The 55,927-nt window shown below is 48.8% G+C and carries 63 protein-coding genes and 3 tRNA genes (2 of these 66 only partly in view); 57 read left to right on the top strand and 9 right to left on the bottom strand.

The genetic code is table 11. The features are described 5' to 3' along the window. From BN3910_RS04375 to BN3910_RS04360, 4 genes are all read right to left on the bottom strand, one after another. A protein-coding gene (locus tag BN3910_RS04375) for an Abi family protein (RefSeq protein WP_066924728.1) crosses the window boundary here: on the bottom strand, positions 1-883 show its 5' portion. It extends 119 nt beyond the left edge of the window; only the first 883 of its 1,002 coding nucleotides appear in the window; it begins with the start codon at positions 881-883; its stop codon lies off the left edge, out of view. Between the two features lie 127 nt (positions 884-1,010). Continuing rightward, positions 1,011-1,421, bottom strand: a complete 411-nt coding sequence (locus BN3910_RS04370) for a hypothetical protein (protein ID WP_066924726.1) — start codon at positions 1,419-1,421, stop codon at positions 1,011-1,013. Between the two features lie 225 nt (positions 1,422-1,646). Then, positions 1,647-2,168 carry an Ltp family lipoprotein gene (locus tag BN3910_RS04365; RefSeq protein WP_066924724.1) on the bottom strand — a complete coding sequence of 174 codons (522 nt, stop codon included), beginning with the start codon at positions 2,166-2,168 and terminating at the stop codon, positions 1,647-1,649. A 51-nt stretch (positions 2,169-2,219) separates the two neighbouring features. Next, on the bottom strand, positions 2,220-2,876 hold the full coding sequence (locus BN3910_RS04360) for a LexA family transcriptional regulator (RefSeq protein WP_066924722.1): 657 nt from the start codon (positions 2,874-2,876) through the stop codon (positions 2,220-2,222). Between the two features lie 151 nt (positions 2,877-3,027). On the opposite strand from BN3910_RS04360, the gene BN3910_RS04355 reads away from it, so the two are divergent. The 3 genes from BN3910_RS04355 (at position 3,028) to BN3910_RS07760 (ending at position 3,982) form a co-directional block, all read left to right on the top strand. Next, complete coding sequence (locus BN3910_RS04355) at positions 3,028-3,258, top strand: helix-turn-helix domain-containing protein (protein ID WP_066924720.1); 231 nt, start codon at positions 3,028-3,030, stop codon at positions 3,256-3,258. Between the two features lie 23 nt (positions 3,259-3,281). Beyond that, entirely contained in the window at positions 3,282-3,569 is a 288-nt protein-coding gene (locus tag BN3910_RS04350) for a hypothetical protein (RefSeq protein ID WP_066924718.1), read from the top strand. Positions 3,570-3,826: 257 nt separating this feature from the next. Next, complete coding sequence (locus tag BN3910_RS07760) at positions 3,827-3,982, top strand: hypothetical protein (RefSeq protein WP_156469875.1); 156 nt, start codon at positions 3,827-3,829, stop codon at positions 3,980-3,982. Here BN3910_RS07760 and BN3910_RS04345 read toward each other — a convergent pair. Next, positions 3,979-4,209 (bottom strand): DUF2188 domain-containing protein, encoded by a 231-nt coding sequence (locus BN3910_RS04345; protein ID WP_066924716.1) that lies wholly within the window; start codon positions 4,207-4,209, stop codon positions 3,979-3,981. The two genes, BN3910_RS07760 and BN3910_RS04345, sit on opposite strands and share 4 nt — an antisense overlap. A 36-nt stretch (positions 4,210-4,245) precedes the next feature. Between BN3910_RS04345 and BN3910_RS04340 the strand changes: the two genes are divergently transcribed. The 37 genes from BN3910_RS04340 to BN3910_RS04175 all read left to right on the top strand — a co-directional run bounded on the left by BN3910_RS04340 (position 4,246) and on the right by BN3910_RS04175 (position 32,864). After that, positions 4,246-4,512: a helix-turn-helix transcriptional regulator gene (locus BN3910_RS04340; protein ID WP_231862183.1), complete on the top strand. Its 267-nt coding sequence runs from the start codon at positions 4,246-4,248 to the stop codon at positions 4,510-4,512. 3 nt (positions 4,513-4,515) lie between these two features. Next, on the top strand, positions 4,516-4,809 hold the full coding sequence (locus tag BN3910_RS04335) for a hypothetical protein (RefSeq protein ID WP_066924713.1): 294 nt from the start codon (positions 4,516-4,518) through the stop codon (positions 4,807-4,809). A gap of 13 nt (positions 4,810-4,822) precedes the next feature. Continuing rightward, a complete protein-coding gene (locus BN3910_RS07755; protein ID WP_156469874.1) occupies positions 4,823-4,975 on the top strand; it encodes a hypothetical protein in 153 nt (50 codons plus the stop codon). An 8-nt stretch (positions 4,976-4,983) separates the two neighbouring features. Next, the gene (locus BN3910_RS04330; RefSeq protein ID WP_066924711.1) at positions 4,984-5,202 is read left to right on the top strand and encodes a hypothetical protein; all 219 of its coding nucleotides are present in this window, start codon (positions 4,984-4,986) and stop codon (positions 5,200-5,202) included. Positions 5,203-5,241: 39 nt separating this feature from the next. Beyond that, positions 5,242-7,179, top strand: a complete 1,938-nt coding sequence (locus BN3910_RS04325) for an AAA family ATPase (RefSeq protein WP_066924709.1) — start codon at positions 5,242-5,244, stop codon at positions 7,177-7,179. A gap of 2 nt (positions 7,180-7,181) precedes the next feature. Next, positions 7,182-8,090 (top strand): RecT family recombinase, encoded by a 909-nt coding sequence (locus tag BN3910_RS04320; RefSeq protein ID WP_066924707.1) that lies wholly within the window; start codon positions 7,182-7,184, stop codon positions 8,088-8,090. Then, positions 8,087-8,809, top strand: a complete 723-nt coding sequence (locus BN3910_RS04315) for an MBL fold metallo-hydrolase (RefSeq protein ID WP_066924705.1) — start codon at positions 8,087-8,089, stop codon at positions 8,807-8,809. Before BN3910_RS04320 ends, BN3910_RS04315 begins: the two co-directional genes overlap by 4 nt. A gap of 118 nt (positions 8,810-8,927) precedes the next feature. Continuing rightward, complete coding sequence (locus BN3910_RS04310; protein ID WP_187367686.1) at positions 8,928-9,782, top strand: DUF4373 domain-containing protein; 855 nt, start codon at positions 8,928-8,930, stop codon at positions 9,780-9,782. Between the two features lie 96 nt (positions 9,783-9,878). Beyond that, positions 9,879-10,280, top strand: a complete 402-nt coding sequence (locus BN3910_RS04305; protein ID WP_082790299.1) for a single-stranded DNA-binding protein — start codon at positions 9,879-9,881, stop codon at positions 10,278-10,280. A 115-nt stretch (positions 10,281-10,395) separates the two neighbouring features. Further along, positions 10,396-10,653: a RusA family crossover junction endodeoxyribonuclease gene (locus BN3910_RS08045; RefSeq protein WP_197457240.1), complete on the top strand. Its 258-nt coding sequence runs from the start codon at positions 10,396-10,398 to the stop codon at positions 10,651-10,653. Between the two features lie 2 nt (positions 10,654-10,655). After that, on the top strand, positions 10,656-10,976 hold the full coding sequence (locus BN3910_RS04300) for a hypothetical protein (protein ID WP_066924698.1): 321 nt from the start codon (positions 10,656-10,658) through the stop codon (positions 10,974-10,976). 68 nt (positions 10,977-11,044) lie between these two features. Continuing rightward, on the top strand, positions 11,045-11,476 hold the full coding sequence (locus BN3910_RS04295) for a sigma factor-like helix-turn-helix DNA-binding protein (protein ID WP_066924696.1): 432 nt from the start codon (positions 11,045-11,047) through the stop codon (positions 11,474-11,476). 310 nt (positions 11,477-11,786) lie between these two features. Continuing rightward, a complete protein-coding gene (locus BN3910_RS04290) occupies positions 11,787-12,212 on the top strand; it encodes a terminase small subunit (protein WP_066924694.1) in 426 nt (141 codons plus the stop codon). Beyond that, positions 12,187-13,434, top strand: coding sequence for a PBSX family phage terminase large subunit (locus BN3910_RS04285; protein ID WP_066924692.1), 1,248 nt, complete (start codon positions 12,187-12,189; stop codon positions 13,432-13,434). The genes BN3910_RS04290 and BN3910_RS04285 overlap by 26 nt, the downstream gene beginning before the upstream one ends. A gap of 9 nt (positions 13,435-13,443) precedes the next feature. Next, positions 13,444-14,790, top strand: coding sequence for a phage portal protein (locus tag BN3910_RS04280; protein ID WP_066924690.1), 1,347 nt, complete (start codon positions 13,444-13,446; stop codon positions 14,788-14,790). Continuing rightward, positions 14,762-16,228 (top strand): minor capsid protein, encoded by a 1,467-nt coding sequence (locus BN3910_RS04275; protein WP_066924688.1) that lies wholly within the window; start codon positions 14,762-14,764, stop codon positions 16,226-16,228. Before BN3910_RS04280 ends, BN3910_RS04275 begins: the two co-directional genes overlap by 29 nt. 144 nt (positions 16,229-16,372) lie before the next feature. After that, a complete protein-coding gene (locus tag BN3910_RS04270) occupies positions 16,373-16,630 on the top strand; it encodes a hypothetical protein (protein WP_066924686.1) in 258 nt (85 codons plus the stop codon). Positions 16,631-16,789: 159 nt separating this feature from the next. Beyond that, on the top strand, positions 16,790-17,374 hold the full coding sequence (locus BN3910_RS04265) for a DUF4355 domain-containing protein (protein ID WP_066924684.1): 585 nt from the start codon (positions 16,790-16,792) through the stop codon (positions 17,372-17,374). 12 nt (positions 17,375-17,386) lie between these two features. After that, positions 17,387-18,262, top strand: coding sequence for a hypothetical protein (locus tag BN3910_RS04260; protein WP_066924682.1), 876 nt, complete (start codon positions 17,387-17,389; stop codon positions 18,260-18,262). A gap of 10 nt (positions 18,263-18,272) precedes the next feature. After that, the gene (locus BN3910_RS04255; protein ID WP_066924680.1) at positions 18,273-18,632 is read left to right on the top strand and encodes a phage head-tail connector protein; all 360 of its coding nucleotides are present in this window, start codon (positions 18,273-18,275) and stop codon (positions 18,630-18,632) included. Beyond that, positions 18,629-18,937 (top strand): hypothetical protein, encoded by a 309-nt coding sequence (locus BN3910_RS04250; protein WP_066924678.1) that lies wholly within the window; start codon positions 18,629-18,631, stop codon positions 18,935-18,937. Before BN3910_RS04255 ends, BN3910_RS04250 begins: the two co-directional genes overlap by 4 nt. Further along, positions 18,937-19,281 (top strand): HK97-gp10 family putative phage morphogenesis protein, encoded by a 345-nt coding sequence (locus BN3910_RS04245; protein WP_075967990.1) that lies wholly within the window; start codon positions 18,937-18,939, stop codon positions 19,279-19,281. The genes BN3910_RS04250 and BN3910_RS04245 overlap by 1 nt, the downstream gene beginning before the upstream one ends. 9 nt (positions 19,282-19,290) lie before the next feature. Beyond that, positions 19,291-19,677, top strand: coding sequence for a hypothetical protein (locus BN3910_RS04240; protein ID WP_066924676.1), 387 nt, complete (start codon positions 19,291-19,293; stop codon positions 19,675-19,677). Positions 19,678-19,687: 10 nt separating this feature from the next. After that, positions 19,688-20,188, top strand: coding sequence for a phage major tail protein, TP901-1 family (locus tag BN3910_RS04235; RefSeq protein ID WP_066924674.1), 501 nt, complete (start codon positions 19,688-19,690; stop codon positions 20,186-20,188). Between the two features lie 69 nt (positions 20,189-20,257). Next, positions 20,258-20,641, top strand: a complete 384-nt coding sequence (locus BN3910_RS04230) for a tail assembly chaperone (RefSeq protein WP_066924672.1) — start codon at positions 20,258-20,260, stop codon at positions 20,639-20,641. A 44-nt stretch (positions 20,642-20,685) separates the two neighbouring features. Next, on the top strand, positions 20,686-20,973 hold the full coding sequence (locus BN3910_RS04225) for a hypothetical protein (RefSeq protein ID WP_187367685.1): 288 nt from the start codon (positions 20,686-20,688) through the stop codon (positions 20,971-20,973). Further along, a complete protein-coding gene (locus BN3910_RS04220; protein WP_066924668.1) occupies positions 20,974-24,603 on the top strand; it encodes a phage tail tape measure protein in 3,630 nt (1,209 codons plus the stop codon). A 10-nt stretch (positions 24,604-24,613) separates the two neighbouring features. Beyond that, positions 24,614-25,384: a distal tail protein Dit gene (locus BN3910_RS04215; protein WP_066924665.1), complete on the top strand. Its 771-nt coding sequence runs from the start codon at positions 24,614-24,616 to the stop codon at positions 25,382-25,384. Then, positions 25,381-27,621, top strand: coding sequence for a phage tail spike protein (locus tag BN3910_RS04210; protein WP_082790298.1), 2,241 nt, complete (start codon positions 25,381-25,383; stop codon positions 27,619-27,621). Before BN3910_RS04215 ends, BN3910_RS04210 begins: the two co-directional genes overlap by 4 nt. Before the next feature lie 12 nt (positions 27,622-27,633). Beyond that, complete coding sequence (locus BN3910_RS04205; RefSeq protein WP_066924661.1) at positions 27,634-28,014, top strand: hypothetical protein; 381 nt, start codon at positions 27,634-27,636, stop codon at positions 28,012-28,014. Further along, positions 28,011-28,154, top strand: coding sequence for a hypothetical protein (locus BN3910_RS07750; RefSeq protein WP_156469873.1), 144 nt, complete (start codon positions 28,011-28,013; stop codon positions 28,152-28,154). The genes BN3910_RS04205 and BN3910_RS07750 overlap by 4 nt, the downstream gene beginning before the upstream one ends. Further along, a complete protein-coding gene (locus BN3910_RS04200; RefSeq protein WP_066924660.1) occupies positions 28,147-29,841 on the top strand; it encodes a hypothetical protein in 1,695 nt (564 codons plus the stop codon). Before BN3910_RS07750 ends, BN3910_RS04200 begins: the two co-directional genes overlap by 8 nt. Before the next feature lie 11 nt (positions 29,842-29,852). After that, positions 29,853-30,515, top strand: a complete 663-nt coding sequence (locus tag BN3910_RS04195; protein WP_066924658.1) for a hypothetical protein — start codon at positions 29,853-29,855, stop codon at positions 30,513-30,515. Between the two features lie 100 nt (positions 30,516-30,615). Beyond that, entirely contained in the window at positions 30,616-30,897 is a 282-nt protein-coding gene (locus BN3910_RS04190) for a hypothetical protein (protein WP_066924656.1), read from the top strand. 36 nt (positions 30,898-30,933) lie between these two features. After that, the gene (locus BN3910_RS04185) at positions 30,934-31,653 is read left to right on the top strand and encodes a hypothetical protein (RefSeq protein WP_066924654.1); all 720 of its coding nucleotides are present in this window, start codon (positions 30,934-30,936) and stop codon (positions 31,651-31,653) included. Positions 31,654-31,728: 75 nt separating this feature from the next. Beyond that, positions 31,729-32,637, top strand: coding sequence for a GH25 family lysozyme (locus tag BN3910_RS04180; RefSeq protein ID WP_066924652.1), 909 nt, complete (start codon positions 31,729-31,731; stop codon positions 32,635-32,637). Then, complete coding sequence (locus BN3910_RS04175; protein ID WP_066924649.1) at positions 32,634-32,864, top strand: phage holin; 231 nt, start codon at positions 32,634-32,636, stop codon at positions 32,862-32,864. The genes BN3910_RS04180 and BN3910_RS04175 overlap by 4 nt, the downstream gene beginning before the upstream one ends. 1,867 nt (positions 32,865-34,731) lie before the next feature. Here BN3910_RS04175 and BN3910_RS04165 read toward each other — a convergent pair. After that, positions 34,732-35,778, bottom strand: coding sequence for a threonine aldolase family protein (locus tag BN3910_RS04165; protein WP_075967989.1), 1,047 nt, complete (start codon positions 35,776-35,778; stop codon positions 34,732-34,734). A gap of 216 nt (positions 35,779-35,994) precedes the next feature. Between BN3910_RS04165 and BN3910_RS04160 the strand changes: the two genes are divergently transcribed. The 5 genes from BN3910_RS04160 to BN3910_RS04140 all read left to right on the top strand — a co-directional run bounded on the left by BN3910_RS04160 (position 35,995) and on the right by BN3910_RS04140 (position 40,450). After that, positions 35,995-36,068, top strand: a tRNA-His gene (locus BN3910_RS04160). Between the two features lie 66 nt (positions 36,069-36,134). Beyond that, positions 36,135-36,215 (top strand) — tRNA-Leu (locus tag BN3910_RS04155). A gap of 288 nt (positions 36,216-36,503) precedes the next feature. Further along, entirely contained in the window at positions 36,504-38,243 is a 1,740-nt protein-coding gene (locus BN3910_RS04150) for a hypothetical protein (protein ID WP_066924645.1), read from the top strand. A gap of 105 nt (positions 38,244-38,348) precedes the next feature. Continuing rightward, complete coding sequence (locus tag BN3910_RS04145; protein WP_066924642.1) at positions 38,349-39,173, top strand: aminoglycoside 6-adenylyltransferase; 825 nt, start codon at positions 38,349-38,351, stop codon at positions 39,171-39,173. After that, the gene (locus tag BN3910_RS04140; RefSeq protein WP_066924641.1) at positions 39,170-40,450 is read left to right on the top strand and encodes a D-alanyl-D-alanine carboxypeptidase family protein; all 1,281 of its coding nucleotides are present in this window, start codon (positions 39,170-39,172) and stop codon (positions 40,448-40,450) included. Before BN3910_RS04145 ends, BN3910_RS04140 begins: the two co-directional genes overlap by 4 nt. A 159-nt stretch (positions 40,451-40,609) precedes the next feature. Here BN3910_RS04140 and BN3910_RS04135 read toward each other — a convergent pair. Then, positions 40,610-40,683, bottom strand: a tRNA-Arg gene (locus tag BN3910_RS04135). A gap of 290 nt (positions 40,684-40,973) precedes the next feature. Between BN3910_RS04135 and fusA the strand changes: the two genes are divergently transcribed. The 7 genes from fusA to BN3910_RS04095 all read left to right on the top strand — a co-directional run bounded on the left by fusA (position 40,974) and on the right by BN3910_RS04095 (position 50,031). After that, the gene (fusA, locus tag BN3910_RS04125) at positions 40,974-43,037 is read left to right on the top strand and encodes an elongation factor G (RefSeq protein ID WP_066924637.1); all 2,064 of its coding nucleotides are present in this window, start codon (positions 40,974-40,976) and stop codon (positions 43,035-43,037) included. A 307-nt stretch (positions 43,038-43,344) separates the two neighbouring features. Further along, a complete protein-coding gene (locus tag BN3910_RS04120) occupies positions 43,345-43,806 on the top strand; it encodes a CtsR family transcriptional regulator (RefSeq protein WP_066924635.1) in 462 nt (153 codons plus the stop codon). A 9-nt stretch (positions 43,807-43,815) separates the two neighbouring features. Further along, entirely contained in the window at positions 43,816-44,442 is a 627-nt protein-coding gene (locus tag BN3910_RS04115) for a UvrB/UvrC motif-containing protein (protein ID WP_066924624.1), read from the top strand. Continuing rightward, on the top strand, positions 44,432-46,828 hold the full coding sequence (locus tag BN3910_RS04110; RefSeq protein ID WP_066924621.1) for an ATP-dependent Clp protease ATP-binding subunit: 2,397 nt from the start codon (positions 44,432-44,434) through the stop codon (positions 46,826-46,828). Before BN3910_RS04115 ends, BN3910_RS04110 begins: the two co-directional genes overlap by 11 nt. Then, positions 46,825-48,210, top strand: coding sequence for a DNA repair protein RadA (gene radA, locus BN3910_RS04105; protein ID WP_066924619.1), 1,386 nt, complete (start codon positions 46,825-46,827; stop codon positions 48,208-48,210). Before BN3910_RS04110 ends, radA begins: the two co-directional genes overlap by 4 nt. Before the next feature lie 126 nt (positions 48,211-48,336). Next, a complete protein-coding gene (locus tag BN3910_RS04100; RefSeq protein ID WP_066924617.1) occupies positions 48,337-48,855 on the top strand; it encodes a CarD family transcriptional regulator in 519 nt (172 codons plus the stop codon). 3 nt (positions 48,856-48,858) lie between these two features. Beyond that, complete coding sequence (locus BN3910_RS04095; RefSeq protein WP_066924616.1) at positions 48,859-50,031, top strand: PIN/TRAM domain-containing protein; 1,173 nt, start codon at positions 48,859-48,861, stop codon at positions 50,029-50,031. Positions 50,032-50,116: 85 nt separating this feature from the next. On the opposite strand, the gene BN3910_RS04090 is transcribed toward BN3910_RS04095, so the two are convergent. Continuing rightward, positions 50,117-51,520, bottom strand: coding sequence for a S41 family peptidase (locus BN3910_RS04090; protein WP_066924614.1), 1,404 nt, complete (start codon positions 51,518-51,520; stop codon positions 50,117-50,119). Between the two features lie 139 nt (positions 51,521-51,659). Between BN3910_RS04090 and BN3910_RS04085 the strand changes: the two genes are divergently transcribed. The 5 genes from BN3910_RS04085 to BN3910_RS04065 all read left to right on the top strand — a co-directional run bounded on the left by BN3910_RS04085 (position 51,660) and on the right by BN3910_RS04065 (position 55,710). Then, positions 51,660-52,136, top strand: coding sequence for a ferritin (locus BN3910_RS04085; RefSeq protein ID WP_066924612.1), 477 nt, complete (start codon positions 51,660-51,662; stop codon positions 52,134-52,136). Between the two features lie 223 nt (positions 52,137-52,359). Continuing rightward, entirely contained in the window at positions 52,360-52,905 is a 546-nt protein-coding gene (locus BN3910_RS04080) for a rubrerythrin family protein (protein ID WP_066924609.1), read from the top strand. A gap of 68 nt (positions 52,906-52,973) precedes the next feature. Beyond that, on the top strand, positions 52,974-53,240 hold the full coding sequence (locus BN3910_RS04075; protein ID WP_066924607.1) for an HPr family phosphocarrier protein: 267 nt from the start codon (positions 52,974-52,976) through the stop codon (positions 53,238-53,240). Positions 53,241-53,516: 276 nt separating this feature from the next. Beyond that, the gene (gene cdaA, locus BN3910_RS04070; protein ID WP_075967988.1) at positions 53,517-54,515 is read left to right on the top strand and encodes a diadenylate cyclase CdaA; all 999 of its coding nucleotides are present in this window, start codon (positions 53,517-53,519) and stop codon (positions 54,513-54,515) included. Next, positions 54,502-55,710, top strand: a complete 1,209-nt coding sequence (locus BN3910_RS04065; protein WP_066924605.1) for a CdaR family protein — start codon at positions 54,502-54,504, stop codon at positions 55,708-55,710. Before cdaA ends, BN3910_RS04065 begins: the two co-directional genes overlap by 14 nt. A gap of 20 nt (positions 55,711-55,730) precedes the next feature. Here the strand turns inward: BN3910_RS04065 and BN3910_RS04060 are convergent, their stop codons facing one another. After that, on the bottom strand, positions 55,731-55,927 hold the final stretch of the coding sequence (locus tag BN3910_RS04060; RefSeq protein ID WP_066924603.1) for a LiaF transmembrane domain-containing protein. Its footprint extends 496 nt past the window's final position; 197 of the gene's 693 nt are visible here — the last part of the coding sequence; the start codon falls outside the window, past its right edge — the gene reads right to left on this strand; its stop codon occupies positions 55,731-55,733.

Genomic DNA, 55,927 nt, shown 5'->3' with positions numbered 1-55,927 from the left:
GAATAAAAATTTGAGACTCGATCAATTTTTCAATTTCTAGTGCCATTCTTGCAGTCCTGCCCTTGTCTCCAAGCAAAAGAATTAGTGACAAAATCATGGCAAAAACATTATCACCAGTTGAATAGACACCTGATAGTAAAGTAGATCCAAACTCACCTTCGATTTGTTTTAAAATCAATCCATGCGCATGGTCGACTCTGTATGTTGTGAATTTCCCGTTATGCGCGATTTGATTTCTCATTTTCCGGATGATATACATCGCATTCGAAAAGACCTGATTCATATGTTCATGCTTAATATCGGCTTTTAGCATCCGATCTAAAACATACTTTTTATCTTCCGGTTTTAGAAACTGATATATGTCGGAAACAGTGTTCCAGCGAACATTTTTAAATAGAATCCAAGCTGGGACATGGTTGTGATTTGTTATATAGAATTTGGTAGGATTATTTTCTTTTCCTCTATTCCTATCCCAAGCTTCGCTAAGCGTTGTTTTTAGCTTATTCATTTGTCTTTTATTGTGCGGTATTTTGAAATTTCCCGGATTTAAATATCCGCTGACTTCAACGCCGTATTGTTCAGATAACCGATATGCCATAATATTTTTAAACTTGGTCTCAACGTCAATGGAGTACTTAAAAAGTATATTTTGAAAGCCGCGATCAAATTCATGGTAAGCATATAGAAGTTCCAAACTGTGATGTGCTGCAAACTTTTCATTAGCGTCTAAAAAGGATTCCTTATAACCATTAATTAAGTCATAAAACGGGACAGCTTCTAAAATATGAATTGCCGTTTTGCGATTAGAAATATTTAGTCCGTATTGCTCTTCTAGATGATTTAAGAGCTCATCATATGTCTTAAACGGCTTATCGTATTCCATTTCTTTCTCCTAAAAAGAAATCCCCCCTGCAAGAGCAGGAGGGATTTCCCCGATAGTCTGGAACTTAATCCTAGACAAACTTATCTGCTCTTATTGTAGCATTGATTTGTCACACCGTCAAAAGGAATTAGTTACATAAAATGATAACTGGGTCATTATTGTGGATCGTTGCATCAAATTCAATGTCTCTATGTGACATTTCCTCTTCATCCGCCTTAAAAGCAACAACGTTTTTTGATCGGGAAGATAATTGGACAAGAGGACTAAAACTGGAGGCAATAATATCCATCTGACTAGGGCCAAGATGAATTTTTTCGCATAGTGATGACTTGATGTATGTCTGTGTTATCTCTAATGTGTCCTTTTGCGTTTCAAGAGGATCGGCAACGTTCGAGTTGCTATTCTTTGAGATGTCATCGTAAATGATAACTTTTTGTCCGACACTGGCACCATCTTCGATTCCGTAATTAATGATTAATTTCGTTTCATTGATGATCTCTTTTATGCGAAACCCTTTAACAATTTTACGAGAACTCATGCGCTCCCTCCTTACCTCTTCTTCGGGTGATACACGCCGACGCACTCACCGATGATCTGGCAAGCATATCGATCATCTTTTAGATTACAGATGCGATTTTTGATATAAAGGTAGCCTCCTTTCATGGAGGCGGTATGATATACTAAAAATGCATTGGTTGGCATATAGCCTTCCAGTTCCCTCGTTCTGTTGCAGCAGAACGGGGGAGTTTTTCTTTGTAAAAGTTTATTTTGGAAGGTTGTCTACGGCGTACTGCGCCTCTTCTTCAGTGAATTTTTCCCCATATTCAGAAATGAGCTGGTCATAAATTGCACTCGAAGACATATCCATTGTCTTCTGATAAGTTTTTGCTTGCTCTAATGCGTTCAATTTGAAATCTGCTTTTACGTGCTCCACGGCATATTGTGCCGCTTCTGCTGGAAACTTTTCTCCATATTCTGATGTGAGCTGATCATATAGTTTCTGCTTTGACATATGCATCATATCGGAGTATGTTTGCGCTTTATTTAATGCCGAGATGTACTCTCTCGGGACCTCTTCAGACGATGTTGCCTCAGTTTGAGATTCTTTCGGCGCCTCAGTGGTTTCTGTAGTAGCAGCTGATTCTTCGGATGATGCTTTCTCTTGTGGCGCTTCTGAACTCGACTCTTGCGCAACAGGCGCCTCGGACGATTTCTGCTCTCCGCCTCCGCACGCCGTCAAAGAAAGCGCGGCCAAAAGCATTAAAGCGATCAATTTCTTTTTCATAATTTCCTCCTCAATAATTCCTGCCGGACACCCGGCGACCAGCCGTTTATTTTACTCCTTTACTGCGTGATATATTCCAACGCACTCTCCGAGTATTTGGACGCCCTTATCTTCTGCCTCATCATAGCTATAGACGATAGGGCTGTAGCTGCTGTTGCATGGCTGTAGGACAAGCAGGTTTTCTTTTTTGTAGACCTTCTTTAACGTCGTCTCGTCCTCGATTAAAACGGCAGCAATCTTGCCATCTTCTACATCCGATGTTTTCTTCATCAGCACAATGTCGCCGTTGTGAATATTTGCGTCCACCATGCTATCTCCCTTGCAGATTAAGGCAAACTCGCCGTCCATGTGCATCGGGTCGATACCGACGTAGCCTTCAAAGTTTTCTTCCGCCCAGATGGGCGTTCCGCAGGCAATGGTGCCGAGGATTGGGACGCTTCGGATTTTGTGGATTGGGTGCAGATCGGGTTGGCGGTTGATGATGGCGTCAATCTTATCTTCGATGAGATCGGACTTTTTAATGCCGAAAAAGTCAGCCAGTTCCTGTATTTTGTCAATCCGAGGATAATTCACTCCGTTCGCCCAGTTAGCAAGAGTGGTTTCAGGGTAACCGAGCAAACGAGATACATCTGCCCTTGTAATCCCCTTTAACTCCAAGTAATGACTAAAGTTCTTTGCGAACGTCCTTTTTTGATTCTCAGTCGCCACATAATCACCTCCAATCTACAACTGTTTTTCGGGACTATTATAGCATCAGAAAAACAAAACTACAAGAAAACGGAAGTTTTTTTCAACATCCGCTTGACTATACCGAAAAACGGTAGTATCATATCAGCAGAGAGGGGGGTGATGAAAAACCATGATGAGAATTTCACTTGAAAGTGCAAGAGTAAACGCAAAGATGACCATCGCCGAAGTGGCTAAGAAGGTTGATAAATCCGAAAAAACCATCTCAAATTGGGAGCGCGGCATATCTGCTATACCGGCACAGTACTATTTCTATTTGTGCAAGATTTATGGAATGGATCCAGATTATATAGACGTTCCTGTTGTGAAAGATGGTTTTTTTTACGATGAAACTACCGTATAACGGTAATACGGAAAGGAGCAACGATGGAGAAGGAAGCGGCCACAAACATCAGCGTGAAGCTGGCGCTGAAGATTAACGGAATGACGATTGATGAGTTCCAGAAAGAGATCGAAAAGCTGTCCCACCTACTGACAGAGATGAAACAGCTTTCCATCTTTCAAGAGGAGAAGGATGAGCCGGCAAGTACAAAGAATAACAGAGCGAGTCTGGACAATATGCCTTATATCGAAGCACCTGAAATTCATGGAGGCCCATATTGGGCAATCCGAAAAGCTGAATTATCCATCGGCAAAGGCGAAGGAACAGATTAAGGAGTGAAAGGAGGAAGGATGGTGACGATAATTTTAGGCGTGCTGACGGTAGTGTTTAGCACCATAACACTGTGGAACTTATTCACCTTGATGCGCCCAGAAAAAACAAGGCCGGACATTTCGCATCTCCGGTACGTGATTCTTAGCCTACTGGATGAATACCGCCCATGAACTGTTTGGCCAATTATAGCAGAGCAGAAACGTGATATAGAGCGCAATAAACAGAATGAGTAGTACCAAAAAGAAAGGAGGAAGTCATGGCTAAGGATCTATTTCTAGCGGATGATGTGGAAAAAATCATTGTCGAGACGGACGAAGAGAACCCGACACCAATCGTAACGATTGACAGATCGGAAACACCAATCAAAACGGACGAAAGATACCGGGTTCGCATTCAGTTCAAGGAGAATTAGTGCTCCTTATCTTGTGGAGGGTACGGGTCATTCCCAAAAGAATCTTTTGAGCGGATTCGTCCCTGTCGATTGTGGACGATTAACTCAGAGTGTTGGTTTTTAGCAATTCCTTTTGCAAAGAATTCAGCTTCACGCTGTGTGCTAAAAATCTTTGTGGCTCTGGTGTTTCCGGCACCCTTAACCTGCCATTGAGACCCCTTTGGGGTGACGTGTTGGTTCTTTCCCATACGCATACCTCCTTTCATGGTGAATTTCAGAGGAGCATGCTGGCACATGTTCTTGATGACCTAATTATACCACATGAAGTGTTAAAGAAAGGGCTTGCATACAATATGTTGATTTTTATGGAAGAACGAAGAAAAGAAATGGGGCTACGACAAAGCGATTTAGGGAAAGCGGTAGGCATTCCGCAAACGACATACAGCTCCTATGAGACAGGATACCGAGAAATGCCAGTAAGAACAGCTAAGAAGATCGCACAAGCCCTCAACGTCGAATGGTGGAAATTGTACGAGGAAAAGGAGGAGTGAAAAGTGCTGCATGAAGACTTAGGCGAATGGCTACGGGCGAATCATCTGTACTATAAAGATCTCGCTAAAGATGTGAACGCTTCTAACCTGAGTTACTACACAAAGGGAGACGGGAAGCCATTCCCAATTTCATACATTGAAACATGGCGTGATAAGTACAACTGGACGGATGCCGAAACCTATCTGTTTGCATTCGGTAAACCGTTCAAGAACGATCCGTCGCTGTTCAAAACAGAGGCAGAGGAGCGAGCGCTGAAAGCACTTAGCGGTCTAAAAGAAGCCCTGCGGGCGGTGTGAAAGGAGGAGAAACATGAGACGAAGAAGAAAGAAAATCGGCTGGACGTTTAACCCGGCACGGATGCACCCAGTGTTGAAATTCATTCTAACGGTGGGGCTGGGAATTGCGACAGCCGGATACATGATTATCGGCAGTTGGCTGTTCTATATCTTGGTGACGAGGTGAGATGCGGCATGGATTACGAAAAAGCATGGAAAAATCTGAAAACGTATACAGGGATTCTTTCTTGGGCGTCTTTTCGCTTTGCAGAATCCGAAGACATGAACGACGCTGAACACCTCCAAGCAGAAGGTGGAGAACTTATGGGAAAAGCAATCCTAAATTTTATGAGCGAGTTAGAAAAAGAGATGACCACCGCCGGACAGGACGATGGCCAAAGTGCGCAGGATTAAGCCTCTTGCGTCTCCAGTATAACACGAAAGGGAGAAAAAATGAAATTTGAATTACAACAATTATCGCTAAAGAATTTCAAGGGCATCAAGGACAAAGAAATTAAATTCTACCAGAGAACAGATATTTCTGGTGCTAATGAAGCCGGTAAAACGACGATTTACGACGCATTTCTATGGCTTCTTTTTGATAAAGATAGCCACGGGAAAACAGGGGGAATTAAACCTCACGATGATGACGGAAACGACCTGCACCATTTAGATACGACTGTAACCGGAGTTTTCCTTTTGGACGACAAGGAGTTGACGCTCCAAAAAACATTTTCGGAAAAATGGACAAAAAAGCGCGGCTCCGCCACGGAGGAATTTACGGGTCATACCACGGATTATTACTGGAACGACGTGCCAATCAACAAAGGAGACTATCAAAAGAATCTGTACCAGATTGTGGACGAGGATCTTTTTAAGCTACTGTCCAACACGCGCTATTTTTTGTATCAAGTCGATGAAAAAGAGCGTCGAAAGATGCTGATGACATTAATCGGTGATGACATCGACAATGAAAAGATTTTCGGAGCTTATCCCGAGACCGAAGAACTCCGTCAAGAGCTGCATGGAAGAACCATTGAAGACGTGACGTCTATGCACAAGGTGTGTAGAACGAAGATCAACAAAGAACTTTTAGAGGTTCGCCCGCGCATCGACGAGGTGTATGCGATGAAAAAGGACTTTGATTTTGACGAACTTAAAAAGGAGAAAGCGAATCTTGAAAAGACGATTGACACACTCTCCGGAATGTTTAAGACGGCAAAGAAGTCCACGGAAGTATTCGATGACCTCAGCGCTAAGATCGCAAAAATGAACTTTGAAATCAATAAAGCAAGAATCGAGGCGTCGGACAAACGTGCCAAAGAGATCATGGAAGCGGAGGGTGCCTTTAGGGACAGCGAAAGATCGCTTCGAAAAGTCGAAGAGGAGAGAGATCAAGGTGCAGCCTTGATAAATCGCAAAAAAGATGAAGTGAGCGCGCTTGTCAATCAGCTACATGATTTTAGAGAAGAGTGGCAGGATAAAGCCAGCGAACGATGGAGAGGGTCAACGACTTGTCCGACCTGCGGTCAAAACATCCCAAAAGAGCAGCTTGAAAAGGCTGTTGCTGAATACGACGCAAATAAAAAGGCGAAACTCGAAAAAATTAAAAGGCTTGCCGAAGAGACAAAGGCAAAGATTGCTGCGACGGATGATCAAATCGCGCGTATCACCGAGGAATTGCGCCATTTTACTGAGGCAGTAAAAAAGGCGGAGGACGACGTAGAAGAGAAAAAAGCACTCATTGAATCTGTTCAGGATAAGGACGTTGAAGATTCGTCCTACATCAAGACGTGCATTTTGTCTCGTGATAAGTACATGGCGCAATTAGAGGCGCTGGAAGCGCAAAAAGAGCCGGACGAAAGCCCACAGATCAAGGAGCAAATTGATGAGTTAAAGCGACAGCTCTACAAAGTAAATGAAGATATCGCACAGGAAAACACGAACCGATTCGCCGACATGCGAATCAGAGAGCTGGAAGAATCCGCAAAGGTGCTTGGTAAAGAGTACGAAAAGGCAGATCGGATGATTGCGCTATGTGAGACCTTTACTCGCGCTAAGATGAGCATGATTAAGTCTGACGTGGATAACAAATTTATATTGACGCAATGGAAGCTATTTGAAGAACAGATCAATGGTGGCATCCGTGATGTATGCCGTCCACTCTACAAGGGCTCCGACCTTGACCAGATGAACGATGGCGCGAAAGTCCTTGTAGGGTTGGATATCATCAACACGTTTTCGAAGCAAAAAGACATCTATATCCCCGTGTTTGTCGACAACGCAGAGACCGTTACGGATTATAAGGGACTGGACAAGGAGCTTTTATCACAGCAGGTAAGACTAACGGCCATGAAGAGCAAAAAAACACTTGAAATTAAGGAGGCGTAGAAATGGGAGAGATTTCAAAAAAAGTAGATGTTGGAACGCTCGTTAATCAGGCAATCGACGAAATTGGAGGAATGGTTTCATCGAATCGCTTGGACATCCCGAGAGGATATAGTTTTGTCAACGCCATCCAACAAGCGAGATTTGCACTTACATCACCGATTGAATCCGGACAAAACAAAGGAAAGTCCATCATGGATGTATGCACGCCGCGTAGCATTTTGCAGTCGGTGATTGAGATGGCGGAAAAAGGGCTTAGTATCGACAAAAAACAGTGCTATTTCATTCCATATGGAAATACTTGCAAATTATCCATTAGCTATCAAGGAAACGTCGCATTAGCAAAACGAAGCGGGAGTGATATTTCTGATGTGCACGCCTATGCCGTGTACAAAGATGATGGCTTTTCACTTGGCTATGACATTGAAACTGGGACAATCCGCATTGAAGAGTTCATGCCAAATATTGAAGACAGAAAAAAAGAATCACTAATAGGCGCGTTTGCAGTCGTTATTGATTCAAAAGGTCACGTCAAGTACACGGAATATATGGATATGGAGCAAATACGCGCGTCATGGAATCAAGGAGGTGCGCACGGAGGTTCTCCGGCACACAAAAACTTTCCGGATCAGATGGCTATTAAAACGGTGAAAAATCGAGCCGTCAAATCATTTGTTAATACAGCGGATGATAGCGATTATATGAGTTCCGATGATATCAGTATTTCATCAACGGACGCCAACGTAAACAGCGAAATCAAAGAGCGTGCTAATGCGGCAGAGTTTCAGGATGATCCTTTCCCGGAGGCAATCCCGGAAAGCGTTGATCCGGACACTGGAGAAATTTCCGGTGGTGCGCCGGAAGGTTTCTTCGACGCCGATTTTAAGCCGATCGACGAAAAGGCGCCGTTTTGATTGATGTTCGCATTTTGGGATCCGGATCGTCCGGCAATGCCTATATCGTGTCCAATGGGGACACCACGTTGCTTCTTGAGTGCGGTCTTTCCATCAAGACACTACAAGCCGCGACGCAGTACCGGATCACCGACATTGACGCTTGTCTCGTGTCTCATGAGCATGGCGACCATTCCAAGGCGGCAAAGCACCTTGCGAAATTTGGATTGGACATTTACATGAGCGCTGGCACAAAAGAGGTGATTGACGCAAAAGAGCACCGATTCAAAGCGTTTCAGACGTCCGCGCCTCTTCGGTATAAGCCTTTTACCATCGGGTCGTTTCATGTTGCGCCGTTTCGGGCAATTCATGACGCCAAAGAGCCGATCGGGTTTCGGATCATTGACGCATCGTCAAGAGAAACGTTGACCTTTTTAACGGATAGCGTTTACTGCCCATACCGATTCAACGGATCCACCATCTTTATGGTCGAGATGAACTACATCAAGGAGATCATCGATAAAAACACGGAGGAGGAGTCAATGAACGTCGGTCGCAGAAATCGGACGGTTGAAAGTCACATGAGCCTTGAGACAGCGGTCGATTTTTTGAAAAGCAGTGGCGCGGAATGGAGCAGAGCTATCTACGCCATGCACCTATCCGATCTGAATTCTGACGAAGAGCGTATCTATCGCCGCCTTCGCGAGGAATTTAGAAAGCCTGAAATAATTATCTGTTAGGAGGATGAAATGAACCAAGTGACACTATCCGGTCGACTTACGCGCGATCCGGAACTCACGTACAACAATGCAACGATGGATGACGACCACATTCCGTTTTAATGGGGGGGGTGATGCCGTGGCACGTCCGACAAAGCAGGGGCTGGATTATTTCCCCTTGGATGTCGGGTTGTTCGAGGATATAAAGATACGGCGATTAAAAAAAGACTGCGAGAATCAAGCCATTTCGATACTCATCGCGATTTTCTGTATTGCTTATCGAGACGAGGGGTACTACGTGGAAATCAACAGCGATGTGACATTCCTCATAGCTGAGACATTCGGCGTGAGCGAGGATGCAGTTGAGAAGATTGTCGAGAAGGCGATCCAAATCCAAGTTGGCATATTTGATTCCGGCAAGTTTAATACCTACAAAATATTGACCTCAAGAGGCATTCAAGAGCGATATTTTGCCGCAGCATCGCGGAAAACCGCGGTGTTAGTCCATAGGGATTTTGTATGCGATGGAGTAAATGTATGCAATAACGCTGTTTATGTCGACAATAACCCGATAAATGTATACAACAATCCACAAAGTAAAGTAAAGGAGAGTAAAGGAAAGGAAAGTAAAGGAGAGGAGCGCGCGCCAGAAAAACGCCAACAGAAACGCGGGGAATATGGAAACGTCTTACTGTCTGATGTGGAAATCCAGAAGCTAAAAGAAAAAGGCGTTGATGTTGATCGCCTTATTGAGCGCTTAGACCTATACATCGGGCAAAGCGGCAAACGGTATAAGTCGCACTACATGACGATCCTAAACTGGGATAAACGAGATAAAGAGCAAGCCGTCCCCAAAGCGAAAGGATACGGGGGCGTAAAGAAGCCGGTTGGTGCCCATGTGCTAAGCGATACACGCATGAGTGCGGAAGAAAAAGCGGTATGGGTGCAAAAAAAGTTGGAAGCAAGCAAAACGGCAAACCTACGAGGGGAGTAGCAGATGAGACAGACGGCAGGTGGCGCATTAGCAAAGAGGACGCAAAAAGATACGAGCGGTGCGTAAAGCGTGGTGCCGAAGAAATCGGGAGGAAAGATGATGAACCAAGTTTTTATTTCAGGACGGCTTATAAAAGATCCGGAGTTGCAACAGAGCAAAGGCGGAAAAGCATATGCAAAGGTAAGCGTTGCAGTAGATCGCGGATATAGTAAAGACGAGAAAAAGCGCAGAGAGGACGCAGGAGAGCAAACGGCAGATTTTTTCCAAGTTGTTCTTTTTGGGCAAACCGCAGAATTTCTAGTGCGGAACGGGGCGCGTGGTGCACGAGTCATTATCGCGGGACGTATGGAGATAAACGCCTACACAAGGGAGGACGGAGAGAGAAGCACCTATGCGCAAGTTATCGCATACAACGTTGAGCTTCTTGACTGGAGAGAGCGTGCGGCGGAGCCAACGGAGGATTATATGCCTGTTGATGATGATCGGGTGCCGTTTTGATGGAGCCGCAAGTGCTTATAATCCCAGGCGAGCTACCTGGACTCAATGAGATCATCGGGGCTAACCGCACAAACCGTTTCCAAGGCGCAAAACAAAAAAAGAGGCAGATCGTCTAATTTGCCTCTCCGCAGCCGCTCAGCATATCCGGCCGGTAGCGTCCGCTGACTTTGTTTTTAGGTGGTACTGCAAAAACAGGCGCAAAGACAAAGACAACATCGCGAGTGCCAAAAAATTTATTTTTGACGGGCTGATAAAAGCGGGGGTCTTAAAAAATGACGGCTGGGCGGAGATCGGGGACTTTCGCGATGAGTTTTACATCGACAAGGAGTCCCCGCGTGTCGAAGTGACGATTACTGCGGAAAAAGAAAGATAGAGATGACTTGGCAAAACGACAATTTACGCAAAATGGGAGAAGTGGGGCTGATAGGTGCAGTAACAGTAGTCATGTTAAAAGATTTTAGAGCCGCCGTCAGACGGTTTAAGCGTCAGCCAAGCCCATGCACGAAGAAAGCAGTAAACACTTGCTATAAAAACATTGCGACCAGCGTGTGCGCAAACCTTGTGATGGACGAGAAAGACTGGAGAAAGCGATGTTGGGAGGTTTATTTGGACACCATGGGTGGAGAAGAAGAGCACCAAAAGGCTATGGCTGAATGCCGTGAAGCGGAAGAAGAGGCTGAAAATGCGAAAAGATAAAAAGAAAAGGACTGCAACATACAACTCAGACAGAGCACTATTCGTTCCGGAGGAGTAGGAGGTGAGGAGTGCGAGGGGAAATAACAATTAAACAGCTCGAATCGGTTGCTTCTATTCGCCGAAGAATCGCAAGAGATGAAGAAGAACTTAAAGCTATGGAAGAAGAACTACCTTGCGATTTGCAAGCAATGAAGCTTTCGCATAATCCATCGCACTCCAATTTTCCGAAAGGGATCGATGATGCTCTTGCTAAGTACATAGACGCGAAGGCTCGATATGAAAGGCGACTATATGATAACAAGCGGTATTTGGTCGAAATGCTGACACTTATTGATGAATTTATCTCTACACTTGATGATCCATTGGAACAAGAGGTTGTAAACCTTCGATGTAAAGAAACTCTGACCTTTGAGGAAATTGCAGCAGACATACATCGCAGCCGATCAACTGTGCAACGCATCTACTACAGGGCGATAAAATCTTTAGTACGCGAAAAATGAGCAAAAAGAACATTGCAAACATCGTATACTGTAAGTAGGTAAGATCGCCTTGAGGGGCGGTCTTTTTGTTTGCGCATAATCTGGAGTTGACGTCACACGCTTTGGCAATCCTACATTGCCCGGTTTCACAGTACCGCCTCCTCCGTGTGATGGGTGGGATGCAGCGTTGTGCGGTTGACGGTGTGCGCTGCAAAAGATTATGACGGGTGTATGCCCGATGCAATAGATGCAATATCGAAGCTGCGAAGCTTATGGAAAATGTGTAGAAGGGGGAACAAGTCAAATCTTAGAAGAATGACGGGAGAACGGTATGGACAAACTAACGATAAAGCAAAAAAAATTCGTCGATGCCTATATCGTCTCGGGGAATGCCACGGAAGCATACTTACAAGCCTATGCAAAGCAGAGCAGACGCTCCGCAGAAGCAAATGCGCGAAAACTACTCGCAAAACACTCGGTGAGAACATACTTGGCAGAGCGCATGAAAGAACTGGAAAGCGAGACTATCGCCGACCAAACAGAGGTTCTCGAATTCATTACAGGGGTAATGCGCGCGAAAAACAGCGGCGACAACGGTGCGGAAAAGACGGATGGCGAAATAAGCATGAAGGACAGGCTAAAGGCAGCGGAGCTTCTGGGAAGGTTCTACGCTCTTTTCACGGACAAAAAGGAGGTCGAGGCAGACACTAATCTTTCCATCGAGGTGAAGTATGCAGATAACGATACAAGCGAATGAAGTTTTTAGGCCGGTCCATCTGTGCAAGGCGCGCTACATCATCATGAAAGGTTCTGCAGGGAGCGGAAAGAGTGTCGACACGGCGCAACAATATCTGCTTCGCTTGATGAGAGATCAAGGGCGTAACCTTCTATGCGTTCGTAAGTCAGAGGTCACAAACCGAGATAGCACATTCGCAGAGCTTCTTGGGGCCGTGTACCGTTGCGGATTAGACCAATATTGGCAAGCAACGATGTCTCCTCTTCAACTTCGCTGCATCAACGGTAACTCCATCATCTTCCGAGGGATGAATGACGAGAGACAGCGGGAGAAGCTCAAGTCCATCACGTTTGCGCAAGGCAAGCTGACCGACGTATGGCTCGAGGAGATGACGGAGCTGACAAAACAAGACTTCGAAATCATAGACGATCGTCTCCGTGGTGAGCTTCCGAAGGGACAATTCTACCAGATAAAAGGGACCTTTAATCCGGTATCAAAAAATCACTGGATTAAACGGGATTTTTTTGACATGCCGGATCCGAATGTTTTTACGCATCACTCTACGTACCTGGACAATCGCTTCATCGATGATGCCTACAAAGCGAGGATGGATCGTCGTAAGGTTGTTGACCCGGATGGATATCGAATCTATGGACTTGGAGAGTGGGGAGAAATTGGAGGCCTGATCCTGCAGAACTGGGAGGCCGCGGAGTGCTCACAGGACTTTGCAGATTATGACGACGTGGCAATCGGGCAAGACTTCGGCTACAACCACGCCAACGCAATATTATTGCTCGGCTGGAAAGATGGAGATGTGTATGTGCTTCGAGAGATATACGAGTACGGGAAAGATACGAGCGAGATAATCGAAGAGGCCGATGTGGCAGGACTGCCGAAAGACATTGACATGTGGTGCGATAGCGCAGAGCCTGACCGTATACAGATGTGGCGAAAAGCAGGGTACAGAGCGCAGTCAGTAAGCAAGGAAAAAACGACGATGAAGAAATATCAGGCGACACAAGCCGACTGGTTAAAGGGCAGGGCGATATACATCGACCATACCTGCACGAACACGCTGAAGGAAATATCACAGTGGAAATGGAAAAAAGACGAGGTGACCGGCGAGTATCTAGACGAGCCAGTCGCCTTTTTTGATGATGCCATGGCGGCACTGCGCTACGGCGTTGAGGGATGGCGCAAAGAAATCGGCGTGAGCGTTAACTTATTACCGCACTCACTCTAGGAGGCAGAAATGTACTATGAGAAGGCATTCTATATCGAACCAGATGAAGAAATGACTGGAGAAAAGCTATGCGAGTACATCGCAAAGCATCGAGCGCTTGTAAATCGTTATAACGAGCTGAAGAACCTATATGTTGGTGACCAGGACATCCTTTATCTTCCGCCGAAGCCGACGGCAAAACCAGACAATCGCCTCGTGGCTAACTTTGCGCGCTACATTGTTGATACCTTCAACGGCTATTTTATGGGGATTCCGGTAAAAACAGTCTCCGACAACGAGGCTGTGAGCGACTATATCCAATTTATTGAGCGCTACAACAACATCGACGACCTTAATGCAGATCTGTCAAAGAAGTGTGACATTTACGGGCACGCCTTTGAGCTCCTTTATCTTGATGAGATGGCACAGGTCGGTATCACGCAGATTGCGCCAACAGAGTGCATCCTTGTTCGTTCGACGAGCATCCGCGAGACACCGCTTTACGGCATACGCTACACGGTTACAAGCGATGGTAGGACGGTTGGCACGATATCTGACGCGAGCGTTATCCGTTATTTTGAGATTAAGGGAGCGGAATTCACCATCACCGACGAAAAGCCGAACTACTTCGGCGCGGTCCCGATTATTGAATACGTCGAGAACGAAGAACGCATCGGAGCGTTTGAGTGGGTCGAGCACTTAATCAACGCCTACAACAAGGCAATCAGCGAGAAGGCAAACGACGTCGACTATTTTGCAGACGCCTACATGAAGATTTTAGGTGCTAAGTTGGATGAGAGTGTGCTTTCGCAGATTCGAGACTACCGCATCATCAACCTGGAAAAGACAGGAGGTGACGGGCAGCTGGTCGTCGATTTTATGCAAAAACCGAATGCAGATGCGACGCAGGAACACCTGCTTGAGCGCATCGAAAAGTTAATTTTTAATCTTTCCATGGTGCCGAACATCAACGATGAGAAATTCGGCACAGCATCAGGCATTGCTCTGCAATACAAGCTCCAGAGTATGAGCAATCTTGCTAAAACCAAGGAGCGTAAATTCGCGCGCGGGTTTAATGCGCGCTATAGCCTCATTGCCGACTTGCCGAACTCGGCAATTCGAAGCGACGACCTTGTCGGCATCGACTATAAATTTACACGCAACATTCCAGCCAATGTTCGGGATGAGGCGGAGACAGCACGCAGCCTACAGGGCATTGTGTCGGATGAGACGATTCTCGAAAATCTTTCCATTGTTGGAGACGTCAAAAAAGAGCTTGAACGCAGGGAAGATGAAGAGCAATTGACACCGATGATCGAGATGCATAATCACGGGGCGGTGATGGAAGATGAAGAAGCTACTAACGAAGAGATATAACCAGGCGATTGATAAAGAAGTAAGCTACACCAGGAAACGTGAACTGTCGTTTATACGAGATAATATCATCGCTGATGGGCTATACTTGGACAAGTTAAAGGATCTCTACAAGAGACTTAGCATAAACCTTCAGGCTGATATCAAGAATCAATACCTTCGCTATGCCGGTAAGGAGGGCCTAGATATTAACACTGCTTATGAGAAGGCCAGCAAGATGGATGTTAAAGCTTTCGCGGAAAAAGCAAAGCAGTATGTGGAGAATAGGGATTTTAGCGATAAGGCGAATGCAGAACTCAGGCTTTATAACCTGAAGATGCGCACAAGCCGGATCGAACTGATGAAGCGGGAGATTGAGCTTCACGGACTTAAACTATACGATGAAGAATACAAGCTACTCGCTACCCGGCTATCACAGGACTCGATAAAGGAGATTGAACGGCAAGCCGGGATTTTGGGATTGAGTGAGCCTACTCGGAAAGCACTCCTTCGGAACGTGGACAAAATTATCCTAGGTGACTTCCAAGGAGCTCCATTTTCATCTCGGATATGGGCAAACAAAGAAGAACTCGTGAGCCGCTTGCAGGTTGGCTTGGAACGATCTCTACTCTTGGGAGAGCATCCTTATCAGTGGGCAAATCGCTTAGCCGATCTGGTAGATAAGGAAATGGGAGCAAAAGGTGGAGGAGCGCTTTTTAAGGCCCATCGACTGGCGATTACGGAGTCTTCGAGAGTGATGACGGAAGTTCAGCTGGATTCCTTTCGTATGGGAGGATATAGCAAGTACGAATGGATCGCGGAGATCGACCATAGGACGTGTCCCATTTGTGAAGCGATGGATGGTCAAATCTTTGATGTCGAAAAAAGTGCTATTGGAGGGAACCTGCCACCCCTACATCCTCTTTGTCGTTGTAGTATTGCTGCTGCTGTCGATGATGAAAAACCATACATTGATGACACAGAGAATATTAAAGCCATGTTGCTTGATAGTGAAAGGGTTCTTTCTGATTTAGATGAGGTAGTAATAGATGGGGAAACTTACACTGTAAATAATAGAAATGTGGTATTAGACCCAACAGAATATGAAAGATCTATAGGGCAGTGGATCGTGGATGAACTGGGAGGTACCGTTCAATTCCATCCAAGAGTTCTATTCCCTCAGGGTATACGAACCCCTGACTACATTTGGGAAGAAGAAGCTTGGGATCTTAAGACGGTGAATAGGCATTCAAAAAATACAATTTCTACTGCGGTAAAAAATATGAAAGGACAGTCAACGAATATCATCCTTAATTTAATAGATGACTCTTATTCAGATGATGATTTAACATCAGAGTTAGAGAGAGTTTACGGGAACAAAAGGTACAGATACCTCGACAAAACCCTGATCATAAGAGATGGTAGGTTGTACGGGATATTCAAAAGAAAAAAAGAGGTCTAAGATTAAGACCTCTTTAATGGGAGTGGCCCCCTCAGACTATCAAAGATTACTCTCTAATGCCTTTGGTGGGAAGAGGTACTCCCATTTCTCAGCACAAGTATACTATGAATTTATTTGTTTGGTCAAGGTAAGGAGGGGCCGATAATGATTCAGATTATGGTGCCAGATTTTAAATGGGAAGGTGAAGAATGGACGATTAGAAAAGTAGAATCGTTTCACTCACTATATAAGATTCTAAAATATTGCGATGGAGGAATAGAAAATATATTTGTTGATGCTCAAGATATAGATAATTATGAAGCAGGTTTGCAACAAATATTCAAGGAAATAAAGTGGGTGAAAAAGATTCTAATAAGGCATAAAGACAGTCTTATTGGATGTTTTATTTCTAGAAGTAAATAGAATGTTTTTTGATTAACTCTTTCATAAGCAGTAGGCATTATGCCAACTGCTTTTTTATTGCCTAGACGTGGAAGGCGTTAAAAGCTACGGCGATGTCTAGACGTGGAAGACGGTAAAAACTACGGAGTGAGCCGACGGGCGTAAAAATGGAGGTTAATAATGACTGATGACAAGAATGCAGTGCAAGAGCAGACGACTGAGCAAATCGAACAGAATGAAGAAACCGAGGAAAAGAAAGGAAGAGCGAAACCTGTAGCTGGAGAAAAGACATTCACACAGGACGAGCTTAATGCCATAGTGCAGGAACGTGTTAACCGTGCCATGGAGAAAGCGAAGGCTGATAAGGAAGAAGCGGAAAAACTGGCGAAGATGAATGCGCAGCAGAGAGCTGAACACGAAAATGCAAGGCTGAAAGAGGAGCTGACGCAGCTCCGTCAGGCGAACACACTGTCTCAAATGGCCAAAACTGCACGGGCAATGCTTGAAGAAAAGGGCATTGCCATCGGAGATGAGCTAGTGCAGGTACTTATTACCGAGGAAGCCGAAAGCACGAAAAAAAACGTCGACGCATTCTCAGCGATGTACCTTAAAGCTATCGAAGACGGCGTGAACGAACGGCTGAAGGGAAAAACCCCTGGGCGCATGGTTCCAAACTCGATGAGCAAAAGCGACATTCTCGCCATCAAAAACACAGCCGAGAGACAGCGAGCAATCGCTAGTCATCTCGACCTTTTTAAAAAATAACGGAGGAAAATTATGACAGCAGAAAATAATCTCACGGAAAAAATGGTAAAAGCACAGTCTATTGATTTTGTGGAAACATTTGGAAAGCAGCTGCAGAGCCTGTTCGACATGCTCGGCGTAGAACGCAAAGTCGGATTGACGGCTGGTTCGACGATTAAGACGTATAAATCGTCCGTAACATTGAATGGAACGAAGGTAGCAAAGGGCGACATTATTCCCCTATCGCAGGTCAAAGTCGAGGATGGCGATCCGATTGAGCTTTCGTGGGACAAGAAGCGCAAAGCTGTTGCGGTGGAAGATATCCAAAAATACGGTTTCGAGCAGGCAATCAATGTAACCGACCAGAAATTGCTCCGTGAAATTCAAAAGGGAGTTCGCAACAGCCTGTTCGCGTACCTCGAGAAGGGCACTGGCAAAGCGACTGGCGACGGCTTGCAGGGGGCCATTGCTCAAGGCTGGGGGCAGGTACAGGTCGCGTTCGAGGACGACGCCGTGCGAACCGTTGTCTTTGCTAACCCGTTGGATGTGGCAGATTACCTGGCTAAGGCTCAGATTACAATTCAAACCGCGTTTGGCTTGAATTACGTAGAGAACTTCCTCGGCGCCGACGTTGTCGTGTTGTCGTCCGCCATTACCAAGGGCAAGTTGTATGCGACAGCTGCTGAGAACCTTGTGTTTGCTTACGCTGTTGTTGCGGGCGGAGAAATCGGAAAAGCATTCGACTTTACGACAGACGAAACGGGCATTATTGGCGTCACGAAGGACGTCAATAAGCAGCGTCTGACGGCAGAGACGATTGCCCTGTCTGGAACAGCACTGTATGCAGAACGTCTCGATGGTGTTGTCGTTGTAACGATTAAGGCACAGACTAGCGGCGTAACAGCTTAGGGAGGTGTAAATGCAGGCGGTTGATAAGGCTAAGGCGCTCATTTTTTTTAACGACGAACCGACGGACGGACAGGCAAAACTGCTCTTGTCAATTGGAGAGATTGTCGAAGCCCGCATCTTGGGACGGCTGTTTGCGCTCATGGAAAAACCGCCTGACAGCGTCCCCAGCGAGCTTGAGTATGTCGTAGTCGAGCTTATCGTACGACGTTTTAATCGCGTTGGCTCCGAAGGGCTGGAATCGGAGAGCATAAGCGGGCACAAGGCAGAGTATAAAGCAGACGGCCTTGACGGTTTTGAGGATGACATTAAAGAGTGGGCAAAAGCACACGACGAGTGGACTGGGAAGCGTGGAAAAGTGAGGTTTCTATGAGGTACGACAGCAAAATATGCTTCGTGACCAAGGAAGCAAACCCGCACTATGACTACAAAACTGGGAACTACGTCGAGGGAGAATCTAAGAAAGAATGGTCAGCGTGCCTGATCTCGGACATGGGCACCGAAATGATGCAGTTTCTATTCGGACGCGTCGAGAGTGGCGCAAAGACAATAGCGATACCTGGCAACGTGCATCTAACAGGCGACTATGTCATGGACAGTGAAGGGACGCGATATAGCGTCGTACTGCGCCAAGAGGCAAGACACGACACGATTCTACAAGTCAAAAAGGAGCAGTGATGGCAGGCTTTACGTTTGAAGGCATAGAGGCCGCGATTAAGGCTATTGCGGCGCTAAAGCATATAGCGGGGCCAGAATTGTCAAAAGTCGTCAAAAAGAACGCGGCGGAGCTCCAGAAGAAGGAGAAAAAGACGGTGCCAGTCGACACGCATTTTTTGCAGCACTCTATTTTCCTTGCCGTCGATGACAATGGTATGACCGCTTCTGTCGTACCGACAGCAAAGTATGCTGGATACGTTGAATACGGCACGCGGTATATGAGCGCACAACCTTATGTGCGACCGAATTATGCCGAGCAAAAAGAAATCTTCATGAAAGACATGAAGAAGTATATCAAGGAGTAGGAGGCGGAGATGGCGAACCCTGAGCAAGAGATATTCTCAGAGATGATGGGAATTGGCATTCGAATAAGCGGCTGGAGCCTCTATGACTATTTGCCAGGCAGTGGGACGCGGTACCCGTTTCTTTTTATAGGCGAACAATACGGCGGGAACAAGCCCGTCAAGGCTGGTAGGATTGGCTCGGTTGAGCAATCCGTCCACTTCTACTCTGATAATAAAAAACGGCGTGGCGATGTGAGTGCAGCGATGGAAAAATTCATAGCAATGGCAATGGAGCTACGGTGCACATACTCCTACAATGTGGATTGCTCCAACTATCGGTCGCAAGTCATCTGGGACAACACGACAGGAACGCCGCTTATTCACGGCATTTTAGAGTTTACAGTTAACTACTACTAGGAGGGACTATATGGCACAAGCAAAAAAAGGGAAAAATGTTCTGCTTTTGTGGAGATTGTTAAAAGACGCAAAAGAAAAAGATGGCGCATTGATGATGTTCCAGACCGAGCACTCGGTCGAAAAGTCACGCGACAGCGACAACGTCGTGACAAAAACAGGCACGCTGAAAAATGTCGGCGGTCTGGAAGAAGAGGTCCCGTTCACGTCACTTTGCGCAAACGGAGACCCTGTGTTGGATTACCTCAACACAGCTATTGACGATGGCGAGGAGCTGGAGCTTTGGGAAGTTGACATGAACGAAGCGTCGCAGGTTGGGAAATACCCTGCAAAGTATCGCCGAGGATACCTTTCAGAGCTTAACTACACAGCAAATGCTGAGGACAACATGGAAGTCGAGGGCACGTTTGCGACGGAAATGAAAGCACAGAAAGGCGAAGTATCGCTCACGCCAGCGCAGATGGAAGCGGTGCAGTATCAATTCCGAGGCATCGAAAAAGTGACTGAAGGCTAATCGCATTAACTCACGATAAAGGGAGGGGCATTTTCCCCTCCCTTTTCTTGTTAACCTAAGGAGAAAATAATGGAAATCAAAATCAAAGGTGAAACATACCCACTTACGTTCGGGCTTAAGGCCATCCGATACCTCGACACATTGCATTCCGTCGAAATGGGAGGAATGACATTTGGCCAGGGCATTCGCACAGCAGTCATCTCGCTGCTCGACGAAAATCCAGTATCGCTTGTCGAGGTGCTGCACGCTGGCGTCATCACGTTGTCGCCGAAGCCGACGGAGGCGGAGCTCGAAGAGTATGTCATCGAGCAGGGTGAGAAAGGGCAGATGGATAAGCTTTTTCAGAGCTTGCTGACGCTCTTCGAGAGTCAACCTCTTACCAAGAGTCTGACGAAAAAGACGGTCAGCTGGATGAAAGCAGCGACGGAGCAAGTGGCGAAGGCGTCTCGTTAACCTATTTTGAGGTCTTGTGCGAGGTAAAGCGGATGTATCCGGCTATGAGCATACGCGAGATACAAAACACGACTCTCGCAGACCTCGAGGTGATGCGAAAAGCGTACGAACTGCGCATGGTTGATGCTGAGTACATGGCGAGCTTTACGGCGTGGCAGATGGCGGTGGCACAGGGAACCGACAAAAACGGCAAGCCGATTCATCGCGACTTTAAGAGCCTTTTTGACTACAAAAAAATTGTTGAAATGGCAAAAGGGAAAAGGAAAGAGAATGCGCAGGAAATAGACAGGCGGGTTCTTGAGCTTGTCGCTAGCGCTAACAAGGAGGTGTGAATGGATTTTAATCTCAAGGCGATTTTTTCCGCCGACCTATCCAACCTAAAAAAAGGATTCGGGCAGGTCACGGCCTCCTTAGGCAGCCTCGATAAAGGCGCTAAACTTTCGTCCGCTGGCGTCGTGGATATGTTTAAGGGCGCTGGCGCAGGGCTTGCGACGGTCGGAAAGACATTGTCGCTCGGTGTCACGGCTCCGCTTGTCGGTATCGGGGTTGCGGCGGTCAAAACTGGTACGGATTTTAAGGCACAGATGAACCGTGTCGGCGCGATTGCTGGCGCAACTGGAAAAGAGATGGAGGCACTAAAAAAGCAAGCGCTCGACCTTGGAGCAAGCTCAATTTTTAGTGCCAAGGATGTCGCGACTGCGCAGGAGCAGATGGCCAGTGCTGGTTTTACGACAAATCAAATTCTAGCCGCAACGCCAGGGCTCATTGACATGGCAGCCGTATCTGGCGGAGACATGGGGCTCGCCGCTGAGGCGGCATCGTCAGCAGTTCGGCAATTCGGGCTCGACATTGGGGAGACTGGGCACGTTGCAGATGTGTATGCCAAAGCCGCGGCGGATACTAATGCTGAAACACAAGACATGGCCGAAGCACTAAAATTCGCGGGCCCTGTTGCTGGCTCAATGGGCGTCAAGTTTGAGGAGGCCGCGGCGGCTATCGGAATCATGTCAAATGCTGGCATTAAGGGCTCGCTGGCAGGTACAGCGTTGCGAGGAGCGTTGACACGCCTCGCAAACCCGTCTGAAAAAGCGTCAGAGAAAATGGAACAACTTGGCATCAGCGCATTTGATGCCAACGGAAAGATGAAGCCATTGTCACAATTCATCCCTGAGCTGCAAACGAGCCTTTCTGGCCTAACTGACGAGCAAAAGGCGGCGGCTCTGGCGACCATATTCGGACAAAACGCTATCTCTGGTATGATGGCGCTCGTGAAGTCTTCTCCAAGCGAGCTGGCAGGGCTGACGAAGGGGCTAGAAAACTGCGACGGGGCGGCTAAAAACATGGCCGACCGCATCAACTCAGGAATACCTGGGGCGTTTGAGGAGCTAAGTGGCGCCGTCGAAACGGCAAAAATCAAAATTGCCGATGCTGTCGAAGGGCCGCTGACAAGCGTACTCGGGAAAATCACAGAGCTGGTCAACAAATTCAATTCTTTGAGCCCCGAAATGCAAGAGAACATTGTGAAATGGGTCGGCATCGCTGCTGTGGTCGGACCAGCCATTTTTCTTTTCGGTAAGCTCGTGCAGGGGCTATCGCCGATTGGCGGTCTATTGATGACAATCGTCAAGCACGCAAACGGCACAATGTCTGGCCTTGCATCCGTTGGAGATGGTGCGACAAAAGCAGGCAGCGCAGCGTCAATGTCGGCACCTCAAATTTTAGCGATGGGTGCCGCATTTGTCGGCCTTGGTGCCGGGATTGCTCTTGCAGCAATCGGATTAAAGATATTAGCAGAGGCATCCGTGAATCTTGCATCTGCAGGCCCTGGGGCTGTCGCTGTAATGATTGGAATGGTCGGAGCGTTAGCCTTGTTAGCAAAGGGCGCATCCATGATTGGGCCACAATTATCGGCTGGAGCAGTCGGATTCGTGGCATTCGGCGCTGGATTAGCGTTAGCGGCCGTCGGAGTCAACTTATTGTCCGATGCGGCAATAAAGCTAAACGCGGCTGGGCCTGGAGCAATAGCAACATTGGCCGGCATTGCTGGCGGCTTGGCGGCATTTATGGCTGTGGCTGCGGCAGTCGGGCCTGGCCTTACTGCAGGTGCAGTTGGTTTTGTCGCATTCGGCGCAGGGCTAACCTTGGCGGCGACGGCCGTCGGGATGCTATCCGATTCGGCGATTAAGCTATCGTCAGCAGGGCCTGGCGCGATTGCCGTCTTAGCGGGTTTAGGTGTCGGGCTTGGTGCATTGATTGCGTTAGTCGGCGCGTTAGGGCCTTCGCTTCTCGCTGGCGGCATAGGGTTTGCAGCATTTGGCGTTGGCCTTACATTGGTTGGTGTCGCGGCAAACCTTGGGGCGGTGGCATTGCAAAAGATCGTCGGCGTGTTGCCATCGGTCGTCCAATATGGCGCATCTGGCGCAGCATCGATTGCGGCACTTGGAGCGTCGATGGCAGTATTCGCGGCAGGAGCGGCGGCTGGCGATGCTGGAGCGTTAGTGTTGGCCGCTGGCCTTGCGGCATTGGCGTTGGCGTTAGGAGCAGCTGGGGCTGCGGCACTGGTTGCTGGCGCTGGTATGGCTGTTATATCCGTAACATTGCCGATTATAGCTTCATCTGGGATGGCTGCTTCGGCGGCAATACTCGCACTGAGTGGCGCAATGGTGCCTATGGCAGCAACGTCAGTGGCGCTGTCGGCATCACTCGTGGCGTTGACGGCAACATTAGTCGCGGCAACGGTAGGGTTCACCGCGTATAGCGTGGCGGTTGGCCTGGCAGCCGCAGGTACGGGTTTATTGGTAGCTGGCCTCGTCGCGGCGCAGGCGAGCCTGACGGCAATTAATACGTCCGCAAACGCAACAGCACAGAGTCTGCAAACGATGGTGACGAGTATTGACGTCGTCAAGGTTGGCCTCAGCGGAATCAAGGATGCTGGGAAGTCAGCGCTTGACGGCCTTATCTCGGTATTCGACAACACAGCGGAACGAGCGAAAACCGCAGGGCAACAAACTGGAGCCAACTACACAAGCGGGTTGAGCACTGGGTTAAGCCAAGCGCAAGCAAGCGCAACATCCAAGCTTACAGGCATTGCTGCAGCGTTCACGTCCTCAAGCACAATGATTACGGGTACCGTTCGCTCACAGATGTCCGCGATTACTTCGCAAACAAATAGCTCCCTCAGTGCGATGGTGAGCACGACGAGAGGTGCATTATCTGGCATCTCACAGACTTACAGCCAAGGGCTTTCCGCAATCGGGCGCAACACGACGCAGGGATACCGCACCATGCAACAGACCGCGACAACGGCAATGACATCCATCCGGAACACAACTACGCAGGGGATGGCTGGTATCGTGACCGCTACAACACAGGGCATGATGCAATTTTCGCAGCGCATGGCGACTGGAACACAGCAGGCGGTCGCTAGCTTGCGAAGTGGTCTATCACAAGCCGTGGCGAGCGCGAATGGATACAGAGGTGCGTTCCAGTCGGCTGGATACAACCTATCAATGGGTATGGCTTCTGGCATTTACGCCGGCCAGTCTGCCGTTATTAATGCAGCTGCAGATGTCGCTGCTTCGGCTGTATATGCTGCGCAGAGAAGACTACAAATTCACTCTCCGTCCAAGGTTATGGAAAAAAAGGTTGGACGCTACGTTCCAGAAGGTATGGCAAAAGGAATCTTGGGCGAGGCAGGAAGTGTCAAGAGCGCGATGCAATCTGTATCCGACATTATTTCTGGCGGGAACATTCCAGATGTGAGCGTCGGGAAGATGTTTGGCAATCAAGCTGAAAATAGCTTACAGGGCATTGCTGGAAATAGCGCACAAACCAGCAAAACAGCGCTAAACCTTGTGCTGCAAATGGGAAGCCACGCATGGGAGATTTTAGTGGACGATATCACGCAGGCGCAAGACGGAAAAACCGAGGCGAATATGCTCTATCTCGGACAGGGCGCATAGGGGGTGACGAATGCTTTTTACAAGACCAATTATAAAAGGCAATTCCGAGGAACTTATCCTTAATGGCATGAGGCTATCGAGCTTCACGCGCTACGCCGAGGTCATCACTACGGGAACGGAAGGGCGAGATGGCTACCAAGCAACGCTTGATGTTAACGATGACATCGATGGTAGAGATGGCGGAGCTTTAATGGATTACCACCTCCCGCCTCGGGAGATTGCTGTGAATTATCTTTTACGGGCAAAAAACTACGACCTTTACCGAAAAGCGTATACGGAAATGGCACTTGAGCTTGCAAAATATCGGACGCCTACGTCGATTATGTTCGCCGATGAGCCAGGCTGGGAGTACTTCGGCGTGCTAAAAGAATTCAGTGCGCCAGAGCCTGGCAGACTATCGGTTGTCGGAACGTTGTCGTTCGTCTGCCCAGACCCATATAAGTACTGGACGCAGACATGGCTACAACCGGCGAAGGTTGTCACAATACCGAGCATCGCATACCCCGTCATGGCCGAGGAAATCATAGTGCGGCCAGGTGAGGCAGAGAGCGTCGCCGTCCAAAATAAAACGACGGGAAGAAAAATCCGAATCCTCGTCGGGACGCATGATGGCGATGTTGTGACGATTAGTGGCGGAAAAATCTACAAAAACCGCGAGTCTGTCGCACGCTACGTTGACTTTGCTGTGAGCAACATATACGGATTCATGCTCCATACTGGTGATGAAATCGAAACCGAAAGCGGCACCGTGGAAATCCGATACCGAGAGAGGAGGCTATGATGGAGGTTTACCTTTTCGGGAGCGACCAGAAATTGCTCGAAGGCGGAATCATAATGCCCTCTCAAAACATAAGCTCGTGGCAGAAACAGGCTCTTGGCGGCATCGTGAGCCATACGTTTGAGGCGTTCTATTCGCCTATCTTGGACGAGTGTGCGTATTTTGGAATGCGAGACGTTGATGATGATGCCATATTTTGGATGTACCGCGTGCGCAAGCGCGAAAAAAATGGCAAGGTTATTCGCCTTGATGGCATACACAAATTTTACGACGACCTTGCTATGCGAGGATACATTGAGGACATACGGCCAAAGAATCAGACCATCGCACCGACTATGCTAAAAATTCTAGATGGAACGGGCTGGGAAATTGGAAGCAATACAGTCACGCAAAAAGCTGGAACGAATATCTACTATCTGACAAAAGTCGAGGCGTTTAACAAGGCGATTGCGGCTTGGGGCTGCGAATACCGCCTGCGGATGCGTTTTGCGGATGGAAAAATAATGTCGCAGCAGGTCGATCTCGCACCAGCCTTTGCGGAGGACAACGGCGTAGCGTATGAATGCGGTGATAAGCTTGTTTCCATCGTTGCAAAATCCAACGAGGACGCCATTTTCACGGCAATATGTGGGCGCGGAAAAGGCGAGGAAGTATTCGACGAGAACGGGAACAGTACTGGCGGGTACGGGCGAAAAATAAACTTCAAAGAAATCGAATGGAAAAAGAGCAATGGAGACCCTGTAGACAAGCCGCTCGGACAAGGATACGTCGAGTTTCCGCAGGCGACGAAAGCTATGGGCTTTCCAGATGGTCATCCGAGGTTGGGCCTTGTCGACTTTCCGGACATCGAGGATAGAGAGGAGCTGCTGAAGGCAACCTATAACGTTCTTCTTAATTCATGCCGACCGAAAGTTGAAATGAAAGCGAACGTGTATGAAAACGAAATCCGTCACCTTGGCGAAAAGGTGTGGATAATTCGCGACGACATTGGTATCCGCTATCAGACGAGGATCTTTGAGATTGACCGCAGTTTTCTTTCAGATAAGAAAAAAGAAATCTCGTTCGGTGATAAGTTGGTCATGAGTCGCGCCGAACAACGAATTAGAGCAGACATCGAAGAGGCGAGAAAACAGGACGAGACGCTTTCTCGGATGGACAAAATCACCGACAGCCTGCAGAAGGTGCTCCTAAACGACGATGGCTACAACTACGAGTTAAAAGCGGGGAACCCTTACAAGCTGCCGGCTGGCTACTACTCGTTCGACCGCCCAATCGACAAGAATCCGACGAAGGTCATCTACATGGGCGCGGGGCGCCTTGCCATTGCTGACAGCAAAAAGTCTGACGGAACCTGGAATTTTCGCACATTTGGCACTGGAGCTGGTTTTATCGCTGACCTAATCGAATCTGGAACGCTACGCGCTAATCTTGTTAACGCAGGCGTCTTGTCCGACCAAAAAGGCTCCAACTACTGGGACATGGACAACAGCATTTTTAGCATCGGAAACGGTGCCATCCGATACAGTCCTGATGACGGATTAAAAATCCAACTTATCGATGACCTAAAAAAAGATGTCGACAAAAAAGCTGACGCAAACAACATCATCACGACTATCAATGCGAGCCAAGAGGGTGTGGTTATCGCAGGCAAAAAGGTACAAATCACGGGCGAGACGCACATAGATAACGGCGTTATTGACACGGCGCAGATTGCCAACGGTGCCATTACTACGGCCAAAATCCGGGACTTGTCCGCCGACAAAATCACGGGTGGAACCATTGATGCCGACAGCATTAACGTCCGCAATCTTAACGCTGACAACCTCACAAGAGGAACGGTCAGTCGCGGTGTGAGTAATGGCTCGTGCTACTTGCCAACAAGCGGCAGCGCAACTCTTGCTGGCTATGGAACAAGTTTGAACACCGGTAGTAGTGCGTTTGTCTTTGACTATGGGACGAGCACCTTTGAGGTGCAGGGATCCATCGCAGCAAACCGTCTTGGCACTCGCAACTCCTTGGAGCATAACGGCCTTACTATCACCTCAGACGGTGGCCGTGTGTCCTTAAAGCCGTGGGGCGACTACGTCAAACTCGAGGGCAGCAGTACTATCCGCATACCTGGGCGTTTGCAGGTCATGAGCCGCCTTGATGTCGAGAGCGACGTTTATGCCGAGGCATTGCACGTCAAAAACCCGAAGACAGGCAATTACATCAACGTCGCCGAGTGGCTGACAACATGAGAGGAGAACAATATGCAATTAGACATTGTAGATAAGTTTTACATGACCGACCCGACGGCCAAGGCACCAACGTTTGTTGGCGTCAAGTTAGGCTTCCAAACGACAAAAAATAACCTTGGCACGGTACGCGGGGAGATTGTCGTGCAGGGGCAGGATTATATCGACTTTATCTCCTCCGGCATCACTGAGGAGGAACTGGCTGAGAAAAAGCTTGTTGAGATCCTAGAGCTTGACCGCCGAAAGATTGATGCTTTTACAGTCGAAACCTACGACCGCAACCTTGCCAAAACGGCGTCAGACCTCGCCAAGACCAGCGACGACGTTAAAACATTGCAGGGCGGTCTTGTGGAGCTCGCCGTAATGATGAGTAACGCCAAAGGGGGTGCGCAATGAGCATTATTGTCGATTTAATGGCCAAGTCAGTTATTGCAGGGCGTCTGACACTTGACGCCATAGGAAACGTTGGCAACCTGCATGACCTTGTGGCGGCACGTGTGGCGGAGCTGCAAAGCAAGGGGGTGCACAATGAGTAACCGTGCAGGCTATAAAGCCATAACCATTTATCTCGACCGACCCTATCTCCCCGACATCGTCGCCACCGCAGGTGAATCAGGGCGCGGGTACATCGTGACCTTTGTCGGCAGCGACGGAAAGGTAATCAAACCGTCGGACAACATCCAGGTTAGATGCTGGGGATTGCAGGACGAGACGGGCAAAACCTATTACCAAGTAGCAACTATTGCCAAGCCCGAAGCGGACACGTGGATATGCACGGTACCGCCCGAGGTCGTGCGCAGTGACGGATACGCAACCGTGCAGATTGTGATGACGATTGACGGCCGCGAAAAGTTATCCACAACCGCAAAAACGATCCTCGTTGGCCGTGCCATTGACACAGGTACAGCACAGGGCGACTCGGTGTACGTCGACTACGGCATCGTGACTACCCTTGCTACCGAGGCACGCGGTCTTATCAACGAGAGTACAAAAATCGCCACTGAGGCAAGAGACACGGCAAATCGTGCTGCAAACGACCTTAAAACCATCGAGCAAGGCGAAGCGAGTCGTGCATCCAAAGAGTCGGCGAGAGAGTCGGCCGAGAGTGCACGCAAAAGCGCTGAGAGTGGGCGTGAGAGTGCGGAGTCTAACCGAAAAAGTGCAGAGCAAAGCCGTGCAAGTTCCGAACAGAGCCGCAAGAAAACGGAATCGAGTCGCGAGAGTGCGGAGCAGTCACGCAAAAACGCAGAAAGTGAGCGTGTTTCTGCCGAGTCAAGTCGCAATGACGCCGAGAGTATGCGGCAACAAAATGAGCGAACCAGACAGGTTAACGAGGACGCCCGCAAAAAAGAAGAGTCGGCACGTGCAAGCGCCGAGTCAACACGGCAAAGCGCTGAGAGCAGCCGTCAATCGGCCGAGGGAGCACGAGCAAAAAACGAGACGACCCGCCAAAACCAAGAGAGCGCACGAGTGGACGCGGAGAACAAGCGCAAGGCGACCTTTGCTGGATGGGATAAGACGATGCAAGGCGTGATACCAAACGCCACCGAACTGGCGACGGGCGTCGTACGCGTGTCGGGTATGTCGTCAGAGTCCGCACCGTACACCGTGCCGAGTGTTGGCAAGGTTAATGCTGCCCTGGCCGAGGCTGGCAAGGTCAAGAGCGTTAACGGCATGACGGGCGATGTCACCATCCCTGCCCCGGACCTTAGCGGGTATGCGACCAAATCGGCACTAGCCGACTATGCGACCAAAACCGAGCTGTCTACAAAAGCCGACAAGGCTGACCTATCCGCAAAAGCGGACAAGTCGGATATTAAGGTCACAAGCGTTAACGGGCAGACTGGAGACGTGACTATTCAAAAGCCGGACCTTAGCGGATATGCGACAAAGACCGATCTATCTACCAAAGCGGATAAGTCGGCACTATCCAACTATGCCAAAACATCCACCTTGTCTAACTACGCAACGACATCCGCTTTATCGTCCCTACAATCAACCGTCAATAACAAAGCTGATAAATCCGACCTAAACGCAAAAGCCAACGCTAGCGACGTATCGGCATTGCAAAGTGTCGTAAACAGCAAAGCCTCATCATCCGACGTATCGGCCTTGCGAGGACAAGTAGATGGCAAACAAGACAAAATCAAAATTGTAACTACTGACCCGACGGCGGATAGTACAAGCAGTGACCCTGACGGCACAATCTATCTCAAGATTTAAGGAGGATAACAATGGACAATATTTTGACCAACATTGACTACTTGCAATACTTTCCCGCGGCGGGGACGATGACTCTTAAATGGCGAGATGGAACAGCGCCGAAAACAGTATCAGCCGATGACGTACAAAAAGACGTGCTGGATAAGCTGGCTGAGGCGTTATCCACTTTGCGCACAGCCGAAGAAAAAGCACTTGATGATGCAAAGAGCGCAAGAGTGGTGGCGGAAGAAGCAAGGGAAAAGGCCGAAGCGGACAAGGTAAAAGCCGAAGCAAAGTTAAAAGCTGCGCAGGACGCGTTAGCCAAAATGATGACAGGCGACGATAAGGCAACCATGACCGACGAGGTGGCAAGACTGTACCCTGAGTTAGTGGATGGTATGAGTATTGACGCAGGCGATTATTGTCGCGAACAGGGCGGCAAGGTACTGTACCGCGCAAAACGAGATATGGTATACGACCATACGACCATGGCACCTACAGGTGAGTATGGAGCTGACTACTGGACTGGGGCTGGTAACGACAAACAACCAGAGCCGAAAGTGGGCGTAAAGTATCCAAAGGGTACCGAGGTAGACTATATGGGCGCACGATACTACGCCACTGTCGACACGAATGATGGTCCGGAGACAGGGTATCCTACCTGGGATCTTGCTCAAAACAAACCGCAAAATTAGAGCTGCCCTTTCGCAGCGGTGTGAAAAGTGAAGACCTGACCGATGCCCCGCGACATTTCCTAGCGCGGGGTTTTACGTTAGGGGAAGAAAGGAAGATGCGATGGAACAAGACAAAACCACTCTTGAAGTAGTGGGCGCACGGGTACAGCGCCATGACACGGTTCTCACTGAGCATGAAGGGCGCATCCGCGACTTGGAGCGCAACTACAGCGCCGAGTACCAGTGGCGGCAAGCGACGGATAAAACATTAACGGCGATCAATGCGAAGCTTGAAAAGCTTTTATCCGAGGACAAAGAGACCTATAACACAGCAAAAATTGCGGTTATAACGACGTTTGTTAGCTCTATTATCGGCTATATCGTTGGTGTGTTGCTGAGATAAAGAAAAACACAGATTTAAGGTGTAGGGGGTGGTGTGATGGCAGAGTATATGACGCTTGAGCGATTGAAGGAACTTAGTTTCGTAATCGAAAAAAGAACAAGTATAGCCATAAAGTGGGAAAATCCGGTTTATCCTTTGCTGGCGGATGGGACATTTGGCGAAGTAGAAGCCCCCGTGCAGGATCGATTCTATACAGAAGACCGTGGCTATTTTGAGAGAAGTGGAAGCACGTCCATTTATTGCTACAAGTCAACGACAGGCGAGAACTATGGCGGGTTTGATAGAGTTTTTTATCGCAATGCCGCAAATGGGACAATTGAGGCGCGCCCAGAATGGTTCGACCAAACAAAGGTGCGAGTTTTTCAGTCGGGCACAAATAAAGTAGAGTACGCGAAATATAGTGAAAAACAGGATTGTATTTTCCTTGGTGATGGGGGCATTTGTGATCTTCAATTTGGAGAGTATTCCGTACCGAACTTTAACAGGCTGTATATGAAATTTGACAGTGCTTTGAAAAGGTATACAAAAATCGTATTCTTCGAAAACAAGCCATACGGCACTTATTCATATACAAAATGGACACTTGATAATGCAACAGAGAGAGAGCTCCTTGCCGCATACAACCCACCGCCACGATTTCCCGCCATTTTCGTCGGCACAAAACGTATCGGTGGCCTATGGGTTAAGCAAGGCCAACAGCTTGTAAAGCCGTCAGCGGTGTACGTGCGGCAGAATGGGGTGATAAAAAAGGTATAACGTAATTGATTTTAGTATGTCAAAAGCGTGGTGATTACCCACCGCGCTATTTTTATGCCTCGAAAGGAGGACACAATGAAAGTAATTGACATATCAAACCACAACGGCTCTATAAATTGGAGCAAGGTTAAATCCGATGGCATTGGCGGGGTGATGATCAGGGCAAGTTATGGTTGGTATAACTACGACGAGCGCTTCAAACAAAACGTTAAAGAGGTAAAAGAGCAGGGCTTGCCATGGGGAGTTTACCACTATACCTACGCTACTACCATGAGCGAAGCACGGCAAGAGATTTACGGTTATCTTAATGCCTTGCGAGGGCTTAAACCGACATTACCCGTAGTTATCGATACCGAAGACGCCGACGGTTGGAGAAGCAAGAATGGCGACCCGTCATGGCAGGTTATTGCCGACATGTTGGTAATGCAACTGCAAGCCATTGAGCGTAACGGATATTACGCTATGTGGTACGCGTCAAAGTCATGGGCACAAAATTTGTACGCCAAGCGCCCTGAGCTTAAACGATATGACTTATGGCTAGCACATTGGGGTGTTTCCGAACCGAGTATGCCTTGCGGGCTGTGGCAATACACGTCAAGTGGTGGCAAGTATGGGGACGGTATCGACACATCCGACCTTAACATAGCGTATGTTGATTATCCGACGGTCATTAAGTCGGCAGGCCTTAACGGATGGCCGAGACAAGCGGAAAAAAGCAGGGGGGACAACATGTTAAAAGACAAAAACGTAATGGTTTGCTATAAAAACGACGGAGACTATGCCAATGCCATCGCCTTGCTAAATGGTCTTGTCGGTCTTTGCAAGACAGCAACACTTATCAAGGGCGACAATCCGTTTAATGGATTTTTTACCATCCAAGTCGGTGGGGCAACGATTAAAGGAGCGGACAAGGTCTTGACTGGCAAAGACAGACGAGAGGTGCTTATTAACATTGGCAAATTTTTGCAGGAGGCCGTAAAATGACAAACAAAACATACGACACATTAAAGTTGATTGTGCAAATCATTCTTCCCGCCGTGATTACCTGCATTGGTGTGGTGGGTAAGGCGACTGGCTTTGAACATACAGAGATTGTGCTCACTATCCTAGGCGCTATTACCGCGTGCGCAGGGACAATACTCAAGGGCTATCATGATAGCTATATGTCCGATAAAATTGTTCTGACAAACTACGATGTAGAGGAGAAGTAGTGCTATACTATCTATAGCGCATGACGATGCGCGACCGATTAAAAAGACCGGCAAGATACGCTGGTTGAAGCGCGCTATCGGGATGAGAAGAGGCCGTCACAAAAATGTGGCGGTCTTTTTTTGTGTGCAGTAAATTGCGTGACTAAAAATCTTGTAAGAAGAGGGGGAATAATCCCTCTCTTCTCCGCTTTTTTTGTCCTCAATTTGTCCTCAATCAGTTCTAAAATAGGCTTTATTTTGGTAAAACCAAATATACTCATCTTGTCTCAACGCTAGTAAAATGCCCATTTTGTTAACATTTTAAAACCTAGTAATTTTCGCAAATCGTTCTCCGGAAGTGGAGGCCCGGGGTTCGAATCCCCGATGGCACGAATTGTTAAAGCCGCTGGAATCCATAGATTCCAGCGGCTTTCTTTTATGCATTGATTAACTTAACCCATCTCTGCCCCCCCCCGATTTTTTCACTTGAACTCGCGGCGGGCAACGCAGTATTGGATCGAATATTGTTCACGACCCTGGCTGGACGAAACAAGATGGCATAGCCAGGGTCGAATTTTTGGCACGAACCCTGGCTACGGAAATCTGTGCGCGCCAGCCAGGGTCAACCACGGTATTTTGAGCCCTGGCTGGAAGAAACAAAATGTCATAGCCAGGGTCAATTTTTTGGCATGAACCCTGGCTACGGAAATCCGCGCGCGCCAGCCAGGGTCAACCACGGTATTTTGAGCCCTGGCTGGAAGAAACAAAATGTCATAGCCAGGGTCAGTTTTTTAACACGAACCCTGGCTACGTTAATCTGTGCGCGCCAGCCAGGGTCAACCACGGTATTTTGAGCCCCGGCTAGAAGAAACAAAATGCTGTAGCCAGGGTCAATTTTTTAACACGAACCCTGGCTACGTTAATCCGTGCGCGCCAGCCAGGGTCAACCACGGTATTTTGAGCCCCGGCTGGAAGAAACAAAATGTCGCAGCCAGGGTCGGACAAGCGGAGCGCCGCTCGACTCATTGTTGGCGGCGCAGATATCAAAGCGGAGCCGCCTTCGGCGGCGTTTTCAAACTGCCGGCCGTAGGCCGGCTCCTTTTTTGTCATTCCGCAGGGCAAATCGGCCCCTGACGATGTTCGAAATTACGTTTATATCAGGGGTGGCACCCCTGACGATCTTTCATATTACGTCCTTAACAGGGTCGCCGTCCCTGACAGTGTTCCATTTCCGTCATTTATCAGGACAAATCGGCCCCTGACGATGTTCGAAATTACGTTTATATCAGGGGTGGCACCCCTGACGATCTTTCATATTACGTCCTTAACAGGGTCGCCGTCCCTGACAATGTTCCATTTTCGTCATTTCTCAGGGATGAGTGGCTCCTGACAACGTTCATTATTACGTCCTTAACAGGGACGTCGCCCCTGACAATGTTCCATTTCCGTCATTTATCAGGGCAGATCGGCCCCTGACGATCTTTCATATTACGTCCTTGACAGGGCCGCCGACCCTGACGATGTTCTATTTCTGCTATTTGTCAGGGCTGCCCCAGGCCTGACAACGTTCGAAATTATGGTTTTATCAGGGCCGCCGCCCCTGACGAATGTTTAAAGCGAAATGTTATCAGGGCCGCCGTCTCTGACGCCGCCCTTGACAAAGGAAAAAATTTCGTGTTATTACCAGGATCTGACATCCCCAGAAGGAGCACTGCTGGAACCATCAATGGCGGCGCGGTTCCAAATGAAGCGCAGTTCGACCAACTATTGGCGACGCTATGGAAAGCTGAGCACCGCTGGAACCGCTGCCGGCAGCGCGATTTCAAAATAGTGCGCCGTTAGAACGACCGATAGTAGCGTGGTTAAAAGAGCGCCGCCTTTGTCGGCCTTATTGCACCGTTTCTATAATGTGCTGAATATCCGCAATCAGCTGATCCAGGTCGGCTTTCTTCGTCGCCCAGCTTGTGCAGAATCGAATGGCACAGCGCCCTTCCGGAAGCTCCGCCCAGCGCTCAAAGACATGAAGCTTTTCAAGCGTCTCCACTTGTGCAAGCGTAAAGATAGGAAAAACCTGATTGGTCGGTGAAGAGGAAAAGAAAGCTACCCCCATGTTTTTGAGAGCATCACGTAGATGATCTGCCAGCGTGATGGCATTTGCGGCAATAGTCGTGTAAAGATCATCTGTGAAAAGCGTATCAAATTGCAGGCCGAGATAGCGGCCTTTAGCCAACATTCCTTCATTTTGCTTGATGGAATAACGAAATTGTGGCTTGATTTCCTCATTTTGAATCACGATGGCTTCACCGAACATAGCACCGACCTTTGTGCCGCCGATATAAAAGATATCCGTAAGACGAGCCAAATTAGGAAGTTTGACATCGTTCGACGGTGTCGCTAATGCGTAACCCAAACGCGCCCCGTCGATGAAAAGATAGAGTCCATACCGATCGCATACTGCGCGGAAGGCTTCCAACTCCGCTAAGGAGTAGAGCGTTCCCTGTTCGGTTGGTTGGGAAAGATAGACCATCTTCGGTTCAATTTCATGTTCAGGGTAGTCCATGCTTCGATAGTGACGAAGATAGTCATCCACCTGATCGGCAGTAATTTTGGCATCTTTTTCCGACAGGGGAAGTACCTTATGTCCACGCGCTTCCGTAGCGCCGGTTTCATGACCATTAATATGACCGGTCACGGCACACAACACGCCTTGATAGGGTCGCAGGGAATGGGAGATGACCGTGGCATTCGCTTGTGTTCCGCCGGTGACAAAATGCACGTCGCTGTTTGGCGCCTGGCAAGCGTTTTGAATGCGCTTTCTTGCCGAGGCACAGTATTCATCCAGACCGTATCCTTGTTGCTTGCAGTAATTGGTCTCGCTTAAGCGCTCCAAAATAGCCGGATGACAGCCTTCAATATAATCTGTATCAAATCGCATAATTTCTCCTTTCGCAGGTTTTCCTCTTTGCTTATTATAGCGCAGCAGTGGCGGACAATTAGGCAACAGCGGGATGGACAATTGGGCAACAGCGCGATGGACAATTAGGGAATAGCAGTGTTGAACGATTATCGCGTAGTGGCGATAGATCATTATCGCGTCGCACAGTTTGACAGACGATAAAACGTCCATTATAATGAAAAAACCGTGACTGTGGTGGGTGTGGCCTAGCTGGTTAGGGCGCCAGATTGTGGCTCTGGAGATCGAGGGTTCGAATCCCTTCACCCACCCTTTTTTTGTGCCTAAATGATGACTTGGATAATATAACAGGCATGATGACTTGGAAAATATAATAGGCGGGAATGGCGGAATTGGCAGACGCGCCAGACTTAGGATCTGGTGTCCTTGACGTGGGGGTTCGAGTCCCTTTTCCCGCATAGCCGAACGGGCGGTATCGAACGAGAAAATCGTTCGATACCGCCCGTTTTTTGTTGGAAAGTGTGTACGAAAAGGAAAAACGCTTTTTCCGGAGATCCACCTAAGCGTTGAATCGTTCAAGCGAAAAGAGAGGCACCGGGATACGGTGAATCGACATGAAATAGGCACGGGAAAGAGAAAACGACGCAGCCCGAATAAGGGGACACAGTGAAAAAAAGAACCTTGCATAATGAGTTTAGCAAAGGAGATTCGCCTTGCGAACAAATAGAAAGTGAGGTTCAAAACAAATGAAAACAAGAAAGATATTCGCTTTGCGGTGGTTCCTGATCGGAATGGTGATTTTGTTTCTGACGGGATTTTGGGGCGGAAAGGTAAAGGCCATACCGGTTGCAGGAGAAAGCTATCATGCAGTGATGATGCATCCCCAAAATGAGAAATTGAACATCGAATATTATCTGCGTGACGCGCATCGGTCCTCATCTACAGAAACGGGAACGAGAAAGATGATGCAACCGTTCTTTCTTTATGCGCTTCCGCTCAATGTGGAGGACTTTGAAGCATCTAAACCATATTGGAAAGATGAAAATCGCCTCTATTGTGTTGAGGGAACCGGACAGCCGCATTTTATTATGAAAGGAGTGGATTTAAGTGAAGGAAATAGCGTATACGCCGCTCATGACAGGGTGATCCCCGAAGTGAATAAAACGTTCGGCACAACAAAAGAAGACTGGACATTTACGGGTCATGTGCTTTCGTACAATCGTTATGCGGCGGTAAAGCCTCGTTTGAATCAGGTATTTGTTTATCTCGGGTTAAAGCAGACGACAGAGACCGATCGAGCGTACATGCCGAGTAAGGCGACAGAAACCCTCGCTTCAATTTCCGTTAAAAACAGGGGCATGCATGGAACGTTCACGGATTGGAATTTAGCGGTGGACATGTTTTCGGAAGCCCGGTTAATGGAAAAGCGAATCGCTACGGTGGTGACTGAAAAACAGAAAACAAAAACGATTACTGAGCCGGGAAGCTATCGCTTTGATTCCATTGCAGGCTATGCCATACCGGGAATGACGGCGAAAGCGGTTTCAGCTGACCTTGTCTTGCCGGAAACATTAACGAAACCGATGAGAAGGGAAGCGCTTTTGGCGGATGACAGCGGTTATGTTTTGTCCTTTACGGTGCCTAAGACGGCAAAAAATGGAACTTATACGATTAGTGTCAAACGGCCGGATTTTTCGGTCATTCCGAAGTGGACCGGCTTTTCCAGCGACACTGATGTGCAAAAAAGTGCCCAATGGTGCGCCTCTGTGGATGACACGTTGCCTATGAAAGAGGACCGCTTTGTGGTCAAGTTGGCGATGGGAAAAGAATATGACCCTTCTTCAGAAGCGTCAGAAACTTCTACGACACCTGTTTCTTCGGAAAATTCGACATCTTCCATAATGCCGACTTCGTCAGCCGCTCCTGCATCCTCAGCCACACCGGTGTCTTCAGAAGCGCCAACATCTTCAGCGAGTCCGGTCTCGTCAGCGGCTCCGGCCTCTTCAGCGATTCCGGCATCGTCAGAAGCGCCAACGTCTTCAGCGGCCCCGACGTCCTCTGAAAAAACGGCGTCTTCTTCAACGTCAGCCTCTTCGTCATCTGTTATAGCCACGTCAAGCCCGAACTCTTCCGTACTGACCGTGCCGTCAACGGTGGAGCCGAAAAAATCAGAAGAACCTCCTTTGGAAGAATCCACGACATCCTCTTCCACATCATCATGCGACCGCATTCCACCGACACAGGGAAAAACGGAAAATCCGCCGACAAAAAATATTGGCGAAGAAAGCAAGGTAATAAAAGGAGTCGGTTCCGTATCTCCGTCGATTACTTTGCACGAAGAGGGAACAGGCGGATCCGGGAACGTCATATCTGCTCCGCCCATCACCGGAGACACGTTGCGTCTTTTTCTCTGGGGAACAGTAGCTGTGGTTGCCGGCGTTGGACTAATCGTTATGGAAGTGATTCGACGACGCGATGAACGCTGAAAGTAATGTTATTGCAACGAGGGATAGCCCTCCGCAAAAGACGTTCTCTTTTCATTCATTTTGTGTTCCGCTATAATACAGGCAGAACGACAGAAAGAGGAGCTTATGGAGACGTTTATCCAACATGCCATGATTTCCTGGGCAACGACCAATTCCACTGTAATGGCCCTGCTGATGACAGGAACACGTGTCAATCCGGCGGCGGTGAAACGGGAAACCGACCCGTATGATTTTCTATTGATCACTCGGGAAAGCGGAGACACGTTATTAGAGGAAGACTGGAGCGCGCAGTTTTCCGAAGCAGTGCTTCAGGCGGGTTGTGTACAAGATGGCGAAATTTCGCGTTATCGAATTTTTCTTGCCAATGCCACACGGATCAACATTACCGTGCTGACGCCCGAGGACGCAAAGGAAATTCTGGAAAAAGACACCCTTGCCAAGGTGCTCTACGATCCTAATGGGGAATATGCCAATCGTGAAAATCCGAATGATCTTTCCCTGCGAAGCAAGAAACCGACAAGCGAAGAGTATGACTTATGGTGCCAACAGTTTTTTGCCAACATTACGGATGTAGCGTTGGCGCTGACGGAAGAAGAGGAGATGCTTGCGCAGGCTGCGCTTGGACGGGCGCGTGAGGCACTATTGGCCATCACTTCGGCGGCGGTTGCTTCCGATTCCTCTTTCCACATTAACGTAGGAAATGACGGGCAAAATTTAAGGGCTTATATGAGCGAAGTGGAGTATGATCACCTGGCCCGTTCGTATGCGCCGACGGAGAAGGAAAGATTGTGGGATGCCCTTTTTCAGTCCTGTATGCTTTTCCGCAAGGCGGGACTCAAGCTGAATGAGTTGGATGACTTTACTTATCCCAAGAGGCTTGATGTCGAAATGCTTCGCTATTTGCGCAAGACGTGGGAGGAAACGCGATGAAGAAAAACGGAAAGTTTATGCGGGTCATCTGGTTTACGCTGGCTCTGTTATTGGCGTTTACTTCATCACTGGTTCTTGCCGACGGCGCCGAACAGGACGGTACTGAACAGAAGGTCACGCTTTCCCCCTATCAGGGAGACAGTGCGGATGCCTTTCGTTCTTCCTTCTCGTATTACGATGACGTGGATGCCATGCTCATCGGCGAACCAACGACGGGAAAAATCCTGATCGAAAAAAACAGTGAAAAGCCGTTGGGCATCGCTTCGATGACCAAACTCATGACGTATTACCTGGTTAAGAAGGGCATTGCTGACGGAACGATCGATCCGCAACAGCCCGTGAAAATTTCACCTTCCGCTGCGGCGTTTAACGTCTCCGGCTCCTCCAATTACGGCTTAAAAGCAGGAGAGACGCGAACGGTTGACCAGCTGTTAAAAGGGATGATGGTCGTTTCGGGAAACGATGCGGCCGCTATGCTCGGGGAAATCCTTGCCGGCGATGAGCGCGCTTGCGCCGAACGCATGAATCAGGAAGCGGAAGCGCTCGGCATGCGCAATACTCATTTTGTGAATGCCAGCGGATTTACCGTTAACGGACAATACAATACCGCCAGTGCACGTGACATGTTTATTCTGGCTTCCGCGTTGTTGAAAGAATTTCCTGAGGTTCGGGAGCTGGCCAAAATGAAAGCCATTGATGAGCCGGAACGTCATTATTCCGGGCGATCGACGCTCACCGAGGCAACCGTGGAGATTCCCGGACTGGAAGGACTCAAAACCGGCGTAACGGAGGAAGCTGGCTATTGCTTTACCGGCGCATTATCGTTGACTTCCAGTGCGGACAGTATTTCCTTCGAAGCAATTACCGTCGTTATGGGCGCGGGAAGCAACGATTCGCGCTGGCGCACAACAAAGGAATTGGCGGATTTGGCGGCCGGATCCTTCTCCCATCTTTCTTTGGTGGATGTGGCGAAACCGGTGAAACGTTATGCCATGCCCTCCGCAGAAGAAGAAGCGGTCATTTTGTATCCGGCAAGTTCCTACTCGGTATTTACGTATTCCAATCAGACGTTTTCGATCCGCTATCAAATAGACGAAAACAAAAAAGCGCCGACAGTTGCTGAGGAAAAGTTCGGGGAAATTCTGATTTATCAAAACGGCGAAATGATTAAGATGATTGACATCATCGCACATAAGCCGACGAAGAAAGCCGGCCTTTGGACTCGCTTCAAGCGTGCCACAACGGATTTTGCCCACTTTGTCTTGAACTTGCTGTGACGGGCAGAGCGACCTGTTTTGCATCAGCTGCCTATTTTGCATCGGCGGTAAGAATATCGGCTGTAAGAATGGAAAAAAATCCTATTTTGCTTTTGCTGAGACGGAAGGAAAAGGGGCAAGAACGAAAAAACCCGGCAGCAAAAGCAACCGGGCGAAAAACGCAGTATGAAGGATTCGAACCCTCGGCCTTCCCCTTAGGAGGGGGACGCTCTATCCAACTGAGCTAATACTGCATCATCTGTATTTTACCACAGGATAGCGTATCGGTGAATGCTACGATCCGTGCTCTTTATGATGCAAAGAAACACGAGGTAGAGGATACAGAAAATCGGGATGCAGAGAAACACAAGGTAGAAAAAAACAGAAACCGTTGTCTTCCGGACAGCGGTTTTCGTTTTCTTTCCGCGAGGGATTGTCGTCGATTCGGTTGTCAGGGAGGAAAAATCTTTGCTATAATGAGGCCAGCTATTGGAAAACGATTGGAAAATGGTATCCGCCCTTATCGGGCGATGAGGAGGAAGGAATGAAAAAATACACGACGCAGAAGATTCGAAACCTCGCCTTTGTCGGCCACAGCGGCGCCGGCAAGACAACCCTTGCTGAGGCGCTTCTCTACTTAACGCATGCGACAGATCGCATGGGTCGCATTGAAGACAAGAACACCGTTTCGGATTTCGATGCCGAAGAACAGGCGCGTGGCATTTCCATCGGACTGAGCGTATTACCGGTGGAATGGAAAGACCACAAGATCAATATGTTGGATGCGCCGGGTTATTTCGACTTTGAAAACGAGGTACTGGTTGCGCTGCGCGCTGCGGAAGCGGCATTGATGGTGATTGATGCTTCGGCCGGCATCGAAGTCGGATCGGAGATTTATTGGAACTACACTGAAAAAATTCACCTTCCTCGCATCATTTTTTTGAATAAGATGGACAAGCCCCATGTCGACTTCAATGTCCAGGTTTCCAACCTGCATCAGCAATTTGGAAAGAAAGTCATTCCTTTGACGCTGACGCTCGGCGCCGGAGAAGACTTTGAAGGTATTATCGACATTATTGATAAAAAGGCCTACCGCTATGACGGCTTCAAAGCAACGGAAGTTCCTATTCCTGAAATTCGTCAGGCGGAGGTCGATGCGGCCTACGACGAAATCGTTGAGCTCATTGCGATGACCGATGACACCTTGATGAATAAGTTCTTTGAAGGCGAAGCCTTCACCCATGAAGAGATTGCCAAGGGCATGACCAGCGCAATGCTGGACGGCTCTGCGGTTCCGCTGATTGCCGGTTGCGCTACAAGCGGCGCAGGCTTGGATCTGCTTCTGGATGCCATCGTCAAATATATGCCGGCGCCGAATGATCCGCGTGCACATGCCGGATTCCGTCCGGAAGAGGGCGAGCCCGTCGCAATGGATGCGAACGCGCCGCTTCGTGCTGCAGTATTCAAAACCATCGTTGACCCCTTCGTAGGTAAAGTTTCACTGGTCAAAGTGGTCAGCGGTACGGTGAAAAAGGGCGGCGATCTCGTACGCATAGGCAGCGGAGAAACGCTGAAACCGGCCGGTATGTTCTATGAACGGGGAAAAAATCACATCGAAACCGATGAAATTATCGCGGGCGATATCGGTGCCTTTTCCAAGTTGGACAAACTGACCACCGGAGATACCATCGCCTCCGATCGTGACGCTATTCCGTTTAAACGCATTCGTCATTCAGAGCCGACTCTGACCTTTGCAATTCAGGCCGATACGAAAAACGATGACGACAAATTGTCCCCGTCTCTCTCCAAATTGCAGGAAGAGGATCCGAGCTTCTCGGTGGAGCGTAACAAAGAAACCAACCAGCTGCTCATTCGCGGCGTGGGCAATGTTCAGCTGGAAGCCATGATGAATAAACTCAAAACCAAGTACAGCGTGAATGTTCACCGTGTACCGCTGGTCATTCCGTATCGCGAGACCATTCGCGGAAAGAGCGATGTGCAAGGTCGTCACAAGAAACAATCCGGCGGCGCCGGACAGTTCGGCGATGTTTTCATCCGCTTCGAACCGATTGAAGAAGGCTTCGAGTTTGCGGAAGAAGTCTTCGGCGGATCCGTACCGAAGAACTATTTCCCGGCGGTCGAAAAAGGTCTCGAAGAGTCACTGTCGAAGGGTCCATTGGCCGGCTATCCTGTTACGGGCATTAAAGCTACGCTCTATGACGGCTCCTATCATCCGGTAGATTCCAATGAAATGGCCTTTAAGATCGCGGCGTCCATCGCCTTTAAGAAAGGCGTGGAAGCGGCAAATCCGGTTCTGCTTGAACCCATTATGTCCATGAAGATCACCATTCCGGATGAGTACATGGGCGATGTTATGGGCGATATGAATAAGCGCCGTGGACGCATTCTCGGTATGGAACAGGACGAAGACGGCAACCAGGTTGTCAACGCGGAAGCACCTTATGCGGAAGTGCAGGAATATGCCATCGATCTGCGCAGTATGACGCAGGGACGCGGATGGTTCACCTCCACCTTTAAGAACTATGAACAGGTTCCGCATGAAATTGCCGAGAAGGTGATTGAAGAAGCGAATAAAGAGGAAGCGTAAGTCTTTCATTTTTGATCATTCGTAAGTACCCCCTCCCCTCGGTTTTTTGGGAGGGGGCACTGCATTTTGACCATCCTTGACAAAAGGAGGGGTTCCGTTTATTCTAAAACTAATCGCGAAGGTAACCCTGCCATGCCTATGAAGGTCAGAGTAGGTCAAGTGGCAAACATCTTCACGGGAAACGCATAATTTTTGCGTAAAATAACGAAGAAAAGATGACGAGCGAAGCGCCGGACGTTGTTTCAGTAAACGGAACCAACGGTCAAGCGGAAGCACCGCTCGGCAGGAGAACACAGAAGGACAAGCTATGGCGGGTTTAACCAATCGTATCGAACAATTTCTTCTTCAAATGATGGAAGAAGGAGATGAGGGGATGATTGAGATCGGACGTAACGATCTCGCACAACGTTTTGCGTGTGCGCCGTCCCAGATTAACTACGTCTTAACTACGCGTTTTACCCCGTATCATGGGTATTATACCGAATCCAGGCGAGGAGGATCCGGCTATATTCGCATTATTCGCCTGGAACGATCGCCGGAAGAATTAGTCGAAGAAGTGCTGGATGATGTTGTACAGGATGCGGTGACGGTAGATAAGGCTCGCCATATTTTAGACTCCTTTTTGGATCAAGGCCTATTGATCGACAGGGAGTGTCAACTGATGATGCTGGCGATGGATGACCATGCATTGGCGGATGTGCCCTTTGCCGAACGGAACCGTGTACGCGCGCGCATCATGCGCAATATGTTGATCATTTTGCTCAGATAGGGGGAAACGATGAAATGCGATTTTTGCGATCACGATGCCAGTATTGAAATCGTGGTTTTTGTCAATGGAAAAGCCCAGAAGGTGCGTATGTGCGCCTCCTGTTATCAGGAAAAACTCGCAGAGATGATGGGACAGATTCCCAAGGAATGGGGAGGAAAAGAACTGACCGATCAGTTGAAGGAAATGCTTGAGAAAGCGCAGGAGAGCGGCATGATGCCGGGCATGGAGGTGTCTTTCCTGCAACCCGACGAACCGAATATTCCTCCCATCCGTGACGATGAAAACGAGGAGGAAGTGATCTCTCCCGAGGATGCGGAAAAAGAAGAGGCGGACGATCGCGAAGAAGGTCATGGCGAAAATCCGTTCCAATTCAATCCGTTTCAGAAGCTGTTTGCATCGGAACGCAACGACAATTTGGATAAAAATCCGGAAAAAACGACCAACGCACGAGACTTGGCGCTTGCCCGCACACGTCGAGAATTACGTAAACGTCGTCGCACATTGCTGGAAAAAATGCAGCTTGCGCTGCAGGAAGAAAACTATGAACTCTGCGCGCAGTACCGCGATGAGTTGAATAAAATCGGGGATGATCTGATTCTCCTGAATGAAGAAAGGAAGGATCCTTATGGAGTATAAAAGGACCTCCGTCCAACAATTACTACAGGCTGCAGCAGCGGAAAGCTACTCGTTTCGACACAGCGTAATCGATACCGAGCATGTTTTGCTTGCCATGATGAAAACGGGTGGCATGGAGACGCAAGCACTGTTGCGCGCCGGTGCCAATTACAATACGCTGCGCAAAATCGTGCTGAACAATAACGAGCCGGGGACGGATGAAAACCCGTCTATGCAGACTTCCGCGTCGGTTCGACGCCTTCTGGAACAGGCGCGTCAGATTGCCTTACAAAATAATGAACAGGAAATTTTTGCGGAGTATGTGCTCTTTGCCATCCTGAATGACAAGTCGGGCATGGCTTCCGTTATGCTCACCATTGCCGACGTGGACAAACGCATGGTTTACAAGAACTTGGTCGGCATGTTGAGAGAAAACCATAAGCAGGATCAGGAATCCAATCTCAGCGAATACGGCAAGAATCTCAACGAAGAAGCGGAAGCCGGAAAAATTGATCCGGTAATCGGTCGTGATCGCGAAATCAATCGTGTGATCCAGATCCTTTCACGACGAACCAAAAACAACCCGGTTCTCATCGGCGATCCCGGTGTCGGTAAGACTGCCATTGCGGAGGGACTTGCTCAGCGCATTGTCTCCGGCAATGTACCGGATATCATGCGTGATAAAGTCGTTTTTTCCATCGATATGGCCACCATGGTGGCAGGCACAAAGTATCGCGGTGATTTTGAACAGCGCCTCTCGGACACCATTGAAGAGTTGATGGCTCGAAAAGATGCGTTGGTCTTTATCGACGAGTTGCATACCATTATCGGAGCGGGAAGTTCGGAAGGCTCACTGGATGCCTCCAATATTTTGAAACCGGCTCTGTCCAAGGGGAGTTTGCAGATCATCGGTGCGACAACGATTGATGAATACCATAAACGCATCGAAAAAGACGCAGCGCTGGAACGACGTTTTCAGCCGGTCATGGTTGAGGAACCGACAAAAGAGGATACCGAAGCCATCATCCGAGGGCTCAAGCCGCGCTATGAAGAATTTCATCACGTCCGCCTGACGGAGGATGCCATTGTGGCGGCGACGGAGCTGACGGATCGCTATTTGACCAACCGCTTCTTGCCGGATAAGGCGATTGACGTTATCGACGAGGCACTTGCCCGCGTCCATGTGGAAACCTTTAACATCCCTCAAGAGGAAATGCACTATCGTGAGGAACGTGAACGATTGGAAGAAGCGAAGCAGAAAGCCGCGCTCACGCAGAATTTTGAAGAGGCGGCAAAGCTGCGCGATGCCTTAGCGACGCTGGAAACGCAACATGAAGAGTTTTTGCAGCAACAAAAAGAACAAGAGGAACAATGGCCTACCATCGGTTTTGATCAGATTGCGGCCATCGTTTCACAGTGGGCAAATGTCCCGGTGACACGCATGACGGAGAAAGAAGCAGATAAGTACTTGCATCTGGATGAAGCGTTAAAGCACACCGTCATCGGCCAGGACCATGCCGTCGAAACCGTCTCCTCGGCGTTAAAGCGTGCTCGAGTGGGGCTAAAATCGGCCAATCGGCCGATCGGTACGTTTATCTTTGTCGGACCGACCGGCGTAGGAAAAACATATTTAGCCAAAGAAATTGCCCGCCAGCTGTTCGGCTCGGCGGAGAGCGTAATTCGCATTGATATGTCCGAATACATGGAAAAATACGCCGTTTCCCGACTGGTCGGCGCTGCGCCGGGCTATGTCGGATATGAAGAAGGCGGACAGCTGACGCAGATGGTGCGTAAAAAACCGTATTCAGTGCTGCTCTTTGACGAAATGGAAAAAGCGCATCCGGATGTGTTCAATCTCCTTTTGCAAATTCTCGACGAAGGGCGCCTGACAGATAGCCAAGGGCGGCTGGTCGATTTTCGCAACACCGTCATCATTATGACCTCCAACGTCGGCGCCTCACAGCTTGCGACAGAAAAACGGCTCGGTTTCGGCGTGGAAGAAACCGTCGAGATGGACGAGTACGACCGCATGAAAGAAGTGGTGCATGAGGAACTCAAGCAGACGTTCCGTCCGGAGTTTCTCAACCGTGTGGATGATATCATCGTCTTCCATCGCTTAAGCGAGAAGAGCATTCTGCGCATTGCGGAATTGCTGATGGACGAGCTGATGTCGCGCGTGGAATCGTTAGGCTATCACATGAGCTATACGGATCCGGTGCTTCGCCATCTGACAAAAATTTCAGTGCAGCCCGAATTCGGTGCCCGTCCGCTCGAACGTTCCATCCGTACGAAAGTGGAGGATGTGTTGGCGGAAAAAATGTTGAGCGGGACGCTGGAAAAGGGCAACGCCTATACGTTGCGTATGGAAAAGAATGAAGTGGTCGTAACCTCGGCGGAGGAAGCATGACGATAAAAACACGCTATCAATGCAGTGCCTGTGGACACCTTGCTGTAGGCTGGAGCGGGAAATGTCCGGCATGCGGCGAATGGGGAACGATGGAAGAGGTGGCCGTGGAAACCGGGCGCGCCGTGGCGAAGCGGATGCAGGATGTGGCGGAAGAACAGGCCATGCCGCTTCCCGAGGTGCCGCTGTCGCAATCCGATCGGATAGATACCGGCCTTCCGGAATTGAATCGGGTTCTTGGCGGCGGACTGGTGCCCGATGCGGTCACTATGCTGACCGCAAAACCGGGAGCGGGGAAATCCACGCTTCTTTTACAGGTTGCCGGCAAGCTTGCTGCACGAGGCGTGCGTGTGCTCTATGCTTCCGGAGAGGAGAGTGCACCGCAGATTCGTATGCGCGCGGAGCGCATTCTTCGCACATGTTCCGATAACGTTTATATTCTTTCTACAAGTTCGCTGGATGCCGTGCTTTCCGAGAGTCGGCGTCTGAAACCCGCCATTCTCATCGTGGACAGCATTCAAACCATGGCGCTGGCGGAGTTTGCCCAGCGTCCGGGAACACCGACGCAAACGGTGCAGTGTACTGCGGCGATTGTTTCGGCCTGCAAGCAGGGGGAGCGGCCCATGGCCGCTTTTGTCGTGGGACATGTGACAAAAGAGGAGACTATGGCGGGGCTGCGGACATTGGAGCATCAGGTGGATACGGTACTGTATCTGGAAAGCGGCTATTCGGATGAGCTGCGTCTGTTGCGTTCCACCAAAAACCGCTTCGGTTACACCGATGAAGTCGGTCTGTTTCAGATGAGTGCAGACGGTCTTTCCGATGTGGTCAACCCCTATGATCTTTTCTTAACGCGGCGTGATCATCCCATTTCCGGCGCGGCGGTATCTTTGCAAAAAGAGGGATCCCGTCTGATTCCTATTGAAATCGAGGCTCTGGTTTCCCCATCGTATGATGCTTATCCCACCCGTATCGGTGATTCCCTTCGTCGTGACGACTTGAACACCTTGGTTTCTATTCTCGCGCAGCGTGCGCATGAACCGTTACACGATAAGAGCGTGGTGCTTAAGGCGACCGGTGGTCTTGCCTTGAGGGAAAAGATCTGTGATTTGGCGATTCTGGTCGCCATTGCATCCGCTTCAGGTGGTTGGCCGATCGACGGCAAAGATGCCTTCTGTGCGGAAGTCGGCCTTACCGGGGAACTGAAGCGGGCAACCGAAATGGAACGACGTTTGCGGGAATTGGATCGTCTCGGCTTTCGTCGTGCATTTATTGCCGAAGAACATGCCGGCTTGGCAAAGCGCATGAAAAAGTCGCTACAGATGGAGATGGTCTGTGTAAAGACACTCATGGACGTGCTGCGCATCCTTCAACAAAGGAAATAAATAAGGAAAATAAATCGACATTTCATCTTGACAAGACGGAAAGAGTTCGATAAAATGTTAAATTTTTATGCACCCCTCGCGAAAAAAGGCATTTTTCGCTATAATTGATAATAAGGGGGTGAAGCCATGTATAAAATCGGAGACCGCGTCGTCTATCCGATGCAGGGTGCCGGGACCATCATCGACAAAGAAACCAAAGAGCTGTTGGGTATGAAACAGGAGTTTTTTATTTTACAGATGCCCATCGCCAACATTCGCATTTCCATCCCGGTGGACCAAATGGACAAGATCGGTATTCGGCCGGTAATGAGTCATGAAGACGGGGAGCGCGTGATGGATATTCTTCGTCAGGACTCCACGAAAATGGCGGAAAACTGGAGCCAGCGCTATCGGGAAAACCTGGAAAACTTAAAAACAGGGGACCCTTTCGAGATGGCGGATGTTGTCCGCAACTTGCAAATCCGTGATATGGAAAAGGGACTTTCCACATCCGAGAAAAAAATGTTGAACAAGACGAAAAAAATGCTGATTTCCGAACTCATCATCGTTGGTTCGTTATCAGTAGAGGAAGCCGGAGAGATGATTGACGAAGCCATCACTTTGGATGAAGATGCAGCGCCGGAAGGCGGCGCGGAAGAGGAGTAAACGGTGAAACAAGTTATGCGGGCCGTATTCGGCATACTCGGCGCCGCGTTGGGAGCAGTGCTGGTCTACCTCGTCTTTGACCTTCGCTTGATTCAGGGATGGGGCATGAAGGAGCGTATGATAAGCTACCTGGTCGGCGCGGCCATCGGCTTCGGATTATTTTTTGCCATGGCGGACAGATGGGCACGGTTTATTCGCAATCGAGTAGATGCCCTATCAAGACAAATTCGCAAAGTGCCGCTTAGCGAAATTGTTTTGCGCACGATCGGGTTGATTATCGGATTGTTGATTGCCGGCATTATCAGTAACCCCGTGCTTCAACTGAGTATCAGTCGCGTAGGCAACGTGATCGGCGTAATAATTGCGATTACGATTTATGCGGTGCTCGGTTTGCTGGGCGTAAGACTGGCGACGATGTATCACGATGACATCATGAAGGGGATCCAGCAGTTCAAAGGCAATCTCATGCGCAGGGATGAAGAGCGTATCCAACGCAGCAATGAAAAAAAGAAAAAAAAGCGTCTGGCTAAGGCCTCTGAGGTAGACGACGAGGAAGAGGAGGAAGAAGAGGAATTTTCGGAAGCATGCCCGAAAATCCTGGATACATCCGTCATCATTGACGGGCGCATTTTCGAGGTGATGAAAGCGGGCTTTTTGGAAGGTCCCATCATCGTTTCGCATTATGTATTGGAGGAGTTACAACATATTTCAGATTCGTCGGATGCCCTCCGTCGTGAGCGCGGTAGAAAAGGCCTCGATCACATTCATGAGATGCAGACGCAAGCGCGTCAGGACATTCACATCGACAATACCGAGATTGCTAAGCCGAAAGAAGTAGATCTCAAGCTTCTCGTGTTGACCAGACGCTATCAGGGACGGCTGGTGACGAATGATTTTAACTTGAACAAGGTGGCGACCGTTCAGAACATTCCCGTATTAAACGTTAACGACTTGGCGAACGCATTAAAGCCGATTGTCATTCCGGGCGAGCATATGCGCGTAAGCATTATAAAAGCGGGAAAGGAACCAGGTCAGGGACTTGGCTATTTGGATGATGGAACCATGATTGTTGTAGAAAACGGCTACGAAGAAATCGGCAACACGGTGGACACGGTGGTCACCTCGGTGTTGCAAACTTCTGCAGGAAAGATGATTTTTACACGTCTTCCGGACTAATTTATTTGGATTTATTTTGGAAACATAAACCGCAGCGAGAAGATCGCTGCGGTTTTCTTGTTCTGCTCTTTTTGTGCGATTATGCTCAGGGAGTGGCGAGAAGGCGCAGTGCAAAGGAAAGAAGATCACTTTCATCCGTCATGGTATCCGGCTGAACACCGGTTTTCGCCTGTAAAACTTCATCATCGGGTACGAGTGCGATGACCGGATCAAGTCGGGCGATAAATCCGGAATGCAGCAGTTTGACCGGAAAAGCGGGAATTTTCCACGCACTGCCCTCCGTTGTTCTTCCGATCAGTTCAACGTTTTGCATACGCTGGCAAAAATCGGCGAACGTTTCTGCTGCGCCGCCTGTGGTGCGGTCAACAAGCAACACCAGATTGGCCGGAGCAAGGGTTTCCGTGTTTCCCTTGGTCGTGATGGTAAGCGTTTTGGCGTAGGCGGTATCTTTTACGGCATTCTTCGTCTCTTCGTTATGTAATCCCGTCACATCTCGGCGCTCATCTTCCAGATCCATGCTTTCCATGCGCTCCTTGACGGAGAGATAATCAACATAGTCATCAAATCCGTTGGGAAAGAACAGTTGCGTCTCCGCTCCGAAGGTGGACGTGGTCAGATAGGGCAAAATGCCTTCTGCCCAGTATTCAATCGATGTTCCCCCGGTGTCGCGCAAGTCAAACAGTACATACTTATGCTCCCGCGCTTCTTTCATCAGACGCGCGAGATCTTCTTTTTGTGTGCGATAGGCGCCATCCTCAAAAGAAAAATCGGAAAGGATGGCGGTATCCGTGTTCCGGTCTATACGCATAGTGGGAAGGGAAAAATGTGCCGCCTTCGCCGGCGTTTTCTTTTTTTCTGTTTCCTCACGAAAACGAGTATAGCGCGCGGCCACTCGTTCATCGGAAAGTGCCTCGGCAAAGGGAGAGTCGGAAACATAAAAACCGCTGCCGAGGTTGCGACAGAGATTTGCATAGTCATTAGGAAGAAGCATGGCCGAAGTCGGCGTGCCGGCGGCCTTGACCATTTCCTGTAAAACGCCGAAGAATTCTTCGTCCGTGGCGGTTTTGGCAGCACGATCGACCAGATTGTCGAGGGTGACTTTGACGGCATCCGGATCCGTTGGGCACAGGGCGGAAGGAATCTTTTTCAGCAGCGCCTGCAACTGTCGCGCATCGGCATTCTTTTCCGCCTCCGTAAGCGGACGCCCCGTTGTATCGGAAGGCAACAGTTCGCCAACGACCGCTCGGTTCGCCTGTTCACGAAGCGTGGGCAATTGGTCGAAGTGCGCATTGAAAAAGGTGCGTCGGATGACGGTATAGAGACCATAGCCGGTACCGAAAAGAACCAGCAAAGAAAGCAAGGCAAAAACGCGACGACGCCTGCGTCGACGCTTCAGATTGCGCTTCATGACCTGCTTTCGATCATGACGGCGCTGGCTTTCCGCCACGCGTTGTTCCAAGACCGTCATTTTTTTCGGGTTTCGTTTCATGCCTTCCTCCGTGCCTTCTCTTCTCCATTTTAGCAGATTCTCTCCGATGAGGGTGTTTGGGTTAGGCATGCAAAAATACGGGTAAAGTATAAGTGACGGTTCAAGAGAATCGATAGGACAAAACGATAAGGAGGATAACATGAAGATTTTGGATGCCCTAAATGAACAGGCGAATTTTGAACTCGAATCGGCATATATTTACCGGACGATGTCCGCTTATTTAGCAGAAGAAGATATGGCAGGCATGAAGCATTTCATGGATATGCAGGCGAAAGAAGAAGTGGAACATGCAGATAAGATGATTGGCTTTCTTCAAGAGGTCGGTTATCCCGTTCACTATCGTCCGCTCGATCCGGGAGAGGGAAAATTCAAGAGCCTGTTAGACGTTTTCCAAAAGGCGCTGGCGCATGAGCAGGTGGTGACGAAGAACATCTATAAGCTCATCGACTTGGCGCAAAAAGAAGACCACAAGCCGGCGGAAATTTTCCTGCACTGGTATGTTAAAGAGCAGGTGGAGGAAGAAGCCACGTTCCAGTCGCTGGTCAAGCAGTTGGATCGTGCCGGCACGAACTGGGGCGCTCTGTATCAAATCGATCATTATTTGAGTCAGCGTTAATTGCTTCGAAAAGGAATAACGAAAACCGACACACGGACAAAGACAACAGGTCTTTGTCCGTGTGTTTTCATTTCGGAGGAAACGATTGCCCTTTTCCTTTACTTTTTGACGAAAATCCTTTATTATAGTAGTAGTTTCCTTCATATGATAGATGTGGGAGAGTTGGGAAACCGTCTCTTTTTTAGCAGAGACGATGAAGAGAAAAGGAAAATAGGAGGCTTCTATGCATCACATGACACAGGCAAACCTGCGATCCGCATTCGGTGGCGAATCCATGGCGCGCAATCGTTACAATATTTGGGGCCAGGTGGCAGAAAAAGAAGGCTTTCCGAATGTGAAACGCTTATTTGACGCAACAGCGGAAGCGGAGAAAATTCACGCTGGCTTGCACTACAAAGCGATGAAGGATATTGGTGGAGATTTTGACGTCGCAACGCGCGGCGGTTTCGGCATCGGTACGACAGAGGAAAACCTTCAGGGCGCCATCGATGGCGAAACCTTTGAGTTTACCGAAATGTATCCGGCCTATATTAAGGTAGCCGAAATGCAGGAAGAGCAAGGGGCGGTTCGCGCGATGCGTTTTGCCATTGAGGCGGAAAAAGTACATGCCGAGATGTTCGGTCAGGCGAAGGATGCGGTTGCACAGGGTAAAGACCTTGAGGTCAATGATGCGGTCTATCTCTGCCCGGTTTGCGGTTTTGTTGCACTCTCTAAGGAAGAGAACTGCCCGATTTGCGGTTGTGCCGCAACGAAGTTTATCGCCTACTGAGACCTACTGAGAACGGAATTTATAATCCGGTTGTTGTGATCGTGTTGTATTGAAGAGTGGAGAAGTCCATGGTCGAAGAAAAAGTAGTATTGGATAACGATATCGGGCTTATGGGACGCCCTGCCGCCAATTTCATTCAGACGGCAAAGAAATTCCTTGCAGACGTTTATTTGGAACGCGATCATAAAGTGTTTAACGGGAAATCCATTATGAGTGTGCTCAGTATGGGCGCCGGAAAAGGCGCGAAGTTCACCTTGCGCACGGATGGACCGGATGAGAAAGAGGCGCTTGAAGCGCTGCTGACGTATTTGAAGCACGATATTACGCTTTATTGACGGTCTTTCTTATGCTTTTGCCGAAGAGAATAAACCATGACCATGGAGAAGCGTGTATCGTATAAATAACACGTGTATCGTATAAATAACAGGAGAAGGCTGTTGCTGTATTTCCTACAGTGACAGCTTTTTTTCTTATCCTTTTTTCCTTGAGACAGAGCAAATTTGCCTCGGAAAAGAGCGAATGCGGGTAAAGAGGAAAGAGGAGAAAAGCCAATATGAGCGCTGTCGGTATGCAGGGCTTGTGCTAAAATAAGACGATAGAGAGGGGGTATCATGAACTATTTTCGAAATCTTCGCGAATTGCTGGTGACTTTTTCGGTTACCGACGTCATAGACATTCTTGTCATTGCCGTCATCGTCTATTATCTGATCTTGCTGGTTCGTGAGACCCGCGCTGAGCAGCTCATTAAAGGGTTTATTGTCATTCTGGTTTTTGCGCAGATCAGTGACGGCCTGAAATTGTATACCGTCAACTGGCTGCTGTCCAATATTCTTACCGCGGGATTTCTGTTGACCGTTGTTGTTTTTCAACCGGAAATTCGCCGTGCCTTTGAACGTTTGGGGCGATCTCAAGGGTGGTTGAGCAATTTGATGAACAGCGGTGGCGAACGCGTGCGAAGTGCCGGACGCGTGGAAGAAATCGTCCGTGCTGCAACTTCGCTTTCCCGGCAAAAGATTGGCGCACTCATCGTCTTAGAGGGCGGAACGGGATTGAAGGAGATTGCCGAGTCGGGAACAGAAGTGGATGCGTTGGTTACGGCGGAATTGCTGATCAACATTTTCATTCCGAACACTCCACTGCATGATGGCGCAGTGGTGATTCGTGCTGATCGCGTGTTGGCAGCGGGCGCTTTTTTACCGTTAACACAGAACCGTAATCTGGATAAAGAACTCGGTACGCGTCATCGCGCGGCATTAGGTATTTCCGAACGTTCAGATGCTTTGGTTGTGGTGGTTTCTGAGGAAACGGGCATGATTTCTCTTTGTTCCAACGGTCAAATTTCGCGTCATGTGGATGAGTCCACGCTGCGTGAGAATCTGACGGCATTTTATGAGAACGGGTCGACGACACAGCGCGCATCCGGACTCGGTCGATTGTTTACCTTTATCAACGCGAGAAGAGAAGAGAAGAAGGAAAAAAATGAGACGAACGAGGAAACCGGTTCCGATTTGCCGAACGCTTCGCCCGGAAAAGGGGAGAAGACAATACGAATTTCTTCGATGACGACAAATAAAGAAAAGGAGAAAGGAGGTCAAGATGAAACTGCTTAAACACAATTGGCAATGGAAGTTGACCTCGCTCATCATCGGCATTCTCATGTGGAGTTACATTACGGCGGGGGTGAACCCGACGCAATCGGCTACGCTATCGGACATTCCGATTCGTATCATCAACCAGGATACCCTGGAGGAAAAAGAACTGAAAATTACGGAGATGGAGTTTGAGCAGACCTCTCTGCGTATTTTAGGAAAGCGTAACGATCTGGGGAGTCTTGATCGCAATTTTGTGGTCGCTTCGATAGATGCGGGAACTTTAAAAGAAGGAACGCAGGCCGTGCCGATTCGCTTCTCGGTTCCGGCGAATGTGGTGATCAATGAGACCGCAAATTCTCGAGTCCAGGTGCAAGTCGAGAAAGTGATTACAAAAAGTCGGACGGTGAATATCAAAGAAACCGGAACACTTGCCGATAACTATGTGCTGCGCGGCCTTGCCGCTACGCCGCAGAGCATTGAAGTGACCGGTCCACGCTCTGCTGTGGAGCGTGTGGCGAAGGTGAATGTCGTTATCAATCTGAACGGGCTTACTGCTGATACGTCAGCAAACTTGCAGGTGCACCCGGTGGATGAAAACGGCAATGCCGTGGAAGGCGTCACACTCTCTCTTTCATCGGTGAATGTCAGCGCAACGATTTCTAAACAGAAAGAAGTGCCCGTTCAATTGCAATTGGGTACGCCGAAGGGTCAGGAACCGAAGGTTCGTGTACGCCAATCTGCGGTTACGCCGAACACCGTGCTGGTGATGGGAAAAACAGCAGATATTGATAAATTGACGTCCATTCCGACGCAACCGTTAGCATTGGAAAAAGTGACCAAAGACGGCCTTTTTCCGGTGACGCTTCGCTTTCCGGACGGTATCACCCCGGTAAACGACAAACTGGAATATAAAGCACAGATCACCCTGGATGTGCGGGAAGAGCGCTCTTTTTCCGTGAATGTTGATCGCATTCAATCTAAAAATGGCGGATCGCTGAAAGCACGACCCGCCGGGGATGTGAAGACGATCACCTTGCGCCTTGAGGGCTATAAGAATGATCTCGATGCACTGCATGATTCGGATATGGTGATTACCGCCAATCTTACTGGAGCAGGAACGGGTTTACAGACTTTGCCGTTAGAGGTGAACTTGCCAAAAGATGTTGTGCTGAAAGAAATTAAACCGGCCCAGCTGTTGATGAATGTGGAATGAGGAGAGACGGCGTCAAATCGTTACAGAATTTTGAGCGAACCGGCGAATACCTCGCTGTCGACGTATAAGGTGGATGTCGCCTCCCTATTTTCCTTCTGTTCCTGCATAGAATAATAATGTTTGCCGTTAACAATAACGTGCCAATCGGCGGGAACTTGCAGGACGAGCTCACCAAACTGCACGCTCGCATTGATGCGGACATTGTTGTCCAGAGGAA

The sequence above is a fragment of the Murdochiella massiliensis genome (genome assembly GCF_900059565.1).
Classification (GTDB): domain Bacteria; phylum Bacillota; class Clostridia; order Tissierellales; family Peptoniphilaceae; genus Murdochiella; species Murdochiella massiliensis.
The sequence above is the reverse complement of the archived record's forward strand: the minus strand, read 5'-3'. Positions and strand labels throughout refer to the sequence as shown.

What these genes read in the sequence shown, in the direction of transcription:
- BN3910_RS04165 (WP_075967989.1), bottom strand. Translation starts at nt 35,778, where the DNA reads ATGCGATTTGATACAGATTATATTGAAGGCTGTCATCCGGCTATTTTG.
- BN3910_RS04195 (WP_066924658.1), top strand. Translation starts at nt 29,853, where the DNA reads ATGGACAATATTTTGACCAACATTGACTACTTGCAATACTTTCCCGCG.
- fusA (WP_066924637.1), top strand. Translation starts at nt 40,974, where the DNA reads ATGAAAAAATACACGACGCAGAAGATTCGAAACCTCGCCTTTGTCGGC.
- BN3910_RS04330 (WP_066924711.1), top strand. Translation starts at nt 4,984, where the DNA reads ATGGATTACGAAAAAGCATGGAAAAATCTGAAAACGTATACAGGGATT.
- BN3910_RS04175 (WP_066924649.1), top strand. Translation starts at nt 32,634, where the DNA reads ATGACAAACAAAACATACGACACATTAAAGTTGATTGTGCAAATCATT.
- BN3910_RS04200 (WP_066924660.1), top strand. Translation starts at nt 28,147, where the DNA reads ATGAGTAACCGTGCAGGCTATAAAGCCATAACCATTTATCTCGACCGA.
- BN3910_RS04250 (WP_066924678.1), top strand. Translation starts at nt 18,629, where the DNA reads ATGAGGTACGACAGCAAAATATGCTTCGTGACCAAGGAAGCAAACCCG.
- BN3910_RS04180 (WP_066924652.1), top strand. Translation starts at nt 31,729, where the DNA reads ATGAAAGTAATTGACATATCAAACCACAACGGCTCTATAAATTGGAGC.
- BN3910_RS04210 (WP_082790298.1), top strand. Translation starts at nt 25,381, where the DNA reads ATGATGGAGGTTTACCTTTTCGGGAGCGACCAGAAATTGCTCGAAGGC.
- BN3910_RS04230 (WP_066924672.1), top strand. Translation starts at nt 20,258, where the DNA reads ATGGAAATCAAAATCAAAGGTGAAACATACCCACTTACGTTCGGGCTT.
- BN3910_RS04275 (WP_066924688.1), top strand. Translation starts at nt 14,762, where the DNA reads ATGAAGAAGCTACTAACGAAGAGATATAACCAGGCGATTGATAAAGAA.
- BN3910_RS04290 (WP_066924694.1), top strand. Translation starts at nt 11,787, where the DNA reads ATGGACAAACTAACGATAAAGCAAAAAAAATTCGTCGATGCCTATATC.
- BN3910_RS04185 (WP_066924654.1), top strand. Translation starts at nt 30,934, where the DNA reads ATGGCAGAGTATATGACGCTTGAGCGATTGAAGGAACTTAGTTTCGTA.
- BN3910_RS04240 (WP_066924676.1), top strand. Translation starts at nt 19,291, where the DNA reads ATGGCGAACCCTGAGCAAGAGATATTCTCAGAGATGATGGGAATTGGC.
- BN3910_RS04265 (WP_066924684.1), top strand. Translation starts at nt 16,790, where the DNA reads ATGACTGATGACAAGAATGCAGTGCAAGAGCAGACGACTGAGCAAATC.
- BN3910_RS04090 (WP_066924614.1), bottom strand. Translation starts at nt 51,520, where the DNA reads ATGAAACGAAACCCGAAAAAAATGACGGTCTTGGAACAACGCGTGGCG.
- BN3910_RS04145 (WP_066924642.1), top strand. Translation starts at nt 38,349, where the DNA reads ATGGAGACGTTTATCCAACATGCCATGATTTCCTGGGCAACGACCAAT.
- BN3910_RS04205 (WP_066924661.1), top strand. Translation starts at nt 27,634, where the DNA reads ATGCAATTAGACATTGTAGATAAGTTTTACATGACCGACCCGACGGCC.
- BN3910_RS07755 (WP_156469874.1), top strand. Translation starts at nt 4,823, where the DNA reads ATGAGACGAAGAAGAAAGAAAATCGGCTGGACGTTTAACCCGGCACGG.
- BN3910_RS04285 (WP_066924692.1), top strand. Translation starts at nt 12,187, where the DNA reads ATGCAGATAACGATACAAGCGAATGAAGTTTTTAGGCCGGTCCATCTG.
- BN3910_RS04320 (WP_066924707.1), top strand. Translation starts at nt 7,182, where the DNA reads ATGGGAGAGATTTCAAAAAAAGTAGATGTTGGAACGCTCGTTAATCAG.
- BN3910_RS04300 (WP_066924698.1), top strand. Translation starts at nt 10,656, where the DNA reads ATGACTTGGCAAAACGACAATTTACGCAAAATGGGAGAAGTGGGGCTG.
- BN3910_RS04215 (WP_066924665.1), top strand. Translation starts at nt 24,614, where the DNA reads ATGCTTTTTACAAGACCAATTATAAAAGGCAATTCCGAGGAACTTATC.
- BN3910_RS04255 (WP_066924680.1), top strand. Translation starts at nt 18,273, where the DNA reads ATGCAGGCGGTTGATAAGGCTAAGGCGCTCATTTTTTTTAACGACGAA.
- cdaA (WP_075967988.1), top strand. Translation starts at nt 53,517, where the DNA reads ATGAACTATTTTCGAAATCTTCGCGAATTGCTGGTGACTTTTTCGGTT.
- BN3910_RS04235 (WP_066924674.1), top strand. Translation starts at nt 19,688, where the DNA reads ATGGCACAAGCAAAAAAAGGGAAAAATGTTCTGCTTTTGTGGAGATTG.
- BN3910_RS04100 (WP_066924617.1), top strand. Translation starts at nt 48,337, where the DNA reads ATGTATAAAATCGGAGACCGCGTCGTCTATCCGATGCAGGGTGCCGGG.
- BN3910_RS07750 (WP_156469873.1), top strand. Translation starts at nt 28,011, where the DNA reads ATGAGCATTATTGTCGATTTAATGGCCAAGTCAGTTATTGCAGGGCGT.
- BN3910_RS04115 (WP_066924624.1), top strand. Translation starts at nt 43,816, where the DNA reads ATGAAATGCGATTTTTGCGATCACGATGCCAGTATTGAAATCGTGGTT.
- BN3910_RS04245 (WP_075967990.1), top strand. Translation starts at nt 18,937, where the DNA reads ATGGCAGGCTTTACGTTTGAAGGCATAGAGGCCGCGATTAAGGCTATT.
- BN3910_RS04150 (WP_066924645.1), top strand. Translation starts at nt 36,504, where the DNA reads ATGAAAACAAGAAAGATATTCGCTTTGCGGTGGTTCCTGATCGGAATG.
- BN3910_RS04340 (WP_231862183.1), top strand. Translation starts at nt 4,246, where the DNA reads ATGCTGGCACATGTTCTTGATGACCTAATTATACCACATGAAGTGTTA.
- BN3910_RS04140 (WP_066924641.1), top strand. Translation starts at nt 39,170, where the DNA reads ATGAAGAAAAACGGAAAGTTTATGCGGGTCATCTGGTTTACGCTGGCT.
- BN3910_RS07760 (WP_156469875.1), top strand. Translation starts at nt 3,827, where the DNA reads ATGGCTAAGGATCTATTTCTAGCGGATGATGTGGAAAAAATCATTGTC.
- BN3910_RS04270 (WP_066924686.1), top strand. Translation starts at nt 16,373, where the DNA reads ATGATTCAGATTATGGTGCCAGATTTTAAATGGGAAGGTGAAGAATGG.
- BN3910_RS04110 (WP_066924621.1), top strand. Translation starts at nt 44,432, where the DNA reads ATGGAGTATAAAAGGACCTCCGTCCAACAATTACTACAGGCTGCAGCA.
- BN3910_RS04065 (WP_066924605.1), top strand. Translation starts at nt 54,502, where the DNA reads ATGAAACTGCTTAAACACAATTGGCAATGGAAGTTGACCTCGCTCATC.
- BN3910_RS04190 (WP_066924656.1), top strand. Translation starts at nt 30,616, where the DNA reads ATGGAACAAGACAAAACCACTCTTGAAGTAGTGGGCGCACGGGTACAG.
- BN3910_RS04370 (WP_066924726.1), bottom strand. Translation starts at nt 1,421, where the DNA reads ATGAGTTCTCGTAAAATTGTTAAAGGGTTTCGCATAAAAGAGATCATC.
- BN3910_RS04355 (WP_066924720.1), top strand. Translation starts at nt 3,028, where the DNA reads ATGATGAGAATTTCACTTGAAAGTGCAAGAGTAAACGCAAAGATGACC.
- BN3910_RS04225 (WP_187367685.1), top strand. Translation starts at nt 20,686, where the DNA reads ATGAGCATACGCGAGATACAAAACACGACTCTCGCAGACCTCGAGGTG.
- BN3910_RS04120 (WP_066924635.1), top strand. Translation starts at nt 43,345, where the DNA reads ATGGCGGGTTTAACCAATCGTATCGAACAATTTCTTCTTCAAATGATG.
- BN3910_RS04085 (WP_066924612.1), top strand. Translation starts at nt 51,660, where the DNA reads ATGAAGATTTTGGATGCCCTAAATGAACAGGCGAATTTTGAACTCGAA.
- BN3910_RS04260 (WP_066924682.1), top strand. Translation starts at nt 17,387, where the DNA reads ATGACAGCAGAAAATAATCTCACGGAAAAAATGGTAAAAGCACAGTCT.
- BN3910_RS04220 (WP_066924668.1), top strand. Translation starts at nt 20,974, where the DNA reads ATGGATTTTAATCTCAAGGCGATTTTTTCCGCCGACCTATCCAACCTA.
- BN3910_RS04345 (WP_066924716.1), bottom strand. Translation starts at nt 4,209, where the DNA reads ATGGGAAAGAACCAACACGTCACCCCAAAGGGGTCTCAATGGCAGGTT.
- BN3910_RS04365 (WP_066924724.1), bottom strand. Translation starts at nt 2,168, where the DNA reads ATGAAAAAGAAATTGATCGCTTTAATGCTTTTGGCCGCGCTTTCTTTG.
- BN3910_RS04280 (WP_066924690.1), top strand. Translation starts at nt 13,444, where the DNA reads ATGTACTATGAGAAGGCATTCTATATCGAACCAGATGAAGAAATGACT.
- BN3910_RS04305 (WP_082790299.1), top strand. Translation starts at nt 9,879, where the DNA reads ATGATGAACCAAGTTTTTATTTCAGGACGGCTTATAAAAGATCCGGAG.
- radA (WP_066924619.1), top strand. Translation starts at nt 46,825, where the DNA reads ATGACGATAAAAACACGCTATCAATGCAGTGCCTGTGGACACCTTGCT.
- BN3910_RS04075 (WP_066924607.1), top strand. Translation starts at nt 52,974, where the DNA reads ATGGTCGAAGAAAAAGTAGTATTGGATAACGATATCGGGCTTATGGGA.
- BN3910_RS04350 (WP_066924718.1), top strand. Translation starts at nt 3,282, where the DNA reads ATGGAGAAGGAAGCGGCCACAAACATCAGCGTGAAGCTGGCGCTGAAG.
- BN3910_RS04325 (WP_066924709.1), top strand. Translation starts at nt 5,242, where the DNA reads ATGAAATTTGAATTACAACAATTATCGCTAAAGAATTTCAAGGGCATC.
- BN3910_RS04080 (WP_066924609.1), top strand. Translation starts at nt 52,360, where the DNA reads ATGCATCACATGACACAGGCAAACCTGCGATCCGCATTCGGTGGCGAA.